The organism is Roseobacter sp. HKCCA2468 (assembly GCF_037805105.1).
Taxonomy (GTDB): domain Bacteria; phylum Pseudomonadota; class Alphaproteobacteria; order Rhodobacterales; family Rhodobacteraceae; genus M30B80.
Map to the genome: position 1 here is coordinate 112,393 of NZ_JBBLYN010000003.1, position 56,313 is coordinate 168,705.

A 56,313-nucleotide genomic window follows, 5' to 3' on the forward strand; every position below is an offset into this window, starting at 1 on the left:
GCGAGATCATGACAATGCCTGGCCTGCCGCGCGTCCCCAGTGCGGAGAATATCCGCCTGAATGACGCAGGCGAGGTCGAGGGGCTGTTCTAAGCGCCTTTTTGAAAAACGCGATCCCCGCCCGTTGCAGCAGTAACGCGGTGGGGATATGTGCCTTTCCAACAGACCGAAAAACGACCCCGAATAAGGAATGACGCCATGACCGCCCATATCATTGACGGCAAAGCTTTCTCAGCCAAAGTTCAGCAAATGGTGACCGACCATGTGACCGCAATGACAGCAGATCATGGCATCACCCCAGGCCTTGCTGTGGTGTTGGTCGGCGAAGATCCTGCAAGCGAGGTTTATGTGCGCTCAAAAGGCAAGCGCACAGTTGAGGCGGGGATGAATTCCTATGAACACCGCCTTGATGCCACAACCTCGCAGGCGGAACTGCTGGCCTTGATTGATCACTTAAACGCGGATCAATCGGTGCATGGTATTTTGGTGCAATTGCCCCTGCCTGACCACATTGACAGCGCGCTTGTGATCAATGCGATTGACCCTGCGAAGGATGTGGATGGGTTCCATATTTCGAATGTGGGTCTGCTTGGAACGGGACAGAAATCCATGGTGCCCTGCACGCCCTTGGGCTGCTTGATGATGTTGCGCGATCATCACGGCAGCCTTTCTGGCCTCAACGCTGTGGTTGTTGGGCGCTCGAATATTGTGGGCAAACCTATGGCGCAACTTTTACTTGGCGACAGCTGCACTGTCACCATCGCCCATTCCCGCAGCAAGGATTTGGCCGCAATTTGCCGTAGCGCAGATATTCTGGTGGCCGCTGTCGGCCGCCCCGAGATGATCACGGGTGACTTCGTCAAAGAGGGGGCCACGGTGATTGATGTGGGCATCAACCGCATCGCCACCCCAGAGGGCAAAACCCGCCTTGTCGGCGATTGTCATTATGACAGCTGCGCGGCCAAAGCGGGCGCGATCACCCCTGTTCCTGGCGGTGTCGGGCCAATGACCATTGCCTGCCTTTTGGCCAATACGCTCACCGCCTGCGCGCGCAGCCATGGCTTGCCCGAGCCCGAAGGGCTTACCGCTTAAGCGGGATCATGACAGGCGGCTGTCCCAAAACGATGGCCGCCGCATCTGCCCCCAACAGCCCCGCAAAGGCGGGATCATCGGCCCAAAGACCACCTGTATAAGCCCCAAATGCGGGCAAGATCAGGCGCTGTGCATCCATCAAAAACGCAGCGCGCGACAAGCTACGCCCACGCAAAGCCACGCGCATTTTTGGATGATAATGACCTGAAATCTCAAACTGCCCTAGGGCTAAATCAGCCCGCGCGATATGGCGCAGGATAAAGGGCGGCGCTTCAAATTCATCCAAATGTTCGCCCGAAAGATTTACAGGGCCTGCATCATGATTGCCCAAAATCCAAACCCATTTGCGCCCTGCTTGGATTGGCCCTAAACGCCGCGCCAAATAGGGCGAAAGGTTCCGCGCGGCCTCTAGGTCGTCAAAACTATCCCCCAGACAGATCACCACAGCGGGATCATAGGTGGCAATCTCTTCTGTCAATCGCGCAAGGGTTTCGGGGGTGTCATAGGGCGGCAATAACCCTGCACCACGCCGTGCCATCCGTTCAGATTTTCCCAGATGAAGGTCGGACACAATAAGAACATCCGCCTTTGGCCAATAAAGCGCGCCTTGCGGCGTAGCCAAAAGGTGTTCCATGCCAAACTGGAATTCAAGATGGGCTTGCATCGCCTATAGATGCGCCAAGCCAAAGACAGGGGCAAGCCCCCTCACCTGTAACCAAGCGCGGCTTGGGGCAGGAATTTTGCGGCTTCTTCCTCCAACAGACGTTGATCGGCAGACCCATGGACAGGGATGCGCCCCGCCTCAAGCAACAAGGGCGCTGCAAATGGGCTGACGCGGGGCAGCGCGATATGATCAATACGCCCGCCTACGCGGGTTAACATCTCGTCAATGCGACCAAAATCGACCAACCCCCGCAACGCATCACGGCGCGTCATCTCAAGTAAAATATGATCGCTGTCATATTTGCGCAGGGTGTCATAAAGGATATCTGACGAAAACACAGCCTGCCGCCCTGTTTTCTTGGTGCCATTCACGCTGCGCTCGATCAGCCCAGAGATCAACGCAACCGCCTTGAAACTGCGCTTCATGACGGCGTTTTCTGACAGCCACCCTTCAAAGGCCGCACGCAATAAATCAGGCTCAAAGAGTGGCCTTGGATCAGCTATGGGATCAAGCCCCCAAATCAGCGTGGCGTAATCATTGGCCACAAAGCCCATCGGGGCAAGACCCATTTGATCCATGCGATGGGTCAGAACAAGGCCAAGGGTCTGCTGTGCATTGCGCCCCGCAAAACCATGCACACAAAGATGCGCGCGGCCCTCATGGGGGTAGGTTTCCACCAGCAATCGGTCACGCTGCGGCAAGCGGGACAAGCGCGTCTGATGATCCAGCCAGTCGGCAATATGGGCGGGCAAACCCGACCAATCGCCACTTTCCAGTCGCGCCAGAATGCGATCAGAGAGTTGCAGCGAGGTTGCGAATTTCGTGCCCATGAATGTTGCAATTTTCGGCCGCTTTTGGGGGCTTGGGCTGACCTCAACCACCAATTCGCGCATGCCTTCATAGCGCACGATCTGCCCCCCGATGAGGAAACTGTCACCTTGGCGCAATTGCGCGGCAAAGTTTTCTTCAACCTCGCCCAAAGGTGCCCCGCCGCGCCGTTTGGCCATGCGCACTTTCAACCTGTCGGTTTCGATAATCGTGCCAATATTTTGGCGGATGCGCGCCGCACTGCGTGGATCTCGCAAAGCTAGCGTCCCATCCGGCCGCGTGACCAGTCTTTGCCAGCGATCATAAGCGCGCAGCGCGTAGCCACCCGTCGCGCAAAAGTCCAAGGTGCGGTCAAACTCGGCACGGGTCACGCCCGCATAGGGCGCGGCTGTGGTGATCTCGGCATAAAGATCATCGGGTGAAATCGGCCCTGCACAAGCACAGATCAAGATATGCTGGCACAGAACGTCCAACCCGCCCTGACGGATGGGGTCATCTTCAAGCCCGCCATCGCGCACCGCCTCAAGCGCCGCTTGGCATTCGAGATATTCAAAGCGGTTGGCGGGCAAAATACGCGCCTTAGATGCAAGATCAAAGCGGTGCCCCGCGCGCCCGATCCGTTGCACGAGGCGCTTAACCTCTTTGGGTGCACCAATTTGGATCACCAGATCAACATCGCCCCAGTCGATCCCCAGATCGAGACTGCCTGTGCAGACGATTGCGCGCAGGCTGCCCTCACTCATCGCGGCCTCGACCTTAGCGCGGGCCTCACGCGACAACGCGCCGTGATGGATGCCAATCGGCAGGGTGTCCTCATTGGCCTGCCACAATTCGTGGAAAAACAGCTCGGCATTGGCGCGGGTGTTGTGAAAGATCAGCGTAGCGCGATGGCGTTTAATCTGGTCATAGACCGCCTGCACGCCGTATCGCCCGCCGCCCCCCGCCCATGGGGGCGGGATATCCGCCTCAAGAATTGCGATATCGGGCGCGGGGCCTTGCGGCGCGGTAATGATTTCAGCCCCGCCGTCAGGCGCCAAATAGGCCACGATCTGAGAGGGGTCTTTTACTGTGGCGGACAAACCCACACGGGTCATCTGGGGGGACAACCGCGCAAGCCGCGCAAGACACAACATCAGTTGATCGCCCCGTTTGCTGTCAATCAGCGCATGAATTTCATCGAGAATAACCCGCTTCACCGAGGCAAAAATTTTATCCGCCTCAGGGTAGGACAATAACAGCGCAAGCGATTCAGGCGTGGTCAGCAAAATCTGGGGCGGGTCAGCGCGTTGACGCCGCCGCATATGGGCCGATGTATCACCCGTTCGATCCTCAATACGAATATCAAGGCCCATCTCGGCAACAGGGGTCTGAAGATTGCGCCTGATATCTGCCGCAAGCGCCTTGAGCGGCGAGATGTAGAGCGTGTGCAACCCTTGTTTGGGCGTATGGATCAAATCCACAAGCGAAGGGAGAAACCCCGACAGGGTTTTGCCCGCGCCCGTGGGGGCGATCAAAACCTGCGCAGGTGATGTCGCGCGCAGCATCGCGCGCTGATGCGGGTGCATCTGCCATCCGCGCGCAGCGAACCATTTGTCAATTTGGGCAGGTAATGCGTCCATACCCCGATCATAGGGCGGCCCGCCTGCCCGTCCAATCAAAGATCAGATTTGCGCCGCGCCTAAGGCAAGATAAAGGATCAACGTGCCCGCTAAGGCCACGCCCATAGGAAACAATTTGCCAGCCTCCCAACTGGCCCATGTTGCGGTAGCCTTGCGGATTGAGCCTCCCCCACTGAACCGGTCCACTGCTATGTTTAGGAAACGGAGGACCATGGATGGCTGCGTTTTTGCAACCATGCAGCCCTAAAGGTCAGACAATATGCGCCTCTGTTGCCGCGCGCAGTTCAGCTTCGGTGACACCATCGGCCAGTTGCACGATCTTGAGGCCGCCTTCGACTACATCCAGAACGCCCAAATTGGTGATGATACGATGCACAACGCCCGTTCCTGTCAGCGGCAAGGTGCAAGATTTCAAAACCTTGCTTTCACCATGCTTGTTGGTGTGATCCATCACAACCACAACACGGCGCACGCCTGCGACCAAATCCATCGCGCCGCCCATGCCCTTGACCAATTTGCCAGGGATCATCCAATTGGCAAGATCACCCGTCTCAGACACTTCCATCGCGCCCAAAATCGCCATAGCAATCTTGCCGCCACGGATCATCGCAAATGATGTCGCGCTGTCAAAATAGGCGGTATGGGGCAATTCAGTGATCGTCTGCTTACCCGCATTGATCAGGTCTGGATCCTCCTCGCCCTCATAGGGGAAAGGCCCCATGCCCAGCATTCCGTTTTCCGATTGCAAGGTCACGGTCATACCTTCTGGAATATAATTTGACACGAGGGTCGGAATCCCGATGCCAAGGTTCACATACATCCCGTCTTCAAGTTCTTGTGCCGCGCGGGCGGCCATTTGATTGCGATCCCATGGCATGGATTAGGCCTCCTCACGCTGGCGCACAGTGCGCTGTTCAATTCGTTTCTCATGCTGCCCCTTGATCAAGCGATGCACGAAAATTCCAGGCAAGTGGATATGATCAGGGTCTAGGCTGCCCGCGGGCACGATTTCTTCGACCTCCATGATGCAAACCTTGCCACAGGTCGCAGCAGGCACATTGAAGTTCCGCGCGGTCTTACGGAAAATCGCATTGCCCGTTTCATCGGCCTTCCACGCTTTGACAATAGAGATATCCGCAAAGATCCCTTCCTCAAGGATATAGGTTTCGCCGTTAAAGTCTTTGTGGTCCTTGCCTTCGGCAATCACTGTGCCCACGCCTGTCTTGGTGTAGAACCCCGGAATGCCTGCCCCCCCTGCGCGCATCCGTTCGGCCAAAGTGCCTTGGGGGTTGAATTCCAGTTCCAATTCACCCGCCAGATATTGGCGCATGAATTCTGCGTTCTCGCCCACATAAGAAGACATCATCTTTTTGATCTGGCGTGTGGCCAGAAGTTTGCCCAAACCAAAATCATCAACGCCCGCGTTGTTGGAGGCCACGGTCAAATCCTTAACACCGCTGTCCACGATGCCATCAATCAGCAATTCAGGAATCCCGCAGAGGCCAAAGCCGCCTGCCGCGATCAGCATTCCATCCTGCAAAAGGCCATCCAAAGCCTCAGCAGCAGAGCCATAGATTTTCTTCATCGGGTCTCACCCTTTTTCCAAAAAGATTTGTGGCAAATTGACCCGCAACCTGCGCGGTGTCAACGTGCTGCAATGCAGCAAATATCAGTTTGCGGGTCTGTTAGCGCATATCAGAAAGGCTTGCTTCCATCTCGGCGATCCATTCGCTCACAAATGCATCAAACCGCGCATCGGGTTGCTGTGCGGTGATCCGTTCTGACAAAGGATCAGGCGCGGTGATGCGACTGCCGCTCATAACCTCCAGAACCGCATGGGCGCAAAACGGCACGTGCAATTCGGAATAACCGCCTTCATGCACCATCACGAGGCGGCCCTCGCACAGCGCGTCAGCCGCGTCCCGCACCTGTTCTGCCATCGCACGGAACGTGTGGCTGCCTGCCATCATTCGCCCCAAAGGATCAACACCTGATGCGTCAAACCCACAAGCGATGATAATCACATCAGGCGCAAAGCGTTCCAATTCGGGGATCACCAAACGCTCCATCGCTTCAAGATAGGCATTATGCCCGCCCCCAGGAGGCAGCGGGATATTGAGGTTAAACCCTGCCCCAGCACCCGATCCACGATCCTCAAACGCACCGCTGTCGCGGGGATAATTGCGGTCTTGGTGAAGGGAGATGGTCAGAACATCATCACGATCATAGAAAATCGCCTCAGTTCCATTGCCGTGATGCACATCCCAGTCAATCACGGCAAATTTCGTGGCCAGCCCTTCGGCCCGCGCGGCCTCAATCGCGATGGCGATATTGGCAAGGAGGCAGAAGCCATTGGGAAAATCGGGCAAGCAGTGATGCCCCGGCGGACGAGACAGCGCATAGGCATTCTCCAAATCCCCCTCAAGCACGGCAAACAGGGCTGATTTGGCCAAACCCGCAGATAGGGCCGCAATCTCGAATCCATCGGGGCCGAAAGGTGTGCGCAACCCCAACTCGCCCCCACCCTGCGCTGAAATATCTTGAAACTGGCGCAAATAGGTTTCGGGATGAATGCGCAAAATATCTTCTTCGGTTGCAGGATCCGCATGGCGGGGCGCAAGTTCAGACCACAGTCCCGTGATCTCAAGTAGGTTTTTCAAGCGCCGCTTCGTTTCGGGATTTTCGGGCAGGCCGCCTGCGGCAAGAGGTTGAACCAATCCACCCACAGGGGCGAGAAAGGCATAATTGCCACCCGAATGCCAAAAGCAGCGCTCATCCCAGAAAAACCCTGTTGCCATGATCAAACCTTTCCTCATCACCAAATCCACCGCGCGCATCTTGCACCCTAAGAGACAGAGTGCAAGTTTGCTGCTCATTGGCTTTTGAGAGGCACCCCTTGCGCAAATCCCTACCCGACCTCAGCGCCTATGCGCAGACCGGTATACGGCTAAATTTACGCGTCACCCCAAAAGCCGCGCAGAACCGTATCGTGGTCGAAGAAGGCCTGTTGCGGGTCTATGTCACCCAAGCACCCGATAGCGGCAAAGCAAATCGTGCCGTTCTCAAACTCTTGGCTCAGGCAATCGGGATCGCGCCCTCATGCCTGACGCTGATACGCGGCGAGACGGATCGGAACAAAGTGGTGGGCGTGAATATGGGCTAAGCCCTGCGGCTTTGCCAAACCGTGTAAAGGCCCGAGGCGACAATAATCAAACTGCCGATCAAGGTCATAGCATCGGGGCGTTCGCCAAACACGGCCACGGCCAAGATCATCGCAAAAACCAAACGCGTATACCGAAATGGGGCAATAACGGCAATTTGCCCTGTTCGCATGGCCATCGTCAGGCACATATAGGCGGCAACGCCAAATAAGATGGCAGGCCCTGTCAGCACCATGCCGCCCCCGCCCAGTGGGGCCACGCCGCCCTGATACCCCCAAACGATACCGCCTGCGATGCTCAGCATGATAAACCCGTAAACGCCAAGCTGCGCCGTTGTCATGCTCTTTGGTGCGGCGCGTGTCGCCAAATCACGGCCAGCAAAGCCGATCATGCCCAAGACCGCGAAGAGGGACAGCGGTTCAAATGCGTCTAACCCAGGCCGTAGGATTAAAAGCACCCCAACAAACCCTGCGCCAATCGCAGCCCATTGCCGCCAGCCCACGGTTTCGCGAAACACCATCACCGCCCCTGCCGCCACCACCAAAGGCGTGGCTTGCAAAATCGCACTGGCCGAGGACAGAGGCGTTAAGGCAATCGCGACCGTGTAACATACCCGACCCGTGATTTCGAACAAGGCACGCCACGCCATGGCGCGACCAAAGGCCTGAGGGTGCAAGATCACCTCGCCCCGAAGGCGCGCCATGGCCACAAAGACCAACAGCCCACCAAGCCCAAAGGTCACCATAACTTGACCCAAGGGGATATGCGCCGCTGCCGCCTTGATAAAGACATCCTCAAGGGTAAAGGCAAGCATTGCCAAAACCATGAACAAACTGCCGCGCAAATTGGCCGCGTGATGGGATGTATCAGGGATCATTGAGGGGCCTTAGCGGGTCGGGCGATCAATCCGATACACCCCTTCTGGCAAGTTCAGCGCTGCCGCCAACTCGCGCAACTGCGCCATAGAGATTGAGATTTTCTGAATGCTATCACTGCGCGGGTCATATTGTTCAACCTGAACGACCTCTTCAAAGGCCGTCAGCACGACATCCTCTTGGAGCGGGCTTTCCCCCTCATCCATCAAGGTCACAACTGTGGCGTCAAAATCATGCTCAATGCTAAACATAAGATCACGCTAGGGGGGAATTTCCGTCTTGGCAATCATGTGATCCTTTCGTGATGAGAATTCGATTGAGATATCTCAAAATGAGCTGCAAAATAGGGTTGGCCTCAACAAAAAGGTATTTGGTTCTGATGCGTGCAATTCTGATTTTGCCGATGCTTGCATTCCTTGCCGCGTGTCAGGTGACAAGCCCCCCACCAAGCGGCGCACCTACAAGCACGGCCAGCAGCGATAATCTGCCCAAACTGGCCCCAGATGTGGCAATGAATAATTTCCGCACAGTGGTCGCCAAGGTAGAACCCATTGCCGAAGATATTTGCCGTCAAGAAACACCAGATCAAAACTGCAATTTCACCATTGCGATTGAGCGTGACAGAAATGCAGGCATCAACGCGTTTCAAACCTTGGACAATGCGGGCAACCCATATCTGGTCTTTACGATTGGCCTGATTGAAGATGCGCGCAATATTGACGAATTGGCCTTTGTGATGGGTCATGAGGCTGCGCATCACATCGCCCGCCATATTCCCCGCCAACGGGCCTCTGCCCAAGGGGGGGCGTTAATTTTCGGCGTGCTTGCAGGGATTGCGGGTGGCGATGCCTCTATGGTGCAAAATGCCGCCGATATTGGCGCCACAGTGGGCGCGCGCCGTTTTAGCCAAGATCACGAACTCCAAGCCGATGCTTTGGGCACTGTCATCGCCTATCGCGCAGGGTTTGATCCCGAGCGTGGCGCGCAATATTTCACCCGCCTGCCTGATCCGGGCGAAACCTTTCTTGGAACGCACCCGCCCAATGCGAACCGCATTCAAATCGTGCGGGATACGATGGCAAGCTTGCGCTAAAGGTGGGGGTCAGGCGATCTGACCCCAAAGATCATATTCACTGGCCTCATCAACTGTCACAGTCACGATGTCGCCCGCTTTGAGATCTTGGAACCCTTCATCGATGAAGAGATTGCCATCAATCTCTGGCGCATCTGATTTGGTGCGGCAGGTAGCCCCTTCATCGTCCACATCATCCACGATCACCTCAAGACGCGTGCCAATTTTGGCGGCCAATTTCGCCTCGGAAATGCTCTGCGCCTTTTCCATAAAGCGCGCAAAACGCTCGTCCTTGACCTCTTGCGGCACATGGTCTGGCAAATCATTTGACCGCGCACCCGCAACATTTTCGTAGGTAAAACAGCCGACCCGATCGAGCTGCGCCTCATCCAACCAATCAAGCAGGGTCTGGAATTCGGCCTCTGTTTCGCCTGGATACCCCACGATAAAGGTTGAGCGCAGGGTGATCTCAGGGCAGTCCGCACGCCAAGCTGCGATTTCGTCTAAGGTTTTACTTGATGCCGCAGGGCGGGCCATACGTTGCAACGTATCGCGATGGGCATGTTGGAATGGGATATCCAGATAAGGCAGAACCAACCCTTCGGCCATCAAAGGGATCAACTCCCGGACATGCGGATAGGGGTAGACGTAATGCAACCGCACCCACGCGCCCAGTTGGCCCAAATCGCGCGCCAAAGGAAGGATTGGGAATTTCTCATCCCGACCCGCCCAATCCGTGCCATAGGCCGAGGTGTCTTGACTGATGACCAGAAGCTCCTTCACCCCTGCCTCAACCAGTTTTTCAGCCTCACGCAGCACGGCCTTTGCGGGGCGGCTTTGCAGGCGGCCCCGCATATCGGGGATGATGCAAAACTTGCACTTGTGATTGCAGCCCTCGGAAATCTTGAGATAGCTGTAATGACGCGGGGTTAGGCTTACGCCTGAACTTGGCAAAAGATCGATAAACGGGTCAGGCGCGGGTGGCACGGCGGCATGCACCGCATCCAAGACCTGCTCATATTGGTGTGGGCCAGTTACGGCCAGAACACGCGGATGCGCGCCTGTGATATAGTCAGGCTCGGCCCCCAAACAGCCCGTCACGATCACGCGGCCATTTTCGCGCAGTGCCTCGCCAATCGCGTCCAAACTTTCGGCCTTGGCGCTGTCGAGAAAGCCGCAGGTGTTCACAATCACCGCATCTGCGCCGCTATAATCGGCGCTGATCCCATAGCCTTCGGCGCGCAGTCGGGTCAGGATCCGCTCACTATCCACAAGCGCCTTGGGGCAGCCAAGCGAGACCATCCCGATTTTGGGCTGACCCTCGCGGATCGTCTCCTCTATGCGCGCACGGGCAAGATCTGGGCGAAGATTTGGTGGGTTCTGTGTCATATCCCGCGCTATAGCGTGGCTTTTGGCCATCGTGAAGCAAGAAAGCACCGGGGCACCATCGGTGCGGGGCCACATCCAGCCTCATCTTGTTCTGCCATGACCTCGCGCAACCTTGAACAAAAACACCGCCAAGGCTTTACGGCCCCGAACCATAGCCGCTAAACACAAAGTGCTTGGGGTTACAAAAATAGCTTGGGGGATTCTCGATGAAGTGGGTGTTGCGGGTCATTTTGGCTGTCGTGATTTTCGTAGGCGTGGCTGTTGGAGGGATTGCGTTAATTCCAACGGACACGATTGCCAGATTGGCGACAGAGCGGCTATCGGCCAGCCTCGCGCGTGATGTGACCCTGACGGGCGCAGTGCGGCCAAGTTTTTACCCCATGATCGGGATCAGCGCCGAAGGTTTTGAAATTTCCAACCCTAACTGGGCTGCGGATCAAGGCCCGATGTTGCGGGCTGAGGCCTTGCATATCGGGGTCGAAGTCATGCCCCTTTTTTCTGGCGCGGTGCGGATTGCGCGCGCGGAACTGATAAAGCCTGACATCATTTTGCTGCGCAACGCGGATGGACAGGCGAATTGGGAATTTTCAACCACCGCCCCCACAGCCGAGACAGGCACAGGCGGTGACCTACCGCAAATCAGCCTCAGCCTTGCACAGATCAGCGATGGCACCCTGCGCTATACCGATGCCACAACAGCGCAAAGCTATGCGGCCGAAGCGGTCAATCTTCGCCTTGAAGCGCCCGATCTGAACGGCAGTCTAACAGGCAGCTTTAACGCCGCAATCAATGGCGCGCGCTTGAGGGGCGATGTGACCCTCACCACCCTTGCCGATGCGCTTGCAGGGCGTGAGGCGCGCATTGATCTGTCCCTGTCTTGGACAGGCGGCAGCCTTGGATATCGCGGCGCGCTTATGTTTGCCCCGCTCAGCCTTGCGGGCGAGGTGAATGCCGATATCACCGACCTGACCCCGATCACGACTGCGGCGGGTATCGCAGCGGTGACTTTGCCCGCGGGATTGGGGCGCGATCGTATCGCGCTGAACGGCCCCATTGCGATGACGCCCGAGGGCGTTGCGCAGATCATGGATGCAACCCTTGCGCTTGATGACACGGCCATAACCCTATCTGCACAGATCAGCACAGGCGGTGAGCGCCCTAATATCACCGGCCGCATCGCAGGCGGGCGCGTTGACCTGAGCGCCCTGACAGAAGGCAGCGCAACCGAGGGCAGCAGCGCGGGCGGCGGATGGCCGCGTGACGAGATCGACCTCACGGGCCTCTTCGCGGTAGATGCCAATCTTGATCTGGCCCTTGCCGAATTGGATTTAGGCATGATGCAGCTGTCAGATATCGCATTGCAAACCACGCTTGATGCGGGACGTCTGCAGCTCGATTTGGCGCGCGCCGTGGCCTATGGCGGCACGATTGCAGGGCAAACTGTGATAAATGGCCGTGGCAATGGATCCGTGGCCAGCAACATGGCGATCCGTGCGGTGCAATTGCAGCCCTTGTTGCAAGATTTTGCAGATTATGACCGCCTTTCAGGCACGGGAAACGTCACCTTCAACATTTTAGCGGGCGGGCGGTCTGTAGCGGCATGGATGAACAGCCTTGAGGGCAGTGCGGCGCTTGACTTTGGTCAGGGGGCGATTGAGGGGCTTGATCTTGCGGGGATGATCCGCAATCTCGACAGCTCCTATCGGGGCGAAGGCGCGCGCACAGTCTATGACAGCATCACCGCGACCCTTGCGATTGCGGGCGGTGTGGCGCGCAATGACGACCTCACACTGACCGCTGGATGGGGCGGTGTCACAGGGACGGGCGAGATCAATATTGGGGGCCAGTCAGTGGAATATCGCGTGATCCCCGCTGTGCAAACATCCTCCGATGGGTCGAATATTGCCGTGCCCGTCATCGTGCGCGGCCCTTGGGCTGATCTCAGTTTTGCACCTGATCTAGAATATTTGGCCAATCAGCGGCTAGAACTGGAACGCGCAGAACTTGAAGCTGCGGCCCAAGCCCGTATTGACGAAGAGCGTGCTAGGCTGGAACAAGAGGCGCGCGATCGGCTTAACCTGCCCGCCGAGGGCGATGCGCGCGATGCCATCGAAAATCAACTGCGCAACGAGGTCGAAGGTGCCTTGCGCGGCCTGTTCGGGGGAAATTGATCTATGCGCCGCCTTATGATCACAGCCCTTTGCGTGATGCTTGTGGCCTGCATTGGCACACCCGAACCTGATCTTTACCCAGGCGAAACAGCAGAAATTCGGGCCCTCGTGAATAAAATGGCGCGCCAATATGATGTGCCCGCCCCCCTGATCCACCGCGTGATCCAACGGGAAAGCGACTATCGTGCCCATGCCCGCAACGGCCCCTATTACGGGATGATGCAAATCTTGCCCGCCACAGCCCGCAATATGGGGTTTACGGGTGAAGATGCCGATTTACTGGATGCAGACACCAATCTCACCTATGCGGTCAAATATCTGCGCGGCGCATGGCTGCTGTCAGATGGATCTTATGACACAGCCGTCATGCATTACGCGCGTGGCTATTACTATGTAGCACGGGACAGATGCATGTTGGTCGAGACAGGCCTGAGGGAACGCGAGGTCAGGCGGGACTGTCAGGGGTGAGGCGACTATTTCCGCTCATCATCTCTGCCTTAATGCATGCTCGGCAAAACCAGATCAGGGGGGCGGTGGCCATCTGCAAAGGTCTTAATGTTGATCAACACCTTTTCGCCCATCTCAATCCGCCCTTCAAGCGTGGCTGACCCCATATGAGGAAGGAGGATCACATTATCCAATTCCCGCAATCGGGGGTTTACATCATGGCCACGCTCAAACACATCCAAGCCCGCACCCGCGATATCGCCCGCGCGCAACATGCGGGTAAGTGCGTTTTCATCAATCACCTCTCCACGCGATGTATTCACAATCACCGCTGATGGCTTCATCAGCTTCAACCTGCGTGCATTGATCAAATGAAAGGTCGAAGGAGTGTGCGGGCAATTCACTGAAATCACATCCATCCGCGCCAACATTTGATCCAAGCTTTCCCAATAAGTCGCGCCGAGCGCGGCCTCTATATCAGCGTGAACCCTGCGGCGGTTGTGGTAGTGAACCTGCATTCCAAAAGCAGCCGCGCGGCGGGCCACGGCCTGACCGATGCGACCCATGCCCAAAATACCCAAACGCTTACCCGCGATACGCCCCCCCATAAAGGCGGTTGGCGCCCAGCCCTGCCATGTGCCCGTTTGCATGACAGCCTGCCCTTCTGGCACGCGGCGCAGAACACCCAAGATCATCGCCATGGTCATATCGGCGGTATCATCCGTCATGACACCGGGTGTATTGGTGACCAAGACCCCGCGTTGGCGTGCAGTGGCAACGTCAATATGATCTACCCCTGCACCATAATTGGCAATCAGCTTGAGCCGTTCGCCCGCTTGCCCCAACATGCCTGCATCAATCTGATCCGTCACACATGGCACCAGAACATCCGCTGATTTCATAGCTGCGACCAGATCATCGCGGCTCATTTTGCGGTCTTCGTCATTGAGCTGAACATCAAACAATTCGCTCATGCGGGTTTCCACCGCTTCGGGCAAATGGCGGGTAACGACAACTTTTAACCTTGGTGCGGGCATGGGCTTCTCCTGAGGCGGATGGCATGTCTGACGCTGTTACCCTTCCCCATTCTGCGCGCGGGTGCAAGCGTTCGAGGGGCCTTGACCGCGACAGGCGCTTCGTAATGTCATCTTCCCCCGCGATGGCTTTCTCGCTATGGTGTGGGAAAGATCAAAATAACCCAGCCCAAAGCGGCGGGACGAGGCCTATTGAGGATAGTCATGCCACGGTCAGATTGGCGCATAACCCTAGCGATGGGTGCGGTTTGTCTTGTGTTTGCGGCCACCGCAGGGGCGCAAAGCACGGATGGCGCGGTGCCGTTGCCACGCCCTGACAATCTTGTGCCAGTCGAGGCACCCGAACTTGAGACCGCCACCCCCACCCCAACGCCCAGTTTTGACGCCCCAACCACTGGGCCAGAAACAGGTTTTCCGCTGCCGCGCTATGTTTCGATGGATGCGACACGCGGCTATGCACGGCGCGGCCCCTCGCGCAACCACCGCATTGATTGGGTCTTTCAAGAACGCAATATGCCGCTGATGGTTGTGGCCGAGCATGGGCATTGGCGGCGGGTCGTTGATCATGACGGGGTCGGCGGATGGATGCATTACGCCCTTTTGTCAGGGCGGCGCACAGCGCAAATTGACATTGACCTTGCCGATTTGCGTCAACGCCCTGATCCAGAGGCCACTGTCATTGCCCAAGCCCAACGCGGCGTGGTCGGACGGGTAAGCGAATGCGAACGCGACTGGTGTCGTTTTGCCGTTGATGGGTTTACAGGATGGGTCGAGAAATCCGCCCTTTGGGGCGTGATGGAGGACGAGATTTTCGACTAGTCCCCTGCGCAAACGGGGCAAGCCGCATTGCGCTTTAGCCTGACGATCCGCGTCTCAGGCGCAAGCCCATCATAGAGCAGCATACGCCCCAATAGCCCCTGACCCGCACCTGTAATCTGCTTGATGGCCTCAAGTGCCATCATGGTGCCCACCACCCCCGGAAGCGCGCCGATGACACCCGTCTCGGCACAGGTGGCAGCCATCCCTGCCTGTGGTGGATTGGGAAAGACACAGGCCATGCATGCCCCGCCAGCACTTGGATGATAGAGGGTGATCTGCCCCTCCCATGCTGAAATTGCACCTGCCAAAAGCGGGCGCTTGGCAGACACCGCAGCGCGGTTGATCATCGCCCGCGTTTCAAATTGATCCGTGCCATCAATGATTAGATCATAATCCGCGAATAGCTCTGCCGCGATCGTCTCGTCCAAAGCACGATTGTAAGGGCGGATATCAAGATGCGGATTTATCGCCTTCATCGCACGTTCTGCTGAAAACACTTTGGGCATATCTTGATCGGCATCGCGGTGAATGATTTGGCGTTGTAGGTTCGACAGGCTGACATGATCCGCGTCAATCACCCCAATGCGCCCGACCCCCGCAGCTGCGAGATACAGCAAAACAGGCGAGCCCAAGCCACCTGCCCCCACCACCAAAACCTTGGCCGATTTCAGCGCCTTTTGCCCCTGCCCACCAATGTCAGGCAGGGTGATGTGGCGGGCATAGCGCTCTAATTCCTCTGGCGTGAAGGTGCCGCTTTGGCGCGGCGCGGGCGTGATCATGGGCTGGGCCACGCGGCGCAAGCGATTTAGACCCGCACGATAGGCCAGAACCAACAGAACCGCGCCGCCTAAAATCAACCATGGCGCGGCAGTTTCGCCTGTCGCGATGCGCAAAGGGTGGCCCTCGGGCAATACGAAATGGCCCAAGACAACCACCCCATAGACAAAGGCGATCATCACAAGACGGGGGGTATAGGCGGTTTTCATCACCGCCCCAAAGCCCCAAAGCGCAGCCATGATTGCAAGAACCGTGACCATCAGCCCTGCCCAGTTGAGCCGAAACCACCCGCCCCACGCGCGGTTTCATCCAAACGCGACACAAGCGTAAAACGGACTTGGGTCACTGGCGCGACAACGCCCTGAGCAATCCGATCCCCATGGCCAATAACAAAAGGCGCATCGCCCAAATTGATGAGGATAACCCCCAACGGCCCGCGATAATCGCAGTCAACCGTTCCGGGCGCATTGGCAAGCGTCACCCCATGTTTCAGGGCAAGGCCAGATCGCGGCCGAATTTGCAGCTCATACCCGCGAGGCACAGCCACACGAAACCCTGTTTGGATCAAGGCGCGCGTCTGCGGGGCAAGCGTCAGCCCGGCCTCGCGGGCGTCAGCCGTGAACTGTGCGCGCAGATCAAAACCCGCCGCCCCATCGGTTTCATATCGCGGCAGTGGCAGGTCAGGATCGGCCCAGTCTTCGCGTAAGAACTTCACTTCTAATTGCGCCATTATGCCCGCCCCAAAGCCTCGGCCGCGCGCAAGGCAAGCCGTGCTGCAGTCTCAGATTTGCTCAAGCGTGGCCATGGATCAGCACCTGTGCGCGTGATCAGCGTGACCGCATTATATGCACCGCCCATGATCCCCGTTTCAGGGGACACATCATTGGCCACAATCCAATCACATCCTTTGCGCGCCAATTTCGCTTGCGCATGATCAACCAGATTTTCGGTTTCAGCGGCAAAGCCCACAACCAAGGCCGGGCGGCCTTTTTTCATCTGTGCCACAGATGCCAAAATATCTGGGTTTTCCGCAAAGCTGAGACGGGGTAGCGCGCCATCGCCTGATTTCTTAATCTTTTGGTTTGCGGCATTATCCACGCGCCAATCGGCAACGGCAGCGGCAAATATAGCGGCATCTGCAGGTAGGGCCTCTTTCACGGCCTTTGCCATCTGCGCGGCAGTCTCGACCTTGATCACATCCACACCATGAGGCGGTGGCACAGATGCAGGGCCTGTGACGAAACTGACCCGCGCGCCCAAATCGCGACAGGCCGCAGCAAGCGCCGCCCCCTGCGCCCCTGACGAGCGGTTGGCGATATAGCGCACGGGATCTATGGGTTCATGTGTTGGGCCAGAGGTAATCAGAACATGTCGCCCCGCAAGCGGGCCTTCCGCAAATTGCGCGGCAATGGCGCTGACAATCTCATCGGGTTCGGCCATGCGGCCTAGGCCAAATTCACCGCAGGCCATGCTGCCTTCATTGGGGCCAACAGACCGAATCCCATCCCTCAAAAGCTGCGCCAAATTGCGTTGCGTGGCGGGATGTTCCCACATCCGCACATTCATTGCAGGGGCGATCAGCACCGGTTTGTCAGTTGCCATCAGCAGGGTCGAGGCCAGATCATCTGCATGACCGCCCGCCATTTTGGCCATCAAATTCGCCGTTGCTGGGGCTACCACGACTAGATCTGAGGCGCGGGATAATTCGATATGGCCCATTTCGGCCTCATCGGTCAGATCAAAGAGATGCGTGTATGGCTTTTGGCCCGCGAGGGCTGCGACCGAGAGTGGTGTCACAAATTCTTGTGCCGCCTGTGTGAGAACAGGGGTAACAGCGGCCCCTTGGTCGCGCAAACGGCGGATCAGCTCAAGGCACTTATAGGCCGCGATCCCGCCCCCTATGATCAACAATATACGTTTCCCCGAAATCATGATGATCTCACCTTTTCGCCTGTTCTGTTGCGAAACCTATGTGGCGCGGCGGCGTGGGGCAATGGGAAATGCCCCTCACGCGGCCCCTTTGCGGCGCAGCGCGCCCAGAATTTCTCCGAATGAAAAGGCGCCAAACAGGCGACCAAAAAGGGCATAGGCCCCCGCGCCAACTGCAATCAGCCCCGCAAGCGCGAGATAGCGCACGCCCCCCCCCTCAAGAACGGGGGCAAGGATCAATCCCGCACCATAAAGCACCGCCCCCATCGCAATGGCCGCCCCCGCAATGCGTGGAATGCGCGCGAGATACCGCGCATCATAGGCAGCGACATCACCATAGGTCTTTGCACCGCGGCGCAGCTGATAGGCCATGACCCATGCAGAGATGGTGGTGGCCAATGCGGCCGCAATATAGCCGATGAAAAAGGCAAGCCCGATGGCGAGAGCGGCATTTATGACCATTGCCACCAAGGCATAGTGAAATGGGCGCTTGGTATCCTCGCGCGCGTAAAACACGGGCTGCCAGATTTTCTGAAGAACAAAGGCAGGCAACCCTGCCCCGTAAATCGCCACCGCCCAAGCCGTGGCGATCGTGTCTTGGCCCTCAAAGGCCCCACGCTCGAACAAGACCGAGACCAAAGGCACTGGGATAACCATCAACGCAACCGCGGCAGGAATGGTCAGGGTCATCCCAATCTCAGCCGCACGCGATAAGGCCTGCCGCCCCCCTGCATCATCGCCGGCCCGCAAGCGGCGCGAGAGATCTGGCAACAACACAATCCCGATTGCGATCCCAACCACACCGAGCGGCAATTGATATAGCCTGTCGGCATAAGACAACCATGCAATCGCCCCGTCAAAGAAGCTTGCAACCTGACGCCCCACCAAAAGATTGACCTGCACCACCCCGCCTGCAAGCATGGCAGGCCCTGCCACAACGGCCAGTCGGCGCAGATCAGGCGTGAATTTCGGCCAAGTTGGGCGGATGACCAACCCTGCGCGTGCAGCCGCCCCCCACACCAAAACCAGTTGCGCCACGCCCGCCACGGGCACCCCCCAAGACAGGGCCAGCCCGATCATGCGCGCGGCTTCGGGGCTGTCCGTGGCACTCTGCGCGCCAAAGATTAGCGCCGAGACAAGGATCACATTCAACAGCACAGGCGCCGCAGCAGCAGCCGCAAAGCGCCCCGCCGCATTCAACATGCCCGAAATCAACGCCGCCAGTGAGATCAGCAAAATATAGGCGAAACAGATACGGCCAAATTCCACCGCGATCCCAAAGCGGGGATCATCGGCAAAGCCCGATGCCATCGCCAAAACCAACCAAGGCATGGCAATCTGCGCAAGCAAGGTGAAGCCAATCAGAAACACAGCGAGCATGGATAATGCATTGCGCGCAAATGGCATCGCATCGCCGCCGCCTTCGAGTTTTTTGGAAAAAATCGGCACAAAGGCCGTGTTCATTGCACCCTCAGCAAAAAAGCGGCGGAACATATTTGGCAAAGAAAACGCCACCAAAAACGCCTCGGCCACGCCGCCCGCACCAAGATAGCGGGCAATCAGAATATCGCGCAGAAATCCCAAGACGCGGCTGACCAATGTCCAACCGCCGACAGTGAGAAAGCCAAAGCCCAATCTGATTTGCGGGGCCGCCACAGCCGCTAGACCCCTGCCCGCTCGGCCACGCGCGCGATGGCATCGCGCAACTTGCGCTCCAACACATCTTGGCGGGATTTGGAGTGGAGTTTGAGACCAAACATATCTTTCACGTAAAACACATCTACCACCTGAACACCAAAGGTCGCGATCATCGCACTGGCAATATAAATATTATTCGCGGCCAAAGTCTTGGTCAGATCATATAGCAGACCAGGGCGGTCGCGTGTATCCACTTCGATGATGGTGTAGATTTCCGACCCGTCATTATCGAAGGTGATATTGGTCGCCACGTTAAACGTGCGCTCGCGCTTTTTGATCTTGTCGCGCCCCTCAAACGCTTTTGAGGCTACAACCTCGCCCTTTAGGGTTTTGTCGATCATCGAAGTCAGACGCGGCAGGCGGGCATCCTCATAGGGGTTGCCATCAGCATCTTGAACCCAGAACACGGCAGTCGCATAGCCATCTTTCGAGGTATAGGTGCGGGCATCGACCACATTCGCGCCCACCAGTGACAGGGCGCCAGAAAGGCGGCTAAAGATGCCTGGGTGATCCACAAGCGCAAAGCAGACGCGGGTCGCATCGCGGTCAGTATCACGCTGTGTGTCAATCCGAATTTCATCATCCCGAAGGCCAAGCAGCATATTGGCAAAGATAATCTGGCTGGCCAGATCAAGCCCTTGCCAATAGGGGCCATAATGGCGGTCTATTTCAGTTTTAAGATCCGCCTTGGGCCAAGTTGCCAAGGCATCGCGCAGGGCCTTTTTGCCCTCGCTTTCCAACTTGTCGCGGTTAAGATCCTCAAGACCCGTTTCCAAGGCTTCAGCCGTGGCGCGATAGAGGCCGCGCAACAGCGTGGCTTTCCAGTTGTTCCACGTGTCAGGCCCAACCCCGCGAATATCGCAAACTGTCAAAACAGTCAGTAAATCCAGACGCTGCCGCGTTTTTACCAGCTTGGCGAAATCCCGCACTGTGCGGGGATCTGCAATGTCGCGTTTTTGGGCCATGTCCGACATCAACAGGTGATAGCGCACGAGCCATTCGACTGTTTCAGTCTCATCGGGTTTGAGGCCCAAGCGCGGGCAGAGTGCACGCGCAATCCGCGCGCCCAAAATCGAATGATCTTCTTTCCTGCCCTTGCCAATGTCATGCAGCAAACAGGCCACATAAAGCACTTTGCGGTTCACCCCACGCTTCAAAATACCAGATGCAATCGGCAATTCCTCGACCAATTCGCCCCGTTCTATCTGCGCAAGGGTAGAGACAACTTGGATCGTATGCTCGTCCACAGTGTAGCTGTGATACATATTGAATTGCATCATCGCCACGATGGCCGCGAAATCAGGGATGAATGCGCCCAAGAACCCCAATTCATTCATCCGCCGCAAGGCGCGTTCGGGATTGCCTTGTTTCAAAAGCAAATCAAGGAAAATGCGGTTCGCCTCTTTGTCGCGGCGCATTGCTGTGTCAATGAGGTGCAAATTGGCCGAGATCATCCGCATTGCATCAGGGTGCAGAAGATAGCCTGTGCGCAACGCCTCCTCAAAAATGCGTAATAGATTGATCTTATCGGCCAAAAACGCCTTTTCATTTTCGACAGTCAGACGATTTTGTTTCAGCGCATAGCCGTCTTTGAGTTTCTTTTTGCGGCTGCGCCCGCGCAAAAATCCCAAGATCATCGGTTCGCTTTTGGCGTGACTGGCCTCAAGCGCGGTCAAAAAGATGCGGGTCAATTCGCCTACACGGGTGGCATGGCGGAAATAATCCTGCATGAAATGCTCAACCGCGCGGCGGCCTGAGTGATCAGCATATTGCATCCGTTCCGCGACCTGAACTTGCAAATCGAAGCTCAAACCATCCTGCGCGCGGCCTGCAATTGCGTGCAAATGACAGCGCACCGACCACAAGAAGCGTTCGGCCGCATCAAACGCGTCAAATTCTTCACGGCTGAACACCTTGAGGGCGACCAGATCTTCGGCCCGCGCCACGCCATGCTGATATTTCGCAATCCAATAGAGCGTCTGCAAATCGCGCAGACCGCCCTTCCCCTCTTTTACATTCGGCTCCAGCATGTAGCGTTGGCCACCTTGCTTTTTGTGGCGGCTAACCCGTTCTTCAAGCTTGGCTTCGATGAATTCGGAGAGGCTGCCCTCAAACAAATCTTTGCGCAGTGCCGTCTTGAGCTTGGCCGATAATTCGGCATTGCCCGTCAAGTGGCGCATCTCCAACAAGGCCGTGCGGATTGTAAAATCCTCGCGCCCCAGACGCAGACAATCTTTGATGTTGCGGGTGGCGTGGCCCACTTTCAGCTTAAGATCCCAAAGCATGTAGAGACTAGATTCAATCACGCTTTCGACCCAACCTGTGCTTTTCCATGGGGTCAAAAACAGAAGATCAACATCCGAGAACGGGGCCATCTCGCCACGCCCATAGCCGCCAACCGCCAAGATCGCCATCCTCTCCCCCTCGGTCGGGGTGGGATTGGGGTGCAAGCGTGTAGATGAGACACGCAGCACCTGCTGCACCAACCCATCGGTCAGATGGACATAGGCGCGGGTCACACGGCGTGCGGTCAGGGGATTTTCCGCAAAGGCCGCATCAATGGCAGATCGACCCTTTGCTTGGGCATCTTGCAAGATCGCCACGACCGCCGCGCGAATTTTGGCAGGATCGCTGAGATCAGATATCGCGCCATCAATTGCCGCCGTCACGGCCTGTGCGTCAAAAATATCTTCAGCGGGACAAATCAATTGCCCCGCAGCAGATGGGATGACCGAAAGGCGTGGGTTCTGCTCAGAATCCAGCGCCGAGGGTTCTTGGGGCGGGGTCAACAAGGATGATCTGCCTGTCTTGCAAAGTCACTAGGGCAAGGCCGCGTTCAATAGAGCCATCGGGTAGCAATCGGAATACGCCGTTCGCGCCTGCAAAGCCAGAGCCTGATGCAAAATCCACACCGCCCAAACGGCCCGTGCGACCCACGGTGTCAATCACAGCGCGCATCCCGTCATAGGCTAAGGGCGCAAGGTTATGGGGGGCTTGCTGATAGGCCAATTGATAGCGGGTGCGGAACGCACTTTCGGCATTGGGATCGGGCAGGACAAACCACCCGCCTTGCAAGCCACGAATTTCCAAGGTCTGCGCAGGGATATCCCAACGGGTCAGACCAATGATTTTGGTGGCCTCAGTGTCAAAGCCATTATCTGGCAAGAGCTGACCGAAAAGCGGCAAAGCCCCTGAGGCGTCCGCAGTCAAAATCATCGCATTTGCGCCAGTTTGTGAGACCATTGCCTCAACCTCAGGCAAGGCAGCCACAACGCCAGTCTGACTGAACTCATAGGCGATTTCACCCACAACAGTGGCACCTGAGGCCGCCGCCGCACGGCGCACTGCATCACGCGCCACTTCACCCGCCAAATTGCGCGCATGCACCACCATGATGCGATCACGGCCATTCCCCGCCGCATAGGACACCATCCGCGCGGCGGCATTGTCGTAAGTCAGGCCAAGCACAAACAGATTGCGCCCTGCAATGCTGGCATTGTTCGAGAAACTAAGAACCGAGACATTGGTATTCGCCACGGCCACACCAACCGCCGCCGCCGCGTCCGAGCGCAATGGCCCAAGGATCACATCCGCCCCTTCTGCCACCGCCTGCTGTGCCACAGCTGCGGCCGTGCCTGCATCGGCTTGCGTTGGATAAACCACCAATTCGATTTGCGTGCCAACGGCCTCGGCGGCGGCGAGGCGCGCGGCGTTTTCAAGGCTACTGGCCAGAAGGTCGTCTCCTGCATTGGGCGAACCATAGGGCAGCAGCATCGCAACGCGCACAGATTGCCCGACCTGTGGCCCCGTCCCCATCGTGGCCTGACAGGCCGATAGCACCGCGCCAAAGAGCAAAAGCAAACTCAACCGCAATAACTTGCGAAATCTTGTCAAAGCAGGGATCATAGTGATCTCTCCCAGTGGGGCCAATTTGCACAAACCTTAGCCAGTCCTGTCCGCCAAGTAAACGCTCGCAATGGACAGACCGCGCAGATATGTAAGTGAGCTGATGCGAAACGACACAGAAAACGGGCGCGAATTTGCCTACACCCCCCGCGACAGCAAACTGGCCGCAGGTTTATATTTTGTCGCAACCCCGATTGGCAGCGCGCGCGACATCACCTTGCGCGGTTTAGACATCCTTGCCACCTGCGATGTCATCGCCGCAGAAGACACGCGCACCTTGCGCCATTTGATGGAAATCCATGGGGTGGCGCTGAATGGCCGCGCAGTCTTGCCCTATCACGATCATAACGGCGCAGAGATGCGGCCAAGGATCATGTCCCTTTTGACCGAAGGAAAATCCGTGGCCTATGCATCAGAGGCAGGGACGCCGTTGGTGGCCGACCCTGGTTTTGCCTTGGGGCGTGCTGCCATTGCGGATGGGCATATGGTCACCACCGCACCGGGCGCATCCGCCTCATTGGCCGCACTGACCGTGTCGGGCTTGCCCAGTGACCGCTTTCTTTTTGCGGGCTTCCCACCCCCAAAATCGGGGGAACGGCGCAAATTTCTGCAAGATTTGGATCAGACCCAAGCAACACTGATCTTATACGAAAGCCCGAAGCGCATTCATAAATTGTTAAACGAGATGGCCGAGATTTGGAGCCAAGATCGCCAGATCGCTCTGTGCCGCGAATTGACCAAGAAATTTGAAGAGGTCATTCGCGGATCGCTTGCAGATGTGATTGCGGCGATCGAAGGTCGAGCATTGAAAGGTGAGATCGTGCTTGTCATTGACCGCGCGGAAAAGCAGGCCGCTGATGAGGCCACCGTGATTGCGGCGCTTCGGGCGCGACTTAAGACTGCACGGCTGAAAGAGGCTGCGGCACAGGTGGCAACCGAACTGGGCCTGCCGAAACGCGATGTTTATCAACTAGGTCTGTCCTTGGACGCGGATCCGTGAGCGGGAAAACCGCCTATCTTGCGGGGCTGTCCGCCGAGGATCAGGTGGCGCGGCTCTATGAAACCCATGGCTATCACTTGCGGGCGCGGCGATGGCGCGGGCGGGGCGGCGAGATAGATCTGATCTTCGAAAAATCAGGCGAAATAACTTTTGTGGAAGTTAAAAAATCGCGGGATTTTGACACCGCTGCATCACGGGTCAGCCCCGCACAAAGGGCGCGCATCCTACAGACAGGTGATGAGTATTTGGGTCCTTGTCCCATGGGCCTTGCGACCCCTTGCCGTTATGATCTCGCAGCCCTCAACCAGATCGGACAGGTTCACATCATCGCGAATGCGTTTCTCGAATAGCCTGCCTCACATGAATTGGGCATTGCGTCCCCCCCTGCCAAAGGCCATGAAAGGGTTGGTATAGTTACGGGGTGAGACATGGCACTCAAAGTCGCAATTCAGATGGATCCAATCGCGCCGATTAACATTGACGCGGATAGCACGTTTCGCGTGGGGCTAGAGGCACAGGCGCGGGGGCATGAGCTGTTTTACTACACTCCCGACCGTTTGTTTTTTGACGAGGGTCGTGTCTGCGCGCGCGGGTGGCCGATCACCTTACGCCGCGAGAAAGGGAACCACTTCACCCTTGGGGCAGAGCAGACCATCGACCTAGGCGATTGGGATGTGGTGCTTTTGCGCCAAGACCCGCCTTTTGACATGGGTTACATCACCACCACCCATCTTTTGGAACGGATTCATCCCAAAACCTTGATCGTGAATGACCCGTTTTGGGTGCGCAATTATCCTGAAAAATTGTTGGTTCTGGAATTCCCCGATTTAACCCCGCCCACTATGATCGCCCGCGATATTGGGGCTTTGCGTGAGTTTCGCGCGCGCCACGGGGATATCATCATCAAACCGCTCTACGGCAATGGTGGCGCGGGCGTGTTTCGTCTTGAGCCCACGGATCGAAACCTCAATTCCTTGCATGAGATGTTCACCTCTATCAGCCGCGAACCCCTGATTGCGCAAAAATTCTTGCCTGATGTGACGGCGGGGGACAAGCGGATCATCTTGATTGACGGCGAGCCCGTTGGGGCGATTAACCGCGTGCCTGCCGAAGGCGAAACCAGATCAAATATGCATGTTGGCGGACGGGCTGAAAAAATCGGGCTGACCGCGCGCGAACATGAGATCTGCGCCAAAATTGGCCCGCTGCTGCGCGAAAAAGGCCAGATTTTTGTGGGGATTGATGTAATCGGCGATTACCTAACCGAGATCAACGTGACCTCACCCACGGGCATTCAAGAATTAGAACGCTTTGACGGGATCAATGTCGCCGAAATCATTTGGCAAGCCATCGAGGCACGGCGTGCGGGCTAATCTTCACGCCCTGTGCTGATGCGATAACTGACCGCTTCAAGGATATGCGCCTCTTCGGTTTTGCCGGATAGAGCCAAATCCGCAATGGTGCGTCCCAGACGCAATACGCGGTGATAGCCACGCGCCGATAGTCCAAACCGCTCTGCCGCCCGTGTCATCACAGCGCGTGCAGCAGGGGTGATCTGCGCGATTTCCTCTAGCAATTTTCCTGTGGCATCGGCATTCACCCGCGCCTCCACCCCCAATCGCTCAAACCGTGCAGTTTGACGCATGCGGGCGGCAGCCACACGCGCCGCGATGATGGCGGATGTCTCCCCCGCAGGCGGGAGATCAAGATCACTAAATGCTACGGCGGGCACCTCAAGCCTGATGTCAAACCGATCCATCAGCGGGCCAGAGATCCGACCCAGATAATCAGATCCACAGATCGGCGCGCGCTAACAGGCGGCGTTTGCGTCATAAAGCTGACCACAGCGGCAGGGGTTTGCCGCCGCCACAAGCAAGAACCTGCACGGGTAGCTGACATGAGCATTTGCGCGCGCCACATGAACATCACCCGTCTCAATGGGTTGGCGCAAAGTTTCTAGAACGGGGCGCGGATATTCAGGGAACTCATCTAAAAACAGAACCCCGTTATGCGCCAAGCTGATCTCGCCCGGTTTCGCATGCCGTCCACCCCCGACAAGTGCCGCCATTGAGGCCGTATGATGGGGCGCGCGAAAAGGCCGATCCCGCGAAATGCCACCCTCATCCAAAAGCCCTGCGATGGAATGGATCATCGAAGTTTCCAAGGCTTCGGACGCGCTGAGTTGCGGCAAGATGGTGGACATTCGACTGGCCAACATCGACTTCCCCGATCCCGGTGGGCCAATCATCAAGACATGATGGCGCCCTGCGGCGGCGATCTCTAGCGCGCGCTTGGCGCGCTCTTGTCCACGCACCTCAGAGAAACAGGTGGTGTGATCCCCACCCCGCACCTCACCCGGTTCTGCGGGCAAAAGGGGGCGCTTGTCGTTGAGGTGCGCAATCATTTGCGCCAAATCGCGCGCGGCGAATACGGCCGTTGCCCCGACCCATGCCGCTTCTGCGCCACATGCGGCGGGGCAGAGCAAAACCCGCCCATCCTCGCCTGCGGCCAGCGCGGCGGGTAAGCTGCCCAACACAGGCAGAAGCCTGCCATCGAGCGACAACTCCCCCAAAGCCAACGCTTCCTCACTGCGATCTTTTGGGATCACGCCAAGTGCGGCCAAAAGCGCCAAGGCAATCGGCAAATCGTAATGCGCCCCTTCCTTGGGGTGGTCTGCGGGGCACAGATTTATCGTGATCCGGCGGGCAGGAAGGGCAATCGCCATATGTGTCAGAGCGGTGCGGACACGCTCCTTTGCTTCGGTTACGGCCTTGTCGGGCAAGCCCACGATGTTGAATTGCGGCGTGCCAGCCGTGACCGCGCATTGCACCTCAACGCGCCGCGCCTCCAACCCCTCAAAGCTGACGGTGTGGATCGTGGCAAGCGAAGATGGGTTGGGCGCGTCAAACATAGGCCGCAGCATAGGCGGCACATGGTTAGCGGATGGTTAATTCAAATCTGCTGCGGAAACAGCCGCCGCTCAAGCGGGGCCATGTCATAAACAGACACCTCTTCATCCTGTGCAAGACCCGCCTCGCGCCACTCTTGGATTACAGGCCGGGCAAGAATTGCATTTACATAGGCCCGCAGGCGCGCGCTGACGGGCAGACCATAGCCTGCAATGCGAATGGCGACAGGTGCATAAAATGCATCCGCCACCGTAGGCCCGCCAAATAGGAAAGGCCCGCACGATTTTTCAAGCGCCGCGCCCAAACGGGCCTCTAGGCGCGCAAGATCGGCCATCACCGCGTCACTGGGAACGAAATCGGCCCAAGCCGTGCGTAGATTCATCGGGCACCCATTGCGTAAGGCGCCAAAGCCCGCATGCATTTCAGCGATAAGATTTTGCGCCTCAGCCCGCGCAGCATCATCCTGGGGCAACAGACCATGTCGCGGGAAAGCCTCGCTCAAATGCCACGCAATGGACAGGCTATCGCGTAAGATAGTGCCGTTTTCCGTGGCCACGGCAGGCACGCTTGACCCGCCGCCAAAGGCACGAACCTGTGCAGCAAAGTCGGGGCTGTAGATCACGGCCTCTTCGAGGGTCACGGGAATATCGAAAAGCGCAAAGCACAGATACCCCCGAAGTGACCAACTGGAATAGGATCGTTGCCCGATCAAAAGCCTGTATGCCATGCCTCACCCCATCCTGTGCCAAGGACACCACCGCTAGGGGCAATATCCGATTCTCACAACAGACCATTTGCCTTCTCTCTGGTGAAATTCAGTGACCGAGAGAGTGGGGATGGTATGGGCATAAGCCTGATATGCGCTTAGCCCTGAATGGCGCGCGATTTGCGTTAGGATTGCGCCGAAATGGCATGTAAAGATCACATCTTGATCAGGGTGCTGCGCCAGAACGCGATCAGACGCGCGGCTCACCCGCGCCATGACGATCGCCCAACTTTCCCCGTTGGGCGGGCAGATGTCTTCCCCCCCCTCCCAAAAGGCGCGCGAAAGTTCAGGATCAGATTGGCTAACCGCATCAAACCCCTGCCCCTCCCATTCGCCAAAATGAAATTCGCGCAGATCAGGCTCATGATGCAGGCGCAGGCGCGGCGATAGCGCATCTGCAGTGGCCTTAGCACGGATGAGGTCAGAGGAAATCATCACGGCCTGTGCGGGAAGATAGGCGTCAAGCCGCGCGATTTGCGCGTGATCGCTGAGATCAGCAGGAACATCACGCCACCCTGTGATCACCTTGGCATGGGTCGGCCCATGACGCAGCCAAAAGGCACGGCGCATCACCCCTGCCCCTTTGGCAACTGCCCTTTGAGGACGAGAGGCAGACCTGCGGCCACCATCACCACAAGATCCGCTGCCGCAGCGATGGCTTGGTTCAATTCCCCTTGATCCTGACGAAAGGCCCGCGAGAGAGGATGATCCGGCACAACGCCCATTCCAAGCTCGTTCGAAATAATGACAACAGGGGCCGAGCAAGCGGCGATGGCGCGGGCCAGCGCCGCCCATTCAGCCCGCCAGTCCCGTTTAGCCATACCCAAATTGGCCAACCACAGCGTGGCGCAATCAATCAACACGGCCTCGCTTTTGTGTAGTTGCGTCAGAGCCGCAGGTATATCGGTCGGCACTTCGACTGTGCGCCACTGGGCCGCCGCACGCGCGGATTTATGCTTGGCGATTTTGACTTCCATCTCGGCATCATGGGCCTGTGCTGTCGCGAGATAAACGGGCGACAGCCCCGTGTTCAGCACCAAATCCTCGCCAAAGCGCGACTTGCCAGACGCCGCACCGCCAAAAACCAATGTCAAACCCGCCAAACCCGTCAAAAGAAATTCCTCACCAAAAGTGATCCATTCATCATGCTGCCGCGTAACACCAATAGAACCGCACAAGATGCGGAACAAGACACTGCCAAAAATGATACGCCAACAGGGGGTGCGTTATGGCTTTGGACATGGGTGGAGAAAAAGCGCTTTCGCGCCGTGCGATGAAAGCGGAACTGTTAGACGCAGAGACGGAATTGCGGCTGGCCTATGCTTGGCGCGATCATCGCGATGAGGAAGCCTTGCACCGTCTGGTGACGGCCTATATGCGCCTTGCGATTTCCATGGCCGCGAAATTCAAACGCTACGGCGCGCCGATGAATGACCTGATCCAAGAGGCGGGTCTGGGCTTGATGAAGGCGGCAGATAAATTTGACCCTGATCGTGGCGTGCGGTTTTCAACCTATGCCGTGTGGTGGATCAAGGCATCTATCCAAGATTACGTGATGCGCAATTGGTCAATGGTGCGCACGGGGTCTACCTCGAGCCAAAAATCACTTTTCTTCAACATGCGCCGCGTTCAGACGCGCATCGAACGCGAGGCAATGGCCGCAGGCCAAAACCTCGACAAGCATCAATTGTTGCAGATGATCGCCACAGAGGTCGGCGTGCCGCTGCATGATGTTGAGATGATGGAAGGTCGCCTTGCAGGGTCTGATTATTCTTTGAACGCCACGCAATCCGTTGAGGATGAAGGGCGCGAATGGATCGACACGCTTGAGGATGACAGCGAACAGGCTGCAGATTTGGTTGAGCAGGCCCGCGACCGCGCGCAACTGCGGGAATGGTTGTTGAATGCCTTATCATCATTGAACGAGCGTGAGCGGTTCATTGTGCGCGAACGCAAATTGCGGGATGAGCCGCGCACATTGGAATCGTTGGGCGAAGAACTGGGCCTGTCCAAGGAACGTGTGCGCCAACTTGAGGCTGCCGCATTTGCAAAGATGCGCAAATCCCTTGAGGCGCAATCGCATGAGGTGACAGCATTTCTCGCGGGTTAATCCTTCACGCGCCGCTTATGGTGATTTTTGGTTTGGCCATCTTGGCCATGACCACGAACACCCCGCAAGCGGTGCTAACAACATCCCCGATTGAGCCAATAATCGTGGCTGCCGCCCGCTAGATTAGCGTTTGCGAAGGCGTTGCAAAAGCAAGGCCCACCCCCCTGGGATCAAGACAAACGACAGGGCAAATCCTGTCACAAATCCCGAAAGATCAGAGACCACGCTGCCCCAATCGCCTTGCAAAAAAGCGAATAAGATTTGAATGCCCAAAAGCATTGCAATCAGGGAAAAAGCACGCATCGGATTGTCGCCTGTCCGACCCATATTGGCCCAGAGTATGAAGGTGAAGGCACCGATCAGAGCATAGACACCCGGGTACCCGCCGATCAGGGGATAGGTGCTGTTTAACAGGCCCACAAAGGCCAAAGCCCCGATGATGGAACCCGCAAAGAACAGAACCAAGATCGACAGCCCTGAGAAAACCTGTGACACCATTTTGCCAATGGCCAGTATGAACACGCTGACGAACACGGCATGGATAAATCCGCCATGGATCAGCGGGTAGGTCACAAGACGCATCAGATCATTTGCGGGATAGCTGTTATTGGCAAACATCCAAGCGGCAATTTCGTGGAACACGCCATAATCCCGCACCGCGGCCATGCGCCACCCAATCCCACCTGACCCGCCCAAAAGCCCAGCAGTGGCCAGCTGAAACATCACCTCAAGGCCGAAGATCACCACAGCCAAACCAAGAACGACTGGGTGAAGGTCGTTGAACAGGCTATTATTCTCTTGATCCATGGCTGCACCTTCGGTTGACCTTGTTGCGCCTCGTGGGTAAGCGATGCGCAAGGCAAATGCCAGTATTGTGGAATGATTTTCTTCTGGCATCCAATCACAACCGCAATAGGTCACCAATGGCTGAGACAAAATTCACACCACGCGTCTTTTCAGGCATCCAACCTTCGGGCGGGCTGACCCTTGGGAATTACTTGGGCGCGATGAAGCGTTTTGTAGATATGCAAGAGGCAGGCGGATTTCAGACCATCTATTGCATGGTGGACATGCACGCGATTACCGTTTGGCAGAACCCAAGTGACCTTACGAAAAACACCCGCGAGCTTTGTGCGGGCTTCATTGCCGCAGGGATTGATCCAGAAAAATCCATCCTCTTCAATCAGAGCCAAGTGCCTGAACATGCGCAGCTTGGGTGGTTGTTTAATTGCGTGGCCCGCATGGGATGGATGGGCCGCATGACCCAATGGAAGGACAAAGCGGGGAAAAACGCCGAAAACGCCTCGCTGGGGTTATTCGCATATCCCGCGCTGATGGCCGCCGATATTTTGGTCTATCACGCCACCCACGTGCCAGTCGGCGAAGATCAAAAACAACATTTGGAACTGACCCGCGACATAGCGGCCAAGTTCAACCATGATTTTGGGGTCGACTTCTTCCCGATCGCTGAGCCCGTGATTGAAGGGGCGGCAACACGGGTTATGAGCCTAAAAGACGGCACCAAAAAGATGTCGAAATCTGACCCCGCAGATGCAAGTCGGATCAATATGACCGATGATGCGGATGCGATTTCCAAGAAAATCCGCAAGGCAAAGACCGACCCTGATCCGCTGCCGGATGCATTGGCCGAACTGGCGGCGCGACCCGAGGCCCGCAATCTGGTCAATATCTATGCCGCTTTGGCAGAAATTGATCCGCAAGCCGTTTTGGATCAGCATCAAGGCGCGCTCTTTGGTCATTTCAAAATGGCGCTGTCTGATTTGGCTGTGGCAAAACTTGCCCCAATCTCGGCGGAAATGGCGCGCCTGATGCAGGATCAGGCCGAAATTGATCGCATTCTCGGTCGTGGTGCAGAACGTGCGCGCGAAATTGCAGCGCCGATTTTGGCGCAGGCCTATGACATTGTGGGGATGGTGCGCAGCTAGACGCCAATAGTGCATTTTTGCACAGAACCTCTGCGAAATGGTCAGTTTATGTGCGCGTGCTTTGGGGGCAGATTGCCCGCAAAGGAGAACATCATGACCTATAATGCACCTGACGCCTTGGCCATTGGCCATGTCCATCTGAAAGTCACCGATCTTGAGCGCTCTATCGCATTTTATCGCGATGTCTTGGGGTTAGAGCTGAAACAACGCTATGGCCGCCAAGCGGCATTTCTATCAGCTGGGGGATATCACCACCATATTGGCCTTAACACGTGGGAATCTGCGGGGGCTGGTCCCGCACCGCGGCGGGCGGCGGGTCTTTACCACGTGGCTTTCCTCTATCCTGACCGCAAAAGCCTTGGCCGTGCCTTGGCGAATGTGGTTGCCAAAGGCGTGCAACTTGAAGGGGCGGCGGATCATGGCGTGTCTGAGGCGCTTTATCTTTCTGACCCCGATGGCAACGGGATTGAACTCTACCGCGACCGCGCGCCTGCTGATTGGCCCCGCGATGCATCAGGCGCATTGGAGATGGTCAACGCCCCGCTTGATCTAGAGGCGCTCTTGGCTGAGGCTTGACTTTTTGCCGCAGTGCGGCGCATATTTTGCAAGCGCGGCATTAATCGCGCCGCGCTTAACACTTTCTTTGTCATACCGTTGTTAAGGTTTGCACGCATCCTAAGGCAGGGCGCTTTGGTGCCCTCAACCTCTGTTGGCTGATTTCGGTCGACGGTTCACACGAAACGGAGGTTCGACATGACTACGATATCGAAGAATGAAACACCGCAGCCGCCCAAACTGGGCGCAGCACCACAGGCGGCAAAGCCTGCTCAAGATCCGAAAGCTGGCCCAAAACCCGCGTCATCAGCGATGGAATATCAATTGGGCTTTGCGACTGGCCCAACGGGCTGAAGCGGCCTATAGGTAGCCATGAGGAGGATCACTCATGGCAACTGGCAGCAATATAAAAACCTATTTCAACGGCGCGTGGCATGATGGGGATATCCCTGTCATCCGCGCCGCTGATCATGGCGCTTGGCTTGGCTCGAATGTGTTTGACGGCGCGCGCTATGTGGACGGGCTCGCGCCAGACTTGATGGCGCATTGCGCAAGGGTCAACAGATCTGCCGAAGCGTTGATGATCACGCCCAGCCATAGCCCGAAGGCCATGTATGAAATCATTTGGGAAGGATTGGCGCGCTATCCCGTGGATGCCGCCGTATATATTCGCCCCATGTATTGGGCGCTTGATGGGGGCGAATTGGGGATATTGCCAAAGGCGGGCGCAACAGGATTTGCGATCAGCCTTGAAGAAATCCCAATGCCCGATCCGAAGAAAACCGTGCGTCTGACCACCACATCCTTCCGCCGCCCCGTCTTGGCGGATAATGTGGTCAACGCAAAAGCAGGCTGCCTATACCCCAACAATGCGCGGATGCTTCTTGAGGCGAAAACCAAGGGTTTTGACAACGCACTTGTGGCCGATGCGATGGGGAATGTTGCGGAAACCGCCACCGCAAACGTCTTTATGGTGCGCGATGGGGTGGTCTATACGCCAATTCCAAATGGCACATTTTTGGCAGGCATTACACGCGCGCGCCATATCAAAAACCTGCGCGAAAATGGCATCACGGTGGTTGAAACCGTGCTCAGTTTTGATGATTTCCGCCGCGCCGATGAGGTGTTTTTGACGGGCAACTTGCAAAAAATCACCCCCGTCAGCGCTTTTGACGAGATCACCTATGAGATTGGGCCCATCAGCTTGAAAGCGCGCGATCTCTATTGGGATTGGGCGCGCAACGAGGCGACCTCATAAAGCATCACGTGTTTGTTGTTGAAATGGCGCGTACAAATGCGCATCCTTTGACGCGGTGAGAGGGGATGGAAAGATGCGCAAGTTTCTGGTGGTTCTAGACGACACGCGTGAATGTCTTAACGCGATGCGCTTTGCCGCGATGCGGGCAGCCAACACCAAGGGTGCGGTTGAAATCCTCTCCATCATCCCACCCGAGGAATTCCAACACTGGATCGGCATTGGCGATTTGATGCGCGCCGAAGCGCGGGAACGGATTGAGGCACATTTCGAAGTATTTGCAAAATGGATGCGCGACCGACAGGGAATTGATCCCAGTCTCGCCATCCGTGAGGGGGAACCTGTCCAAGAAATTCTCGCGCATATTCACGATGATCCCAATATCGGTGTGTTGGTTCTTGGGGCAGGATCGGGCAAGGGTGGGCCTGGCCCATTGGTCACGCAATTGACGAAACAGGCCGGCAGTTTGCCCGCGCCGATCACCATTGTTCCAGGTGAGTTGACCAAAGAACAGCTTGAGCAAATCACCTGATTGCTAAGTTTTAGAACTATTCTAAAACTTGACTTATCGGGGGTGCCATATCATATCAGGCTCATGCTTGCGCGCAGGAGAAAGCCCAATGTTTATTCAAACGGAATCCACCCCGAACCCAGCCACGCTGAAGTTTTTGCCAGGGCAAACCGTTCTGGACATGGGCACAGCCGATTTTCCATCGCGCGAGACGGCGGATAAATCGCCACTTGCCGCGCGCATTTTTGCGGTTGATGGCGTAACAGCGGTATTTTTTGGCACCGATTTCGTGGCTGTGACCAAGGCCGATACAATCGAATGGGATCATATCAAGCCTGCCCTTCTTGGCGCGATTATGGAGCATTTTCAGTCTGGCGCGCCCGTGATGGGGGATGAGGGGCCCGCCGCAGGGGGCCATGCTGATCACAGCGGCGAGGATGCCGAGATCGTGGGTCAGATCAAAGAATTGCTCGACACCCGTGTGCGCCCTGCTGTGGCGCAAGATGGTGGCGACATTACCTTTCACGGCTTTGATCGTGGGGTGGTGTATCTGCATATGCAAGGGGCCTGCGCGGGCTGCCCCTCATCAACCTTGACCCTGAAAATGGGTATTGAAAATCTGTTGCGCCATTACATCCCCGAAGTGGTGGAAGTGCGCCCTGTCACGGTCTAATCCCCCTTGCTTTGCTTAGGGATAGATACATCGGCCGCGCATTGCGCGGCCGCTTTGGTAGACGGGGGCGCAGTCCTTGCTGCGCGGTTTAAACCGATGGCGAAAGGTCAGGCGGAACGCCTGATGCCTTTGGTCGATGAGATTTTCGCAGAAGCAGGCAAAACAGCCGAAGACTTGGGTGCCATTGGTGTCGGCATCGGGCCGGGCAATTTCACAGGCCTGCGCATTTCCGTCTCAGCCGCCCGTGGTCTTGCACTGGCCTTAGCGCGACCTGCGATTGGTGTCTCTGTTTTTGAGGCGCGCCGTTATGGGATCAAGGGCCCGCTCAGCGTGATCGAAGATGCCCGCCGTGATGAGGCCTATCTGCAAAGCTTTGATGATCAGGGCCGCGCAGATGAGGCGCGGCTTGTCAGCTTGAACACGCTCTCTGCTCGTGAACTGGCGCGGCAGGTCACAGGAAGTTTGGGGCCGCAAATTGCCGATGCTTATGGGCGAACCTATGTCGCCCCACCTGTCATGATTGCCACAGCAATCGCCCATATCGCCGAGGCCAAACAAGCTACAGATATGCCACTGCCGCGCCCTGCACCGCTTTACTTGCGCGCGGCGGATGCAGCCCCCGCGCGCGACTATGGGCCACGTTTGCTGTGACCCGCACCGCCGCCCAAATGGCCGCCTTACACGCCCGTGCCTTTAGCAAAGGTGGCGCGTGGACGCGCAAAGATTTTGAAGAACTTCTCGTGGCGCGCAACATGACCATCTGCCATCACGACCACGGCTTTGCCGTTTTGCGGATCGTGCCACCTGAGGCGGAGATCCTAACCATCGCGATTGACCCAAGCCATCAAGGCAAGGGATTTGGGCGCATTTTGTTGCAGGAATTGATGGCGCGTGCGCAAAAGGCGCGCGTAGAAGATATCTTTCTTGAGGTCGACAGCACCAACCATGCCGCGCGCGCCCTCTATGCATCTGCGGGGTTTGATGAGACGGGCCTACGCAAAAACTATTACCGCTACAAAAACGGCGCATTTGGTGATGCGATCCTCTTGGCAAAGACGTTTTTTTACTGATCAAAGCGGCAAGGCCTGAATTTAAGGCACATGCCATAAAGCGGTGGATAGCTGCGCGAATCTTATTGACCATTTCGCGCAAGCCCCGCTTTATAGGTGCCAATTAATAAACAGGCCCCATTGATTTCTGCCGCTTATTGGAAGCTGCAAATAGGGCTTTGCACAACAGGAGTAACACAATGACAAAATCCTCACGCGCATTGAAATCTTTGATGGGCGCTGCAGCGGGCCTCGCTTTGGGCGCGACTGGCGCCTTTGCTGATCCAGCGCTGATTTTTGACCTCGGCGGCAAGTTTGACCGCTCCTTCAACGAAGCTGCTTTTGGTGGTGCCGAAGCATGGGCCAGCGAAACAGGCGGCAGCTACCAAGAAATCGAATTGCAAAATGACGCACAGCGCGAACAAGCCCTGCGCCGCTTTGCGGAAAACGGCTCAAACCCAATCGTGATGGCAGGCTTCGCATGGGGTTCCGTGTTAGAAGTTCTCGCCCCAGAATACCCTGACACAAAATTCGTCATCATCGATGGCGTTGTCGATGCCCCAAATGTGCAATCAGTCATTTTCCGCGAGCATGAAGGCAGCTATTTGGTTGGCATGTTGGCGGCCATGGCCTCGGAAAGCGGCACTGTTGGCTTTATCGGTGGCATGGACATTCCATTGATCTCTCGTTTTGCCTGTGGCTATGCCCAAGGTGCTGTGGCGGCCAACGCAGATGTGACTGTTTTGTCCAATATGACCGGCACCACGCCTGATGCGTGGAACGATCCTGTGCGTGGTGGTGAATTGACCCGTGGTCAGATTGATCGTGGTGCTGATGTGATCTACGCAGCCGCCGGCGGCACGGGTGTGGGCGTATTGCAAACCGCAACCGATGCTGGGGTCTACTCCATCGGTGTGGACAGCAACCAAAACCACCTGCACCCTGGTTCGGTTCTGACCTCGATGCTTAAGCGTGTTGACGTTGCCGTTTATAACGCATTCAGCGCAGGCGAAAACGTTCAGCCAGGTTTGGTTGTTCTGGGCTTGGCCGAAGATGGCGTGGGCTATGCGTTGGACGAAAATAACGCGGCTTTGATCACCCCTGAAATGCAGGCGGCTGTTGATGCCGCGCGTGAGGCGATCATCGCGGGTGAGATTGCGGTTCACAACTACACCGATGACGGCAGCTGCCCCGTGCAGATGCAATAACGACACGCGCGCAATTTGCGCGTGACAGATGCGGGGGCGAAGCGGATCATACCCTCTTCGCCCCTCTCGCATTGCACCAAAAGGCAAGGACACCCTATGACCTCCGCACCCGCCATTGAATTGAGAGGGATTTCAAAATCCTTCGGGCCTGTGCAGGCCAACAAAGATATTTCTTTGACAGTTGCGCGCGGCACGATCCACGGGATTGTGGGGGAAAATGGCGCGGGCAAATCCACGCTGATGTCCATCCTTTATGGGTTTTACCGCGCAGATCGGGGTGAGATTTTCATCAATGGCCGCGCGGTCGAGATCACCGACAGCCAAGCCGCCATCGCGGCGGGTATTGGGATGGTGCACCAACATTTCAAATTGGTTGAGAATTTCACAGTTCTCGAAAATATCATCCTTGGCGCAGAGGACGGCGGGCTTTTGCACGGCTCGATTACCAAAGCCCGCAAAGCACTGGCGGATCTTTCCGAGACATATGGGCTCAAGGTTGATGGCGATGCGGTTATTGAGGATTTATCGGTCGGCCATTTGCAGCGGGTCGAAATTCTCAAACAACTGTATCGCGAAGCGGATATTTTGATTTTGGACGAGCCTACAGGGGTATTGACCCCTGCAGAAGCAGACCAACTGTTTCGGATTTTGGGTCGCCTTCGCGAAGAAGGGAAAACCATCATCCTGATCACCCATAAATTGCGCGAGATCATGGAGATTACGGATACTGTCAGCGTGATGCGCCGTGGCGAGATGACCGCCACTGTCAGAACCGCCGACACCACACCTGAGGGTTTGGCCGAACTGATGGTCGGGCGCAAAGTTCTACTGCGGGTCGAAAAAGAACCCGCGCGTGCCAAGGACATCGTGCTAGAGGTGCAAAACCTCTCTTTCGTGGATGGAAGCGGCGTGACGCGCCTGAAGGATATCAACCTAGAACTGCGTGCGGGCGAAATTCTGGGGATCGCGGGCGTGGCAGGCAATGGCCAATCCGAGCTTTTGGAGATTCTGGGCGGTATGCGCCATGCAAGCGCGGGCGCGGCCCTGTATAAATCCGCACCTCTGCCCCTATCGGGCGCCACTGCAAATGGCCGCGCGCGGCGGCAAATGGGTATTGCCCATATCCCGGAAGATCGCCAAACCGCAGGGCTGATTATGCCCTTTATGGCATGGGAAAATATTGCTTTTGGCTATCATGAACGCGCGGCCTATCAGGCGGGTGCAACCTTGATGGACAATGCCGCAATCCAAAAAGATTGCGCCGAGAAAATGGCGCAATTCGATATTCGTCCACCTGACATTATGTTGCCTGCGCGCAATTTCTCGGGCGGCAATCAACAAAAAATCGTGGTCGCGCGCGAGATGGCCCATACGCCCGATCTACTGCTGATTGGGCAGCCGACCCGCGGTGTCGATATTGGGGCGATTGAATTCATCCATCGTCAGATCATTGCCTTGCGTGATCAGGGCTGTGCCATTCTTTTGGTTTCGGTCGAATTGGACGAGATCATGGGGCTTGCCGATCGGGTCGCGGTGATGTTTGACGGCCAAATCATGGGCGAGCGCGATGCCGCCAAAACCGATGAGGCGGAACTGGGCCTGTTGATGGCAGGCCTCACAAAGGGGGCCGCGTGATGGAACGTATGCCAAAATGGGCCGATATTTTTCTGGTTCCAGTCATCAGCATTTTTTTGGCGCTGATTGTTTCAGGGCTTGTGGTCACGGCAATCGGCGAAAACCCGTTTCACGCGATGGCCGTGATGGTGCAAGGCGCGGTGGGTTCCGCTTATGGGTGGGGGTATACCCTGTTCTACGCCACCAATTTCATCTTCACGGGGCTTGCGGTGGCGGTGGCCTTTCATGCGCGCCTGTTCAATATCGGCGGTGAAGGTCAGGCCACATTGGGCGGGCTTGGGGTGGCGGTGATCTGCCTCTCTGTCGCTTGGCCCCATTGGAGTATCGCATTGCTCGCTGCAACCTTATCCGCCGCCGCCTTTGGCGCGGTTTGGGCGCTTATCCCTGCATGGTTGCAGGCCAAACGCGGCAGCCATGTGGTGATCACCACAATCATGTTTAACTTCATCGCGGCCGCTTTATTGGTTTACCTGTTGGTCAATGTGTTCCGCGTGCCTGGATCCATGGCCCCAGAAACCGCGCGCTTTGCTGAGGCTGTGCATTTGCCAAATGCCTCGCAATTCGCAGGTTTTTTAGGCTTCCGCCCCTCAACCCCGTTGAACGTGACCTTCTTTGTCGCGCTCTTGGCCGCTTTTGCGGTGTGGATTCTGATTTGGCGCACGCGACTTGGCTATGAGATCCGCGCCTTTGGTCATTCGGAACGGGCCGCGATTTATGCAGGGATTTCGCCTGTGCGGATTATCATCATCACTATGTTGATCTCGGGCGCGCTTGCAGGGCTCATGGCGATTAACTCGGTTATGGGCGAGGCTGAAAGACTGGTTATCAGCAGCGTGCAAGGCGCGGGCTTTGTGGGGATTGCCGTGGCCCTAATGGGACGCTCTCATCCGATTGGTGTTTGTTTGGCGGCCTTACTTTTTGGCGCACTCTATCAAGGCGGATCGGAATTAGAATTCGTCATCCCGGCAATCAGCCGTGAAATGATCGTGGTCATCCAAGCCTTGGTCATCTTGTTCACGGGGGCCTTGGACACGATGGTGCGTCTCCCCCTTGAGGCATTTTTTGCGCGCACGCGCACCCGTCAAGCGGGGGATATGTGATGGATTACGCAACGATCCTACAAGTTTTGGACAGCTCAATCCGTCTTGGCACCCCGCTTCTTTTGGCCTGTCTTGCGGGGCTTTACTCTGAGCGTGCAGGCGTGTTCGACATTGGCCTTGAGGGGAAAATGTTGGTCGCGGCTTTCTTCTCAGCAGCGATTGCCTTTGTGACGGGCAGTGTCTGGATTGGTCTTGCGGCGGGGATTGTCGCCTCTAGCCTGTTGGCGGCCTTGCATGGTTTGGCGTCAATCACCTTTCGCGGCAATCAGCTGATCTCAGGTGTGGCGATTAACTTCCTAGCCGCAGGCCTAACCGTGGTCATTTCGCAGACATGGTTCGCCCAAGGTGGGCGCACGCCCTCCTTGACGGGCAATGCGCGCTTTAGCGAAATCACTTTGCCCTTTACCGAAACGTTGGGACAAATCCCCTATCTCGGCCCGCTTTATGCTGAGGTGATCTCTGGTCATTCGATCTTGGTGTATGTGGCCCTAGCGCTTGTTCCCGCCACAGCGTGGCTGCTTTATGCAACGCGCTTTGGTCTGCGCTTGCGCGCAGTTGGGGAAAACCCCGCCGCCGTTGATACAGCGGGCATCTCTGTGTCCGCGATGCGCTACAGCGCAGTTTTGATCTGCGGGTTGCTCTGTGGTCTTGCGGGGGCTTATCTGGCCACTGGGCTGTCTGCGGGCTTTGTCAAAGACATGAGTGCAGGTCGAGGCTTTATCGCACTGGCGGCACTGATCTTCGCAAAATGGCGGCCATGGTATGCGCTATCCGCCTGCTTCCTGTTTGGCCTGCTCGATGCTGTTGGCAACCGCTATCAGAATATCGACATCGCAGGACTCGTGATCCCCGTCCAATTCATGCAGGCCTTGCCCTATATTCTGACAGTTGTAATTTTGGCGGGGTTCGTGGGCCGTGCAATCCCCCCCCGCGCGGGAGGCGAGCCTTATGTCAAAGAACGTTGAAGCCCTCACCAGACAGATACAATCCCTTGCAGGGGACACACCGCCTGAACTCGGCCTGATCCTTGGTTCGGGCCTTGGCCATTTGGTCGATATGGTCGAGGGGGTCAAAATCCCCTACAGCGATCTTGCGGGATTTCCCCATGCAAGCGTGTCAGGGCATTCGCCCCAACTGGCGATAGGTCAGCTTGAGGGGCGGCGCGTTCTCATTTTCGGGGGCCGTGTTCACTATTATGAACAAGGCCAAGCTGATGTAATGCGCCTGCCCCTTGAGGTGTTCAAGGCGCTTGGCGGCTCGAAACTGTTGATCACCAATGCCGCAGGTTCCCTTACGCCCGAGTGCCGCCCTGGCAATGTGATGCTGATCACTGATCATATCAATTTCTCGGGCCGCAACCCGTTGATCGGGGTCGAGGATGATGCGCGCTTTGTGCCCATGAAAGACGCCTATAACCCTATGATCCGTGACGCGTTGCGCAGGGCTGCGGTGTCCGAGGGCATAGACCTGCCAGAGGGGGTTTATGCGTGGTATTCTGGCCCCTCATTCGAAACGCCCGCCGAAATTCGCGCAATCCGCATTCTTGGCGCAGATGCAGTGGGGATGTCGACTGTGCCCGAAGTCATCTTGTGTCGCTTTTTAGGTCTTGAGGTCGCGGCGGTATCGGTCATCACAAACATGGCAGCGGGCCTGTCTGATGAAGCCATCAGCCATGCCCATACAAAGGCCATGGCCCCCTTGGGTGCGCAGAAATTCGAAAGCCTTTTGCGGCACTATCTCAAAAATGGTTAAAGAAATTTAACTTTTCCCGACTGTCTGCCTGTGCTGTAAGGGAATAAGAGTGATGAACGGCCCCCCTTATGCAAATCTATCTGCCCATCGCCGAAGTCAGTGTTGACGCTTTTGCCATTCTCGGGATTGGCGGATTGGTTGGCATATTGTCAGGTATGTTTGGGGTCGGCGGTGGCTTTTTGATCACGCCTCTGCTGTTTTTCATCGGCATCCCCCCCGCTGTGGCGGTTGCCACATCCGCCAGTCAGGTCGTGGCGTCATCCGTTTCAGGCGTGATGGCCCATCTCAAGCGGCGCACAGTTGATTTGCGCATGGGTGTGGTTTTGCTGATTGGCGGCTTGATCGGCGCGGGCGCAGGTGTGCAGCTTTTCGCGATTTTGCGCGCCATGGGTCAGGTCGATCTGGTAGTGCAGATTTCCTATGTGGTGTTCTTGGGCATCATCGGCAGCATGATGTTTGTCGAAAGCCTACGCGCCTTGCGCAAAAGTCGCCATGGCACAGCCCCAAAGCGGCGCAAACATAACTGGGTTCACGCCCTGCCCTTCAAAATGAAATTCCGTGTTTCGGGGCTGTATATTTCTGTAATCCCCCCACTTGTTGCAGGGGCGTTTGTCGGGCTTTTGGCGGCCATCATGGGGGTCGGTGGCGGGTTCATCATGGTGCCTGTCATGATCTATCTCTTGGGAATGCCGACCAAAGTTGTGGTTGGCACATCTCTGTTCCAGATTATTTTTGTCACTGGCTTTGCCACTGTGATGCATGCCGCAACGAACCGCACGGTCGATATTGTTTTGGCGATTGTTCTTTTGGTGGGAGGCGCGATTGGCGCGCAAATCGGGACGCAGATCGGCACAAAATTACGGGCCGAGCAATTGCGGATTTTATTGGCGAGCCTCGTCTTGATCGTCTGTGCAAAATTGGCTTTTGATCTCTTGGTCGAACCCGCCGAGCTCTATTCCATCTCTTACCAAGCGGGGGTGGGACGATGAGAATGCTTGTCGCACTCTTCGTTTATCTGTCCACGCTTCTGCCGGTCTGGGCCGAAGATGTGGTGGCAGGGTTCAGCCAAGACAGCATCTCGATTACGACCAATTTCTCTGGTTCAGAAATTTTGATTTTTGGCGCTGTGCGGCGCGAAGCGCCCATTGCACGCGATACAGACCTTGAGGTCGTGGTGACTGTCGCAGGCCCAAGCCGCCCTGTCACAATGCGGCGTAAGGAACGCTTTGGCGGGATTTGGATCAACCGCGCCTTTGCGCATATCGATGCTGCACCAACATTTTATGCTGTCGCCACCAGCGCCCCCTATCGTGACGCGATTAGTAGTGTTTCTGATGTGCTTTATAGCATCTCTCTGCCGCGTGCGTTTCGCAATGTCGCTGGCGGCGCAGATCATGCCAGTGGGTTCCTCGAAGCCCTAGCCCGTCTGCGCGCCGAAGAAGGCCTCTATCAGATCAATGAAAACAGTGTCGATCTGCGGGAAGATACCCTATTTTCGACCTCTATCGCCCTGCCCGCAAATTTGGTTGAGGGGGATTACTTGGTGCGCATTTTCCTAACCCGTGAAGGGCGCGTCATCAGTGCACATGAAAACACGATTGCCGTTCGAAAAGTCGGGATTGAGCGCGCAGCCTATCGTCTCGCAAATGAACAGCCGCTGCTTTACGGGTTTTTGGCGCTCTTCATCGCCATTGCCGTGGGGTGGCTTGTCTCCGCCCTATTCCGCATGATCCGCGCCTGATTGGGCGTCTAAGACCAAAGGCGCGCTTGGCACCTCCAGATCATCGACCCCAAGCGGGCTTTTGGGTTTTGACAGCATATAGCGCGTCACCCAAAACAAGCGGTTCTCAGCCCGCGTAATCGCCACATAGGCCAGGCGTTTCCACAAAGGTTGGCCCGCTTCGACACGGCCCATGCGGCTTGCCGCGTAAAGATCAGGGGCAAAGACCTGCACATCGGGCCATTGGCTGCCTTGTGCCTTATGGATCGTCACCGCAGCCCCGTGCAAAAACGCAGCGCCCATATGGGCGGCATAGGGGATGAATGGTTCCTCCTCATCGGGCAGTTCAATTTTCACGATAGAGGCGGCCGAAAGGCGCGGCGCCTCGGCCCCTATGACATGCAAGCGCGAAAACCCAGGTTTCGAGCCTGGCCCAACATAGACAACCTGCGCCCCCTTAATCAGACCGCGCGCCTCAAGATCAATGCGCTTCTTGCGATGCTTCAGCGGCAATTCAATCCCATCACAAATCAGAGGTTCGCCTGGCAATAGCGCATCAGAGGGCGCGCCATGCACAGATCGAAACCCCGTGATCAATCGCACCCTTGTGGCATTGCGCCAAACCAAAACGGGGCTGCGGGCCATCAAATCACTATCGGCGCGCGGCGAAACAACCACGCGCTCATCCCGCGCGGCTGCCTTCTCAATCATCCGTTCAAATTGCTCGAACTCAAGCGCGGGATCCCCCAAAGCATGGGCCAGATCAAGGATCGGATTATCTGCATCTTGGCGATGGATACGGCCCAAGGAATAAACCGCTTTTTGGTTGATCTGCTCGAACACCATTTTGCCTGACTGCCCCACGGGCGCCAATTGGGCGGGATCGCCGAACAGAACAAGCGCGGGAAATATCTCGCGCAAATCCGTGAATTGTTTATCATCCAACATGCTGGCCTCATCGACCAGACCGATATCCAACGGCTCCTCTCGCCGTTTCCAGCCTGTGATGAAATCCGACCCCCGTAACCCCGCCGCTGCCAAGGCTGCAGGAACGGATTTATGGGTTTCATAGGTCAGGCGCGCGCGCTCTAACGCCTCATCACTCAGGGCTTCAATCTGCGGCCTTTCCCCCTGCCCTGTAAGCCATTCTGCGACCTTTTCAAATTCAGGGTCATAAACAGGCGTATACAGAATGCGGTGGATGGTTGTGGCTGGCACCCCACGCATGCGCAAAACGCTTGCGGCCTTATTGGTGGGGGCAAGGATTGCAGCAGACCTGCGGTCTTTTCGGCGGCGCGGCTCGAAATCACCTGTGATCAGGTCGACCCCTGCGGTCTCAAGACCTTTGACCAAGGCCGATAGCAGCATCGTTTTCCCAGAGCCCGCTTTTCCCGTAATCGCCAGAACGCCTGATTGGCCATCTGAGATTGGGGTGATCGTCTCGGCCTCAATGTCAACACCATGCCCCGCCAACATGGCGGCAACACTATCAAAGGCCTCGGCCTGATCAGAGGAGAAGGTCAACGCAGACATGGGCGCACCCTAACGCCCAAGATGCCCCCCTTCCACGGCAAAAACACCGCTTCGGAGAAGTTAACCAAAATTCATGGAAAGTGTTTTTCAAATTTTGGGGGTTTTTTATTCATCTTGGCACGTCATGTGCAGCACCAGAGCGCCCGCAGGAAAAGCCTGTCGGGATACGGCTCGGAGAATCCGGCCATAATTAATTGGTACGGGAAAACCCCACATGTCCATGGAAGATGAAGAACTGCTTGAGGCAGTTTTGGCTTTGCTTATGTCTGAAACATCAGATTTCAGCGATTGCGCCAAAAAACTTGCAAAAGAATGGCCCGAAGTGCGCGTGTCCGATGTGATCGGCATAGTGCTAAAAGCCTGCGAAGTGATCGCACGCACCTTCAAGGATGGCGAAAATCGTCAAGACATCCGAAAAGGGCGTGAGTTCGCGCTATGGCTCTCTTACACGGCTTACGAACTCACCCAGCGCGGGGTCGATCCCGCGCTCATGCAAGACCTGCACAAGGTTGAGGGCGCAGATTAGGCGGCACCCAACTCGACAGCCAACACCGCTGCACAATCGCCTGATTTGATCAGGCCAGGTGCATGGCGGGCCACAAGCAAACCATCACGCTTGGCCAGAAGGCCGAGCGGGGGTTTGCCTGTGGCCTCAACAGGCCAAATGCGGGCAACAAGATCACCCGCGCGCAGGCGCGCGCCCAAATCAACAACGGGTTCATAAAGCCCATTCATCTCGGCAAAGGTAAAACAATCCGCATCAGGCATATCTAACAGGCTGCTTGGTGCCTGTTCTACCTTGCCCTGCACAACGCCCAAATGAACCAAAAAATTGCGCACCCCGCGTTTGGCAATCGCGACTGTTTCCGCGCGCGCCATCCCTGCGCCACCAAGCTCGGTCGTCACGAAGGTTTTCCCTGCGCGCTCAACCGCGCCGTCAAACATACCTGTGTCATCAATCTCAAGCATTTTAACAGTATAAGGTGCGCCAAAGGCGCGGGCGGCCTGCGCACAAGCCTGATCTTGGGCCGGATCGGACAAGACATGGCTTGCGGCAAAGGGCAGAAAGTCCAACGTTTTGCCGCCCGAGTGGAAATCCAAAACCGCATCAACCCGCGGCAGGAGTTCATCGTTGAGATAGGCCGCGATTTTCTGTGTGACCGTGCCCCGCGCATTTCCAGGAAAGGCGCGGTTCATATTGCCTTGATCAATCGGCGATGTGCGGCTTGCCGCCAAAAAGGCGGGCGTATTCATCTGCGGCAGAATGATGATCCGCCCCGCGACATCAGAGGCCTCAAGCGAATAGGCCAAATCATGCAGGGCAATCGGCCCTTCATACTCATCCCCATGATTGCCGCCCGTCAACAAAACGGTCGGGCCATCGCCATTGCCGATGACGCAGATCGGAATCATAACATGGCCCCATGCGCTGTCATCACGGCTATGGGGCAGGCGCAAATGGCCATGCGCCTTGCCCATGCCATCAAGGGCAATGGTTGGGGTCATTTCACAAATACCTCGCGTGGCAAGTTAGACAGGCATTCAACACCTGTCTCGGTGATCAGGATCGGCTCAGTGATTTCAAGCCCGCCATCATCCAACCACAAAGCAGGCATGAAATGGAAGGTCATTCCTGGTTTAAGAACGGAACGATCCCCGCGCCGAAAGCTCATTGTGCGCTCACCCCAGTCAGGCGGATAGCTTAGACCAATCGCATAGCCACAGCGGCTATCTTTCTCAAACCCCATTTCATTGAGCTTTTTGTTAAAGGCATTCGCAATATCTTCACAGAAATTCCCTGGCTTCGCTTGTTCAAGGCCTGCATGGATTGCCTCAACCACCGCCTCTTCAGCACGGCGATATTTTTCAGGCGGCTCGCCCAAGAAAAGCGTGCGCGATTGAGGGCAATGATAGCGGCGATAGCAGCCTGCGATTTCAAAAAAGGTCGCTTCGCCCGCAGCCATAGGTTTGTCATCCCATGTCAGATGCGGGGCGGTGGCATCCACACCTGAGGGGGTCAGGGGCACGATGGCGGGATAATCGCCCCAATGACCATCTGCACCCAAAATACCCGTGCGGCTAATCTCGGCCACAAGGGCGTTTTTCGGCATGCCAGGCTCGGCCGTTTCACGGATGACTTCGTGCATCCGCTCCACAATCTTTGCAGCGCGGCGCATATAGGTGATTTCCTGCTCGGATTTCACCGCGCGTTGCCAATTGACCAAACCTGTGCTGTCCACAAATTCAGCATCAGGCAGCCCCTTCACCAAAGCCGCATAGGCAGCAGCAGAGAAATAGTAATTATCCATCTCAACGCCAATGCGCCCTCGCAGGCCACCATGATCATGGATCAGGCTCGCAAGGGTTTCATGCGGGTGTTTTTCTGGGTTTTGCACATAGGTGTCATCATAGCCAACCACAGCGTCATCTGACATCCAGACTGTGCGTAAAGCACCCAATCCATCCATCGCGCGGCCCCACCAAATCGGCTCGCCTTTATGGCCCAAGAGCACTGCTTGATGGACGTAAAATGACCAACCGTCATATCCCGTCAACCACGCCATATTGGACGGGTCAGTTACAATGATGAAATCCAAATTTCGCGCGGCCATCTCGGCGCGCGTGCGCGCAATACGCGCCTGATATTCTTGGGTTGGAAAGTTATGAATGCGAGAAACCATCTGCCGCCTCCTGTTGGTGGGCCAAGTTTTCGATAATTCAGCGCCCACCGCTTCCCGCTTCGCGTCATTGCTTGCACCAAAAACGTCGCTTGCGCCAATCACAGTGTCGGGTCTGTGATCCATGACTTCGCCGCAAGGCATGGCACTGGGGCGGATTTTCCCTTAGGCTTGCGGCAAACGTGCCAAACCACATGACAAAGGACAAAGCCGATGCTTACCAATGATCAGCTGTCGAAATGGGATCGCGACAGCTTCATGCACCCTTCAACACATCTTGCGCAACACGCCCGCGGCGAAAGCCCCAATCGGATCGTGCAAACCGCAAGCGGCTGTCATATCACCGACCGCGATGGAAATCGTTTTTTGGATGCATTTGCTGGGCTTTACTGCGTGAATATCGGCTATGGCCGTCAAGAAGTGGCCGAGGCCATTGCCGAGCAAGCCCGCGAATTGGCATATTACCACGCCTATGTAGGCCATGGCACTGAGGCCTCAATCACGCTTGCGCAGATGGTCATGGATCGTGCGCCCGACCATATGTCAAAGGTCTATTTCGGGCTTGGTGGATCAGATGCCAATGAAACCAACATCAAATTGGTTTGGTATTACAACAATATCCGTGGGTTGCCGCAGAAGAAAAAGATCATCTCGCGCTGGCGCGGCTATCACGGCTCAGGCCTGATGTCGGGATCCCTGACAGGGTTGAGCCTGTTCCATCAAAAATTTGACCTGCCTCTTGATGCGGTCTTGCACACAACCAGCCCCTATTACTTCCGCCGTGATGACCTCAGCCTCTCCGAGGCGGAATTCTCGGCCAAATGCGCGGCTGATCTTGAGGAGCTGATCGCCCGCGAAGGTGCTGACACTATCGCGGCCTTTATCGCAGAACCCTTACTGGGAACAGGTGGGATTGTGCCGCCGCCCGCAGGGTATTGGGAGGCAATCCAACCCGTTCTGCAAAAGCATGACATCTTGTTGATTGCCGATGAAGTGGTCACGGGCTTTGGCCGCATGGGATCAATGTTTGGCTCACCCCATTATGGCATCACACCAGACATCATGACCATCGCCAAGGGCCTAACCTCGGCCTATGCGCCGCTCTCAGGATCCATCATTTCCAACAAAGTTTGGAAGGTTCTTGAGGACGGCACCGATGAATTCGGCCCCTTGGGGCATGGTTGGACATATTCCGCCCACCCCATCGGCGCGGCTGCAGGTGTTGCCAATCTCAAACTTTTGGACAGCCTGAATTTGGTTGAGAATGCCCGTGACACGGGCGCATATTTCAACCAAGCCATGCGCACCGCCCTTGCCGAGCATGCCCATGTGGGCGAAGTGCGCGGTGATGGGATGCTTTGCGCGGTGGAATTGGTTGAGGATCGCGACACGCGCACTTTCTTTGACCCCGCCAAAAAGATCACCCCCCAGATTGTCGCCGCAATGGCGCGGCGCGGCGTGATTGCACGGGCCATGCCGCAGGGCGATATCATTGGCTATGCGCCGCCGCTCTGCCTCAGCCGCGAGGAAGCGGATACTGTCGTTAGCGTAACGACCGAGGCCATCAAAGAGGTCTTGGGATAAGCCACTTGGGATGGGGCCATGATGTTATGGCCCCGTCCCAGATTTGGCCTAGTCAATCAGATAGGCCAACCTCAGCCCGCCCCAGTGACGACCATTGACTGTGATGGGTGCAGAGACATCTTTCATCATTCGAAACTCGCCATTGCCCATGTCACGGCGGTAGGCCTGCAAAAGGAACGGGCGTTGGCTTTGGCCTGCGGCCAATCCGACACGATCATCAAAGATGCGGCGATTTCGGCAATGTTTCGCATTCCACGCAGGATCACCTAATTTCTGCTGTTCACTGAATTTCAAATTATGGGTGGGAATAAACCCGTTGCGATCAATCGCAGCGCAGAACACAACCGTGCGCGATAGGGTCAACACGGGCTCTTGAAGCGGCGGCAAAACCTGATCGGTGAAGCCAACAAATTTGGTCATATGCTGCTTCGGATCAGATTGCGGGATTTCAACATAACGCTCGTCAAATAAGTCCGCTTCGCTGATCTTTCGGTCGCGCACTGCCGCCGCGAATATGCCCGAGATCAGCGCGGCAACCTCCTTAACGGCAGTGATGTAGGGGCTGTCGACTGTCTCGACCCCAAGCCGTGCCGAGATCCCTGTCAGCGCCTCTGAATGGTCGGTTATTGACAAAAGCGATTGGCTGGCTTTGGCCAAGGTGGCCGCCTGACTGTCCACGCTTTGCGTGATTTGGTCGATATCGACTTGTGTCTCGTTGATATCTGCATCAATCGCGCGCGCGGCCGCAACGATCTGCTCTTGGGTTTGGCGCATTTGTTCTAAGGTCTGTGGTAGGGTCTGAACCTCATCACCAACATTGCCCGTATGGGCGCGGATCATCTGGGTTACTTCACTGGCTTGGGTGGCTTGCGAGATCACCGCCTGCATTTCGCTGCTAAGTTCCTCAATCGTGTCACCAATTTCGGCTGTGGCAAGACCCGCTTGGTTGGACAGCTGTTTGACCTCACCTGCGACCACCATAAAGCCGCGCCCATGCACGCCCGCGCGTGCGGCCTCAATCGAGGCATTTAAAGACAAAAGATTGGTCTGACGCGCAAGGCCACTGACATGGTGCGAAACTTTGGCAACCCGCTCCAACGAGGAGGCAACGCGCCCTAAATGCGATGCGATTTCATTGACCTGATCGGTCAAGGTCGTCACGCTTTCCATCATTTGCGCAATGCTTTGCGTGGTTTCAGAAATCTGATGACTTGCCGCGTTCGACCCATCGCGTGTTTGGGTCGCGGCAATCATCACGTCATTCCCCCGCAAGGCCATGGCGCGCATCCGATCACGGATAATATGAAAGGTGCTGCGTTGTTGCTCGGCACCTTCTGAGACATCCTGAACATCACCAGAAACTTGGGCGATGGCGATTGACAGATTGCCAACACGCCGCGCGATCCCTTTTATCGAGTCTATCGTCTCGTCAGTGCGACCCGAGGCAATAGGCGCTGCGGCCTCGTGAAACTGGTTGGTTGGCTCTGCGTTCATTGCGCCACTTCCTCTATTTGGGACGTAGTGACAAGAACGGCTCGGCAGAGCGATGATTTAGCAAAAACAGCACGAAAACCGCGCAAATATGCGCGCTTCTTACTGGTTTTATCCAAGGGGGTTTGGTGGAGCCTAGGGGGATCGAACCCCTGACCTCTTGCATGCCATGCAAGCGCTCTCCCAGCTGAGCTAAGGCCCCGTAACCATGCGCAACATTAGTTGCGATCTGCGGTTTATGGTGTCGCGCGGGGCAGATCAAGCGAAAAATCCGCCCCACACGCAACGGTTTTCAGAGTGGTTTACTCGTCATCATCCGAACCGACATCGGCAATGTCATCGAGCGAGACATTGTCGTCATCGTCATCTTCGAGAAGATCATCATCGAGATCGGAATCATCATCCAATACCAAATCATCTTCATCATCCAAGACCACCTCATCATCCGCATGGGCGTTGGATTTGGCCGCAGAGGCGGCAGATGGTTTTTCGGCGACCAAGCTGCGGCTGCCTTTACCAGTATCTAATGTGACCACCTCGCCCGTATACGGGCTGACGATTGGGTCTTTGTTTAGGTCGTAGAAACGCTTGCCTGTGGTTGGGCATACGCGTTTAACACCCCATTCCTCTTTGGGCATGACACCCCCTTCAATGAACGCTATCGAGAGAATTGCGATCCCCTGCCACAATGTGAATAGGGTGTCAAAGGCTTTCCGAAAACTAATGCGCGGATTGCCCGTTCGATTGAAGAAACACAGAGGCTTATTGCGATGCGGCGCAAGACATCATCTTGGATTCACCAATTGGACGGGCCACAGCCCGTTGAGGTGGTGATGAAGAAATCCGTGCGCGCCACGCGATTTTCATTACGCGTGTCCAATCGAGATGGCACTGTCAGCCTAACCATGCCCCATTGGGCGCCAGAAGGTGAGGCCTTGGCCTTTCTGCACGCTCGCCGTGATTGGTTGATGGGGCATTTGCAAAACCGCCCCACAGCACAGCGCCCTGTCATTGGTGCGGTGATTCCCATCGAAGGTGTTCCCCATCCAATCATCGCGGGCGGTGGCCGTTCCGCAAAGCTGGTCGATGGATGTTTAAGCGTTGCCGATGATCCACGCCTGCCCATTCGCGTGGCCGCCTTTCTAAAAACCCGCGCCAATGCGCGGCTCCACACAGCCTCCGAATATTACGCGAATAAACTGGGAAGACAGTTTTCCAAGCTCACACTTCGTGACACCAAAAGCCGCTGGGGCAGTTGCTCGGCGCAGGGTCATTTGATGTATTCTTGGCGACTGATCATGGCCCCGCCTGAGGTGCTAGATTATGTCGCCGCCCATGAGGTTGCGCATTTGGCAGAAATGAACCACGGCCCAAAATTCTGGGCACATTGCGCCGCGCTCTGCCCTGAGTATCAACGGCATCGCGCATGGCTCAAAACCCATGGGAACGAGATTTTGGCTTGGCGTTTTGAGAGCTTGCCAACGGGATAAGGTTTGTGATCACATATAGCCTATGTTGATCAACCCGCGCCCAGCTGAACAAACCGCTGCCGTGGCCCATGAACGGGTCTATCGCGCTTTGCGCTCGCGCATCATGCATGGCGAAATTTTACCAGGGCGGGCAATGACGCTGCGCGGAATTGGCCAAGAATTTCAGGTATCCATGACCCCTGCGCGCGAGGCGGTGCGGCGTTTGGTCAGCGAAGGTGCATTGTTTTTATCGGCGTCTGGCCGCGTATCGACCCCAGAACTTAGCAATGAACGGATCGAAGAATTGGCAGCGTTACGCGCCTTGCTTGAGCCTGAATTGGCCGCACGCGCCCTGCCGCGGGCGCATATGGCCCTTATCGAACGTATGGAAAGCACCAATAGCGCGATTGCAGGGGTGATCCATACGGGCGATGCCATTGCCTATATTCGCCATAACCTTGAATTCCACCGCACGCTCTATTTGCGCGCACAAGCGCCCGCAATGTTGGCTTTGGCGGAAACGGTTTGGCTGCAATTGGGGCCGACCATGCGCGCCCTCTACGGGCGGCTAAACCGAACCGATGCACCGCAGCATCATCGCTCGATCCTCGCTGCATTAAAGGCTGGAGATGAGCCAGGGCTGCGCTTGGCCGTTCGGGCCGATGTCACCCATGGATTAAGGCTGCTGGCGGCCTGAGGCTGACCATTAACCATTGCTTAAACCGAATCGGGTTTTAAATGACCCATGCGGTTTGCAGTCCCCCAATCAGGAAACCGCCGTTAGACTTGCCCAAGGTTTCCCCGACTGTTGCGCAAGTCACCCCAAAGGAAAGATGCCGAATGCCTCCCCTGCATTCGGCATCTCTTTGTTTCAGACGCCGCAAGTCAGGCGTGGATCGCCCCATCCCCACAGGCCAATGCCGCCTCGCGCACTGCCTCAGAGAATGTAGGATGCGCATGACAGGTCAGCGCCAAATCCTGCGCACTGGCGCCAAATTCCATCGCGACACAAACCTCATGGATCAAATCCCCTGCCGCAGGGCCAATGATATGAGCCCCCAAAATGCGGTCAGTGTCTTTGTCGGCAAGGATTTTCACAAAACCATCCGCCGCGAAATTCGCCTTAGCACGGCCGTTGCCCATAAAGGAGAATTTCCCAACCTTATAGGCGCGGCCCTCAGCCTTCAGCATCTCCTCAGTCGCGCCAACCGAAGCCACTTCGGGGTTTGTGTAAACCACGCCGGGGATCACACCATAATTCACATGGCCACGTTTGCCCGCGACAACCTCGGCAACGGCCATGCCTTCGTCCTCGGCTTTATGCGCCAACATTGGGCCTGCGATACAATCACCAATCGCATAAACGCCCTTGATATTGGTCTGCCAGTGACCATCCGTTTTGATTTGGCCGCGCTCGGACAGTTCCACCCCAAGCGCATCAAGGCCAAGCCCCTCGGTGTAGGGTTTGCGCCCAGTCGCAACCAGAACCACATCTGCAACAACCTGATGGTCGCTGTCATCTTTCTTCAATTTGTAGCTGACAGTCGCATTGGTCTTGGTCGTTTTTACCCCTTGAACAGCGGCGCCAAGCGTAAATTTCAAACCCTGTTTTGAAAGGATTTTTTGGAAATTCTTGGCAACTTCACTGTCCATACCGGGGGTGATGGTATCGAGATACTCAATCACCTCGACCTCGGCCCCAAGACGGGCATAGACCGACCCAAGCTCAAGACCGATGACCCCAGCACCAATGACAACCATTTTCTTGGGCACTTTACCCAAAGCCAAGGCGCCCTCAGAAGTGACCACGATTTTTTCGTCTACCTCAATGCCTGGCAGCGTGGACGGCGTTGAGCCAGATGCAATGATGATCGATTTTGCGGTATGGGTTGTGTCGCCAACCTTCACCTGCCCCGCTGCGGGGATGGAGCCGAACCCTTTGATCCAATCCACTTTGTTCTTTTTGAACAGGAATTCGATCCCTTTGGTGTTTTGGCCAATCACATCATCTTTATAGGCCAGCATACCTTTCCAATCGACCTTGGGCGCAGCACCTTTGAGGCCCATCTTGGCGAAGTTATGTTCTGCCTCGTGCAAGGCATGGCTTGCGTGCAGCAGCGCCTTAGACGGAATGCAGCCAATATTAAGGCATGTGCCGCCCAATGTGTCGCGGGCTTCGACACAGGCGGTCTTTAGGCCCAATTGTGCGCAACGGATTGCGCACACATAGCCACCAGGGCCTGCGCCAATAACGATAACATCATAATCTGCCATAATCTTCGCCTCCTTGGCGCTTGGTCGTGGCCCTGCATCAGGCCGAATTTGCCAAGCGCATAGGAAATTGGCGTGCGCGAAACAAGGATTTTCACCCCTCACCCCCCCGAAAACGGGCCAAAATAGCGCGGCTCAGGGGGTGATTTTCAGCTTTGTGATCACAAATTAAAAAACTGCGATCACAACCATAGCGATTGTCGCAAAGAACCCAACCGCCCAAATGATAGACCGCCACGGCGTGAGTCCCTGCGCATAGGCTGGCACAAAAAGAATCCGCGCCACCAAATAGGCATGGGCGCAAATTTCGGTGGCGGCATTAGATGCCCCAAGCGCTGTCACCAAACCCACCGCGATAGCAAAGAGGATCAATGCCTCAAAATGGTTGTTTAAGGCGCGCTGCAATCGGCCTGCAACACCCGTTAGGCTTTTGGCTGTATCCCGCGCGCTCATGGAATACCCAACCCCGACCTGTAAATTCGCAACAACGCCATACAGCATCAATTGGAATACCTGTAAAAAGAAAGCGAGGGCGAGAATGTAGAGCTCGGTCGTCAATGCGGTTTGCATGGCTAAGCCTTTCGTTGCAGCGGGCCAAGCTATCGCAGCTTGGGTGGGTTATCTGGGTCCGATCCCGGCGCGGGGCGTTCCCGTGGCTTTTCAACCTGTGGCAGATCAAAACGCAAGCCAACCTTCGCCAATTTCGCGACAAAGGCCTCCTGCGCCGGCAAAAACACCACATCAAGCATGCCCGCCTCAACGCCAGACAGATGGAGCGTTTCTGAAACGGCGCGCGCCAAGGCCTCATGCGCCTCGGGCGCTGCATCGATAAAGCATAGAATATGGCTGTGACTGCCATCGGCATACTCGGCTAAGGCAAGATAGGCCCCTGCAGCCAACCCCGTCAGCCCTGCTAATTTGGCGTCCAAAGCAATCAACACATCTTGCGGCAGGCCGCGTGGTGCGTTCAGCGACACGGGGCGCGCATCTATGGATGTTGGCCCCTGCTCGGCAATATCGCGCAGCCAGATCATCGCAGCGCCGTCAAGCAAGATCTCGCTGGGCGCGACCCCAAGGTTCAAGCCCAGACCAATATCCTGAGGCGCCAACATTTTCGCCAAGGCCCGCCCCGTAAGCGCAGCATAGGGTGCTTCTACCCCGTCCACGAACTGAGACAGCCGTTCTTCGCGGTCAAAGGCCAAGACGAAGGAAACCCCCTCAGATGTTAGGATTTTTGGCTCAATCCGATCCTGCCCAACGGCCATTGCGCGCTCAAGCAGGACGAATAGCTCAGCCCCCAAAAGGCGGTCATAGAACCGCAGTCGCGGCATCTGGGCATCAGGGTCTGCTTGCATTTGCGCATAGGCATGATCCAAGGGCGTTTCGGTCATCCATCCACACTCCAACATCTTGCGCAAAAGACGCGCAGGTCAGGATTATTCACCCCATTTCGTATTGCCCCGCCCCGGCCTGCGCAAGGGCGGGGGCAGGATCACACCCAATCTTTCAGCAAACTGCCAAACACTTTACCTATCTATCAGTGTCCTTCCTGTCGCGCCTGACGAGGCGGCCTATCCGCGCAGTTTTGAAAATACATTGCTTGCCTTCCTTGTGTTTT

At 56.5% G+C, this 56,313-nt stretch carries 57 protein-coding genes, 1 tRNA gene and 2 pseudogenes (2 of these 60 cut by a window edge); 31 read left to right on the top strand and 29 right to left on the bottom strand.

The genetic code is table 11. The annotated features are described in order from the left end of the window. Positions 1-92, top strand: partial view of a formate--tetrahydrofolate ligase gene (locus AAC620_RS09140; RefSeq protein ID WP_340244439.1) — the 3' end only. It extends 1,585 nt beyond the left edge of the window; only the last 92 of its 1,677 coding nucleotides appear in the window; its start codon lies off the left edge, out of view; its stop codon occupies positions 90-92. 105 nt (positions 93-197) lie between these two features. After that, positions 198-1,091 (top strand): bifunctional methylenetetrahydrofolate dehydrogenase/methenyltetrahydrofolate cyclohydrolase FolD, encoded by an 894-nt coding sequence (gene folD / locus AAC620_RS09145; protein ID WP_340244441.1) that lies wholly within the window; start codon positions 198-200, stop codon positions 1,089-1,091. Here the strand turns inward: folD and pdeM are convergent. The 5 genes from pdeM to AAC620_RS09170 form a co-directional block, all read right to left on the bottom strand. Beyond that, complete coding sequence (gene pdeM, locus AAC620_RS09150; protein ID WP_340244443.1) at positions 1,081-1,755, bottom strand: ligase-associated DNA damage response endonuclease PdeM; 675 nt, start codon at positions 1,753-1,755, stop codon at positions 1,081-1,083. The two genes, folD and pdeM, sit on opposite strands and share 11 nt — an antisense overlap. A 41-nt stretch (positions 1,756-1,796) precedes the next feature. Continuing rightward, positions 1,797-4,202: a ligase-associated DNA damage response DEXH box helicase gene (locus AAC620_RS09155; RefSeq protein WP_340244445.1), complete on the bottom strand. Its 2,406-nt coding sequence runs from the start codon at positions 4,200-4,202 to the stop codon at positions 1,797-1,799. A gap of 250 nt (positions 4,203-4,452) precedes the next feature. Next, positions 4,453-5,079 (bottom strand): CoA transferase subunit B, encoded by a 627-nt coding sequence (locus tag AAC620_RS09160; RefSeq protein WP_317655652.1) that lies wholly within the window; start codon positions 5,077-5,079, stop codon positions 4,453-4,455. A 3-nt stretch (positions 5,080-5,082) separates the two neighbouring features. Beyond that, positions 5,083-5,787 carry a CoA transferase subunit A gene (locus AAC620_RS09165; protein ID WP_317655654.1) on the bottom strand — a complete coding sequence of 235 codons (705 nt, stop codon included), beginning with the start codon at positions 5,785-5,787 and terminating at the stop codon, positions 5,083-5,085. 100 nt (positions 5,788-5,887) lie between these two features. Then, positions 5,888-7,000, bottom strand: coding sequence for a class II histone deacetylase (locus tag AAC620_RS09170; protein WP_340244661.1), 1,113 nt, complete (start codon positions 6,998-7,000; stop codon positions 5,888-5,890). Positions 7,001-7,098: 98 nt separating this feature from the next. On the opposite strand from AAC620_RS09170, the gene AAC620_RS09175 reads away from it, so the two are divergent. Continuing rightward, positions 7,099-7,365 (top strand): DUF167 domain-containing protein, encoded by a 267-nt coding sequence (locus AAC620_RS09175; RefSeq protein ID WP_340244449.1) that lies wholly within the window; start codon positions 7,099-7,101, stop codon positions 7,363-7,365. Here the strand turns inward: AAC620_RS09175 and AAC620_RS09180 are convergent. After that, positions 7,362-8,240: a DMT family transporter gene (locus AAC620_RS09180; RefSeq protein ID WP_340244451.1), complete on the bottom strand. Its 879-nt coding sequence runs from the start codon at positions 8,238-8,240 to the stop codon at positions 7,362-7,364. The genes AAC620_RS09175 and AAC620_RS09180 overlap by 4 nt on opposite strands. Before the next feature lie 9 nt (positions 8,241-8,249). Next, the gene (locus AAC620_RS09185) at positions 8,250-8,489 is read right to left on the bottom strand and encodes a hypothetical protein (RefSeq protein ID WP_317655657.1); all 240 of its coding nucleotides are present in this window, start codon (positions 8,487-8,489) and stop codon (positions 8,250-8,252) included. Between the two features lie 179 nt (positions 8,490-8,668). Here AAC620_RS09185 and AAC620_RS09190 point away from each other — a divergent pair, with 179 nt between their 5' ends. After that, the gene (locus tag AAC620_RS09190) at positions 8,669-9,331 is read left to right on the top strand and encodes a M57 family metalloprotease (RefSeq protein ID WP_340244454.1); all 663 of its coding nucleotides are present in this window, start codon (positions 8,669-8,671) and stop codon (positions 9,329-9,331) included. 9 nt (positions 9,332-9,340) lie between these two features. Here the strand turns inward: AAC620_RS09190 and rimO are convergent, their stop codons facing one another. Then, positions 9,341-10,699 (bottom strand): 30S ribosomal protein S12 methylthiotransferase RimO, encoded by a 1,359-nt coding sequence (gene rimO, locus AAC620_RS09195; RefSeq protein ID WP_340244456.1) that lies wholly within the window; start codon positions 10,697-10,699, stop codon positions 9,341-9,343. A gap of 206 nt (positions 10,700-10,905) precedes the next feature. Here rimO and AAC620_RS09200 point away from each other — a divergent pair, with 206 nt between their 5' ends. Continuing rightward, positions 10,906-12,870, top strand: a complete 1,965-nt coding sequence (locus tag AAC620_RS09200) for an AsmA family protein (protein WP_340244458.1) — start codon at positions 10,906-10,908, stop codon at positions 12,868-12,870. 3 nt (positions 12,871-12,873) lie between these two features. After that, entirely contained in the window at positions 12,874-13,338 is a 465-nt protein-coding gene (locus tag AAC620_RS09205) for a lytic transglycosylase domain-containing protein (protein ID WP_340244460.1), read from the top strand. Positions 13,339-13,367: 29 nt separating this feature from the next. On the opposite strand, the gene AAC620_RS09210 is transcribed toward AAC620_RS09205, so the two are convergent. Next, the gene (locus tag AAC620_RS09210; protein ID WP_340244462.1) at positions 13,368-14,354 is read right to left on the bottom strand and encodes a 2-hydroxyacid dehydrogenase; all 987 of its coding nucleotides are present in this window, start codon (positions 14,352-14,354) and stop codon (positions 13,368-13,370) included. 201 nt (positions 14,355-14,555) lie between these two features. Between AAC620_RS09210 and AAC620_RS09215 the strand changes: the two genes are divergently transcribed. Next, complete coding sequence (locus tag AAC620_RS09215) at positions 14,556-15,170, top strand: SH3 domain-containing protein (RefSeq protein ID WP_340244464.1); 615 nt, start codon at positions 14,556-14,558, stop codon at positions 15,168-15,170. Here the strand turns inward: AAC620_RS09215 and AAC620_RS09220 are convergent. The 6 genes from AAC620_RS09220 to AAC620_RS09245 all read right to left on the bottom strand — a co-directional run bounded on the left by AAC620_RS09220 (position 15,167) and on the right by AAC620_RS09245 (position 23,441). Further along, a complete protein-coding gene (locus AAC620_RS09220; RefSeq protein ID WP_340244466.1) occupies positions 15,167-16,207 on the bottom strand; it encodes a HesA/MoeB/ThiF family protein in 1,041 nt (346 codons plus the stop codon). The genes AAC620_RS09215 and AAC620_RS09220 overlap by 4 nt on opposite strands. Next, a complete protein-coding gene (gene dut, locus AAC620_RS09225) occupies positions 16,207-16,677 on the bottom strand; it encodes a dUTP diphosphatase (RefSeq protein WP_340244467.1) in 471 nt (156 codons plus the stop codon). Before dut ends, AAC620_RS09220 begins: the two co-directional genes overlap by 1 nt. Next, positions 16,677-17,879 carry a bifunctional phosphopantothenoylcysteine decarboxylase/phosphopantothenate--cysteine ligase CoaBC gene (gene coaBC / locus AAC620_RS09230; protein WP_340244469.1) on the bottom strand — a complete coding sequence of 401 codons (1,203 nt, stop codon included), beginning with the start codon at positions 17,877-17,879 and terminating at the stop codon, positions 16,677-16,679. Before coaBC ends, dut begins: the two co-directional genes overlap by 1 nt. Before the next feature lie 75 nt (positions 17,880-17,954). Then, complete coding sequence (murJ, locus tag AAC620_RS09235; protein ID WP_340244471.1) at positions 17,955-19,532, bottom strand: murein biosynthesis integral membrane protein MurJ; 1,578 nt, start codon at positions 19,530-19,532, stop codon at positions 17,955-17,957. 5 nt (positions 19,533-19,537) lie between these two features. After that, entirely contained in the window at positions 19,538-22,363 is a 2,826-nt protein-coding gene (locus AAC620_RS09240; RefSeq protein WP_340244663.1) for a [protein-PII] uridylyltransferase, read from the bottom strand. Continuing rightward, the gene (locus AAC620_RS09245; RefSeq protein WP_340244472.1) at positions 22,326-23,441 is read right to left on the bottom strand and encodes an ABC transporter substrate-binding protein; all 1,116 of its coding nucleotides are present in this window, start codon (positions 23,439-23,441) and stop codon (positions 22,326-22,328) included. Before AAC620_RS09245 ends, AAC620_RS09240 begins: the two co-directional genes overlap by 38 nt. Positions 23,442-23,583: 142 nt before the next feature. On the opposite strand from AAC620_RS09245, the gene rsmI reads away from it, so the two are divergent. From rsmI to gshB, 3 genes are all read left to right on the top strand, one after another. Continuing rightward, positions 23,584-24,480: a 16S rRNA (cytidine(1402)-2'-O)-methyltransferase gene (rsmI, locus tag AAC620_RS09250; RefSeq protein ID WP_340244474.1), complete on the top strand. Its 897-nt coding sequence runs from the start codon at positions 23,584-23,586 to the stop codon at positions 24,478-24,480. Beyond that, positions 24,477-24,830 (top strand): YraN family protein, encoded by a 354-nt coding sequence (locus AAC620_RS09255; protein ID WP_340244476.1) that lies wholly within the window; start codon positions 24,477-24,479, stop codon positions 24,828-24,830. Before rsmI ends, AAC620_RS09255 begins: the two co-directional genes overlap by 4 nt. A 78-nt stretch (positions 24,831-24,908) precedes the next feature. After that, complete coding sequence (gene gshB, locus AAC620_RS09260) at positions 24,909-25,853, top strand: glutathione synthase (protein WP_317655676.1); 945 nt, start codon at positions 24,909-24,911, stop codon at positions 25,851-25,853. Here the strand turns inward: gshB and AAC620_RS09265 are convergent. The 4 genes and pseudogenes from AAC620_RS09265 to cobU form a co-directional block, all read right to left on the bottom strand. Next, positions 25,850-27,391: pseudogene (locus AAC620_RS09265) on the bottom strand (YifB family Mg chelatase-like AAA ATPase). The gene gshB and the pseudogene AAC620_RS09265 overlap by 4 nt on opposite strands. A gap of 41 nt (positions 27,392-27,432) precedes the next feature. Beyond that, positions 27,433-28,116, bottom strand: coding sequence for a glutathione S-transferase (locus AAC620_RS09270; RefSeq protein WP_340244477.1), 684 nt, complete (start codon positions 28,114-28,116; stop codon positions 27,433-27,435). Between the two features lie 33 nt (positions 28,117-28,149). After that, positions 28,150-28,725, bottom strand: a complete 576-nt coding sequence (locus AAC620_RS09275) for a histidine phosphatase family protein (RefSeq protein ID WP_340244478.1) — start codon at positions 28,723-28,725, stop codon at positions 28,150-28,152. Further along, complete coding sequence (gene cobU / locus AAC620_RS09280) at positions 28,725-29,345, bottom strand: bifunctional adenosylcobinamide kinase/adenosylcobinamide-phosphate guanylyltransferase (RefSeq protein ID WP_340244479.1); 621 nt, start codon at positions 29,343-29,345, stop codon at positions 28,725-28,727. The genes AAC620_RS09275 and cobU overlap by 1 nt, the downstream gene beginning before the upstream one ends. Before the next feature lie 38 nt (positions 29,346-29,383). Here cobU and AAC620_RS09285 point away from each other — a divergent pair, with 38 nt between their 5' ends. Continuing rightward, on the top strand, positions 29,384-30,265 hold the full coding sequence (locus AAC620_RS09285) for an RNA polymerase factor sigma-32 (RefSeq protein ID WP_340244480.1): 882 nt from the start codon (positions 29,384-29,386) through the stop codon (positions 30,263-30,265). Between the two features lie 123 nt (positions 30,266-30,388). On the opposite strand, the gene AAC620_RS09290 is transcribed toward AAC620_RS09285, so the two are convergent. Continuing rightward, positions 30,389-31,072, bottom strand: a complete 684-nt coding sequence (locus AAC620_RS09290) for a rhomboid family intramembrane serine protease (RefSeq protein ID WP_340244481.1) — start codon at positions 31,070-31,072, stop codon at positions 30,389-30,391. Positions 31,073-31,188: 116 nt separating this feature from the next. Between AAC620_RS09290 and trpS the strand changes: the two genes are divergently transcribed. The 15 genes from trpS to AAC620_RS09365 all read left to right on the top strand — a co-directional run bounded on the left by trpS (position 31,189) and on the right by AAC620_RS09365 (position 43,690). Further along, entirely contained in the window at positions 31,189-32,211 is a 1,023-nt protein-coding gene (trpS, locus tag AAC620_RS09295) for a tryptophan--tRNA ligase (RefSeq protein WP_340244483.1), read from the top strand. Between the two features lie 93 nt (positions 32,212-32,304). After that, on the top strand, positions 32,305-32,787 hold the full coding sequence (locus AAC620_RS09300) for a VOC family protein (protein WP_340244485.1): 483 nt from the start codon (positions 32,305-32,307) through the stop codon (positions 32,785-32,787). A 177-nt stretch (positions 32,788-32,964) separates the two neighbouring features. Then, positions 32,965-33,120 (top strand): hypothetical protein, encoded by a 156-nt coding sequence (locus AAC620_RS09305; RefSeq protein ID WP_340244487.1) that lies wholly within the window; start codon positions 32,965-32,967, stop codon positions 33,118-33,120. A 34-nt stretch (positions 33,121-33,154) separates the two neighbouring features. Next, the gene (locus AAC620_RS09310) at positions 33,155-34,024 is read left to right on the top strand and encodes a branched-chain amino acid aminotransferase (RefSeq protein ID WP_340244489.1); all 870 of its coding nucleotides are present in this window, start codon (positions 33,155-33,157) and stop codon (positions 34,022-34,024) included. Positions 34,025-34,097: 73 nt separating this feature from the next. Further along, positions 34,098-34,553, top strand: a complete 456-nt coding sequence (locus AAC620_RS09315) for a universal stress protein (protein ID WP_317655687.1) — start codon at positions 34,098-34,100, stop codon at positions 34,551-34,553. An 88-nt stretch (positions 34,554-34,641) separates the two neighbouring features. Further along, entirely contained in the window at positions 34,642-35,205 is a 564-nt protein-coding gene (locus AAC620_RS09320) for a NifU family protein (protein ID WP_340244492.1), read from the top strand. A 6-nt stretch (positions 35,206-35,211) separates the two neighbouring features. After that, positions 35,212-35,856 (top strand): tRNA (adenosine(37)-N6)-threonylcarbamoyltransferase complex dimerization subunit type 1 TsaB, encoded by a 645-nt coding sequence (tsaB, locus tag AAC620_RS09325; RefSeq protein ID WP_340244494.1) that lies wholly within the window; start codon positions 35,212-35,214, stop codon positions 35,854-35,856. After that, positions 35,853-36,275 (top strand): ribosomal protein S18-alanine N-acetyltransferase, encoded by a 423-nt coding sequence (gene rimI / locus AAC620_RS09330; RefSeq protein WP_340244496.1) that lies wholly within the window; start codon positions 35,853-35,855, stop codon positions 36,273-36,275. Before tsaB ends, rimI begins: the two co-directional genes overlap by 4 nt. 179 nt (positions 36,276-36,454) lie before the next feature. Then, a complete protein-coding gene (locus tag AAC620_RS09335; protein WP_317655691.1) occupies positions 36,455-37,462 on the top strand; it encodes a BMP family lipoprotein in 1,008 nt (335 codons plus the stop codon). A gap of 96 nt (positions 37,463-37,558) precedes the next feature. After that, the gene (locus tag AAC620_RS09340; protein WP_340244498.1) at positions 37,559-39,097 is read left to right on the top strand and encodes an ABC transporter ATP-binding protein; all 1,539 of its coding nucleotides are present in this window, start codon (positions 37,559-37,561) and stop codon (positions 39,095-39,097) included. Further along, positions 39,097-40,197: an ABC transporter permease gene (locus AAC620_RS09345; protein ID WP_340244500.1), complete on the top strand. Its 1,101-nt coding sequence runs from the start codon at positions 39,097-39,099 to the stop codon at positions 40,195-40,197. Before AAC620_RS09340 ends, AAC620_RS09345 begins: the two co-directional genes overlap by 1 nt. Further along, positions 40,197-41,162 (top strand): ABC transporter permease, encoded by a 966-nt coding sequence (locus AAC620_RS09350; RefSeq protein ID WP_340244502.1) that lies wholly within the window; start codon positions 40,197-40,199, stop codon positions 41,160-41,162. Before AAC620_RS09345 ends, AAC620_RS09350 begins: the two co-directional genes overlap by 1 nt. Further along, positions 41,146-41,949 (top strand): purine-nucleoside phosphorylase, encoded by an 804-nt coding sequence (locus AAC620_RS09355; protein WP_340244504.1) that lies wholly within the window; start codon positions 41,146-41,148, stop codon positions 41,947-41,949. Before AAC620_RS09350 ends, AAC620_RS09355 begins: the two co-directional genes overlap by 17 nt. Before the next feature lie 68 nt (positions 41,950-42,017). Beyond that, a complete protein-coding gene (locus AAC620_RS09360) occupies positions 42,018-42,938 on the top strand; it encodes a sulfite exporter TauE/SafE family protein (RefSeq protein ID WP_340244506.1) in 921 nt (306 codons plus the stop codon). A 2-nt stretch (positions 42,939-42,940) separates the two neighbouring features. Continuing rightward, on the top strand, positions 42,941-43,690 hold the full coding sequence (locus AAC620_RS09365; protein WP_340244507.1) for a TIGR02186 family protein: 750 nt from the start codon (positions 42,941-42,943) through the stop codon (positions 43,688-43,690). On the opposite strand, the gene AAC620_RS09370 is transcribed toward AAC620_RS09365, so the two are convergent. Then, on the bottom strand, positions 43,667-45,202 hold the full coding sequence (locus AAC620_RS09370) for an ATP-dependent DNA helicase (protein WP_340244508.1): 1,536 nt from the start codon (positions 45,200-45,202) through the stop codon (positions 43,667-43,669). The genes AAC620_RS09365 and AAC620_RS09370 overlap by 24 nt on opposite strands. A 214-nt stretch (positions 45,203-45,416) precedes the next feature. Here AAC620_RS09370 and AAC620_RS09375 point away from each other — a divergent pair, with 214 nt between their 5' ends. Next, positions 45,417-45,728 (top strand): hypothetical protein, encoded by a 312-nt coding sequence (locus AAC620_RS09375; RefSeq protein WP_317655699.1) that lies wholly within the window; start codon positions 45,417-45,419, stop codon positions 45,726-45,728. Here AAC620_RS09375 and doeB read toward each other — a convergent pair. Together doeB and doeA are read right to left on the bottom strand one after the other, a co-directional pair. Continuing rightward, complete coding sequence (gene doeB / locus AAC620_RS09380) at positions 45,725-46,708, bottom strand: N(2)-acetyl-L-2,4-diaminobutanoate deacetylase DoeB (protein WP_340244509.1); 984 nt, start codon at positions 46,706-46,708, stop codon at positions 45,725-45,727. The two genes, AAC620_RS09375 and doeB, sit on opposite strands and share 4 nt — an antisense overlap. Further along, the gene (doeA, locus tag AAC620_RS09385) at positions 46,705-47,883 is read right to left on the bottom strand and encodes an ectoine hydrolase DoeA (RefSeq protein WP_340244512.1); all 1,179 of its coding nucleotides are present in this window, start codon (positions 47,881-47,883) and stop codon (positions 46,705-46,707) included. Before doeA ends, doeB begins: the two co-directional genes overlap by 4 nt. A gap of 210 nt (positions 47,884-48,093) precedes the next feature. Between doeA and AAC620_RS09390 the strand changes: the two genes are divergently transcribed. Further along, positions 48,094-49,464 (top strand): aspartate aminotransferase family protein, encoded by a 1,371-nt coding sequence (locus tag AAC620_RS09390; protein WP_340244514.1) that lies wholly within the window; start codon positions 48,094-48,096, stop codon positions 49,462-49,464. A 48-nt stretch (positions 49,465-49,512) separates the two neighbouring features. On the opposite strand, the gene AAC620_RS09395 is transcribed toward AAC620_RS09390, so the two are convergent. The 3 genes from AAC620_RS09395 to AAC620_RS09405 all read right to left on the bottom strand — a co-directional run bounded on the left by AAC620_RS09395 (position 49,513) and on the right by AAC620_RS09405 (position 51,593). Then, positions 49,513-50,958, bottom strand: coding sequence for a methyl-accepting chemotaxis protein (locus tag AAC620_RS09395; protein WP_340244516.1), 1,446 nt, complete (start codon positions 50,956-50,958; stop codon positions 49,513-49,515). 123 nt (positions 50,959-51,081) lie between these two features. Further along, positions 51,082-51,157, bottom strand: a tRNA-Ala gene (locus AAC620_RS09400). 100 nt (positions 51,158-51,257) lie between these two features. Next, entirely contained in the window at positions 51,258-51,593 is a 336-nt protein-coding gene (locus tag AAC620_RS09405; RefSeq protein ID WP_317655704.1) for a TIGR02300 family protein, read from the bottom strand. A 132-nt stretch (positions 51,594-51,725) separates the two neighbouring features. Between AAC620_RS09405 and AAC620_RS09410 the strand changes: the two genes are divergently transcribed. Then, a complete protein-coding gene (locus AAC620_RS09410) occupies positions 51,726-52,445 on the top strand; it encodes a M48 family metallopeptidase (protein WP_340244518.1) in 720 nt (239 codons plus the stop codon). A gap of 22 nt (positions 52,446-52,467) precedes the next feature. Next, complete coding sequence (locus tag AAC620_RS09415; RefSeq protein WP_340244520.1) at positions 52,468-53,121, top strand: GntR family transcriptional regulator; 654 nt, start codon at positions 52,468-52,470, stop codon at positions 53,119-53,121. Between the two features lie 188 nt (positions 53,122-53,309). On the opposite strand, the gene lpdA is transcribed toward AAC620_RS09415, so the two are convergent. From lpdA to AAC620_RS09430, 3 genes are all read right to left on the bottom strand, one after another. Continuing rightward, on the bottom strand, positions 53,310-54,698 hold the full coding sequence (gene lpdA / locus AAC620_RS09420; protein WP_340244522.1) for a dihydrolipoyl dehydrogenase: 1,389 nt from the start codon (positions 54,696-54,698) through the stop codon (positions 53,310-53,312). 165 nt (positions 54,699-54,863) lie between these two features. Further along, a complete protein-coding gene (locus AAC620_RS09425; protein WP_340244524.1) occupies positions 54,864-55,265 on the bottom strand; it encodes an MAPEG family protein in 402 nt (133 codons plus the stop codon). A 29-nt stretch (positions 55,266-55,294) separates the two neighbouring features. Then, positions 55,295-56,086 (bottom strand): SseB family protein, encoded by a 792-nt coding sequence (locus AAC620_RS09430; protein WP_340244525.1) that lies wholly within the window; start codon positions 56,084-56,086, stop codon positions 55,295-55,297. A gap of 118 nt (positions 56,087-56,204) precedes the next feature. On the opposite strand from AAC620_RS09430, the pseudogene AAC620_RS12395 reads away from it, so the two are divergent. Further along, positions 56,205-56,313, top strand: a pseudogene (locus AAC620_RS12395) (capsule biosynthesis protein); its annotated part runs 62 nt beyond the window's last position; the annotation flags it as partial.

Excerpts from the sequence above, each read along its gene's own strand:
- rsmI (WP_340244474.1), top strand. The coding sequence starts at position 23,584 with ATGCGAAACGACACAGAAAACGGGCGCGAATTTGCCTACACCCCCCGC.
- doeA (WP_340244512.1), bottom strand. The coding sequence starts at position 47,883 with ATGGTTTCTCGCATTCATAACTTTCCAACCCAAGAATATCAGGCGCGT.
- AAC620_RS09430 (WP_340244525.1), bottom strand. The coding sequence starts at position 56,086 with ATGACCGAAACGCCCTTGGATCATGCCTATGCGCAAATGCAAGCAGAC.
- AAC620_RS09160 (WP_317655652.1), bottom strand. The coding sequence starts at position 5,079 with ATGCCATGGGATCGCAATCAAATGGCCGCCCGCGCGGCACAAGAACTT.
- AAC620_RS09185 (WP_317655657.1), bottom strand. The coding sequence starts at position 8,489 with ATGTTTAGCATTGAGCATGATTTTGACGCCACAGTTGTGACCTTGATG.
- AAC620_RS09405 (WP_317655704.1), bottom strand. The coding sequence starts at position 51,593 with ATGCCCAAAGAGGAATGGGGTGTTAAACGCGTATGCCCAACCACAGGC.
- AAC620_RS09180 (WP_340244451.1), bottom strand. The coding sequence starts at position 8,240 with ATGATCCCTGATACATCCCATCACGCGGCCAATTTGCGCGGCAGTTTG.
- AAC620_RS09320 (WP_340244492.1), top strand. The coding sequence starts at position 34,642 with ATGTTTATTCAAACGGAATCCACCCCGAACCCAGCCACGCTGAAGTTT.
- AAC620_RS09305 (WP_340244487.1), top strand. The coding sequence starts at position 32,965 with ATGACTACGATATCGAAGAATGAAACACCGCAGCCGCCCAAACTGGGC.
- coaBC (WP_340244469.1), bottom strand. The coding sequence starts at position 17,879 with ATGATTTCGGGGAAACGTATATTGTTGATCATAGGGGGCGGGATCGCG.
- AAC620_RS09275 (WP_340244478.1), bottom strand. The coding sequence starts at position 28,725 with ATGCGCCGTGCCTTTTGGCTGCGTCATGGGCCGACCCATGCCAAGGTG.
- AAC620_RS09170 (WP_340244661.1), bottom strand. The coding sequence starts at position 7,000 with ATGGCAACAGGGTTTTTCTGGGATGAGCGCTGCTTTTGGCATTCGGGT.
- AAC620_RS09210 (WP_340244462.1), bottom strand. The coding sequence starts at position 14,354 with ATGCCCGCACCAAGGTTAAAAGTTGTCGTTACCCGCCATTTGCCCGAA.
- AAC620_RS09350 (WP_340244502.1), top strand. The coding sequence starts at position 40,197 with ATGGATTACGCAACGATCCTACAAGTTTTGGACAGCTCAATCCGTCTT.
- gshB (WP_317655676.1), top strand. The coding sequence starts at position 24,909 with ATGGCACTCAAAGTCGCAATTCAGATGGATCCAATCGCGCCGATTAAC.
- AAC620_RS09165 (WP_317655654.1), bottom strand. The coding sequence starts at position 5,787 with ATGAAGAAAATCTATGGCTCTGCTGCTGAGGCTTTGGATGGCCTTTTG.
- AAC620_RS09410 (WP_340244518.1), top strand. The coding sequence starts at position 51,726 with ATGCGGCGCAAGACATCATCTTGGATTCACCAATTGGACGGGCCACAG.
- lpdA (WP_340244522.1), bottom strand. The coding sequence starts at position 54,698 with ATGGCAGATTATGATGTTATCGTTATTGGCGCAGGCCCTGGTGGCTAT.
- AAC620_RS09375 (WP_317655699.1), top strand. The coding sequence starts at position 45,417 with ATGTCCATGGAAGATGAAGAACTGCTTGAGGCAGTTTTGGCTTTGCTT.
- AAC620_RS09365 (WP_340244507.1), top strand. The coding sequence starts at position 42,941 with ATGCTTGTCGCACTCTTCGTTTATCTGTCCACGCTTCTGCCGGTCTGG.
- AAC620_RS09200 (WP_340244458.1), top strand. The coding sequence starts at position 10,906 with ATGAAGTGGGTGTTGCGGGTCATTTTGGCTGTCGTGATTTTCGTAGGC.
- AAC620_RS09415 (WP_340244520.1), top strand. The coding sequence starts at position 52,468 with ATGTTGATCAACCCGCGCCCAGCTGAACAAACCGCTGCCGTGGCCCAT.
- AAC620_RS09335 (WP_317655691.1), top strand. The coding sequence starts at position 36,455 with ATGACAAAATCCTCACGCGCATTGAAATCTTTGATGGGCGCTGCAGCG.
- AAC620_RS09270 (WP_340244477.1), bottom strand. The coding sequence starts at position 28,116 with ATGGCATACAGGCTTTTGATCGGGCAACGATCCTATTCCAGTTGGTCA.
- AAC620_RS09205 (WP_340244460.1), top strand. The coding sequence starts at position 12,874 with ATGCGCCGCCTTATGATCACAGCCCTTTGCGTGATGCTTGTGGCCTGC.
- AAC620_RS09300 (WP_340244485.1), top strand. The coding sequence starts at position 32,305 with ATGACCTATAATGCACCTGACGCCTTGGCCATTGGCCATGTCCATCTG.
- AAC620_RS09220 (WP_340244466.1), bottom strand. The coding sequence starts at position 16,207 with ATGGTCACGGTTCTTGCAATCATGGCTGCGCTTTGGGGCTTTGGGGCG.
- AAC620_RS09370 (WP_340244508.1), bottom strand. The coding sequence starts at position 45,202 with ATGTCTGCGTTGACCTTCTCCTCTGATCAGGCCGAGGCCTTTGATAGT.
- AAC620_RS09215 (WP_340244464.1), top strand. The coding sequence starts at position 14,556 with ATGCCACGGTCAGATTGGCGCATAACCCTAGCGATGGGTGCGGTTTGT.
- doeB (WP_340244509.1), bottom strand. The coding sequence starts at position 46,708 with ATGACCCCAACCATTGCCCTTGATGGCATGGGCAAGGCGCATGGCCAT.
- AAC620_RS09395 (WP_340244516.1), bottom strand. The coding sequence starts at position 50,958 with ATGAACGCAGAGCCAACCAACCAGTTTCACGAGGCCGCAGCGCCTATT.
- pdeM (WP_340244443.1), bottom strand. The coding sequence starts at position 1,755 with ATGCAAGCCCATCTTGAATTCCAGTTTGGCATGGAACACCTTTTGGCT.
- AAC620_RS09310 (WP_340244489.1), top strand. The coding sequence starts at position 33,155 with ATGGCAACTGGCAGCAATATAAAAACCTATTTCAACGGCGCGTGGCAT.
- folD (WP_340244441.1), top strand. The coding sequence starts at position 198 with ATGACCGCCCATATCATTGACGGCAAAGCTTTCTCAGCCAAAGTTCAG.
- AAC620_RS09390 (WP_340244514.1), top strand. The coding sequence starts at position 48,094 with ATGCTTACCAATGATCAGCTGTCGAAATGGGATCGCGACAGCTTCATG.
- AAC620_RS09355 (WP_340244504.1), top strand. The coding sequence starts at position 41,146 with ATGTCAAAGAACGTTGAAGCCCTCACCAGACAGATACAATCCCTTGCA.
- AAC620_RS09340 (WP_340244498.1), top strand. The coding sequence starts at position 37,559 with ATGACCTCCGCACCCGCCATTGAATTGAGAGGGATTTCAAAATCCTTC.
- AAC620_RS09285 (WP_340244480.1), top strand. The coding sequence starts at position 29,384 with ATGGCTTTGGACATGGGTGGAGAAAAAGCGCTTTCGCGCCGTGCGATG.
- rimO (WP_340244456.1), bottom strand. The coding sequence starts at position 10,699 with ATGACACAGAACCCACCAAATCTTCGCCCAGATCTTGCCCGTGCGCGC.
- dut (WP_340244467.1), bottom strand. The coding sequence starts at position 16,677 with ATGGCGCAATTAGAAGTGAAGTTCTTACGCGAAGACTGGGCCGATCCT.
- AAC620_RS09315 (WP_317655687.1), top strand. The coding sequence starts at position 34,098 with ATGCGCAAGTTTCTGGTGGTTCTAGACGACACGCGTGAATGTCTTAAC.
- AAC620_RS09290 (WP_340244481.1), bottom strand. The coding sequence starts at position 31,072 with ATGGATCAAGAGAATAATAGCCTGTTCAACGACCTTCACCCAGTCGTT.
- AAC620_RS09360 (WP_340244506.1), top strand. The coding sequence starts at position 42,018 with ATGCAAATCTATCTGCCCATCGCCGAAGTCAGTGTTGACGCTTTTGCC.
- AAC620_RS09425 (WP_340244524.1), bottom strand. The coding sequence starts at position 55,265 with ATGCAAACCGCATTGACGACCGAGCTCTACATTCTCGCCCTCGCTTTC.
- trpS (WP_340244483.1), top strand. The coding sequence starts at position 31,189 with ATGGCTGAGACAAAATTCACACCACGCGTCTTTTCAGGCATCCAACCT.
- AAC620_RS09155 (WP_340244445.1), bottom strand. The coding sequence starts at position 4,202 with ATGGACGCATTACCTGCCCAAATTGACAAATGGTTCGCTGCGCGCGGA.
- AAC620_RS09345 (WP_340244500.1), top strand. The coding sequence starts at position 39,097 with ATGGAACGTATGCCAAAATGGGCCGATATTTTTCTGGTTCCAGTCATC.